The organism is Streptomyces sp. NPDC088812 (assembly GCF_044750285.1).
Lineage (GTDB): Bacteria > Actinomycetota > Actinomycetes > Streptomycetales > Streptomycetaceae > Streptomyces.
The window spans coordinates 169,526-218,062 of record NZ_JBIVJP010000019.1; the positions used below are offsets into that span (position 1 = coordinate 169,526).

The 48,537-nt window shown below is 69.6% G+C and carries 46 protein-coding genes and 3 pseudogenes (1 of these 49 running past the window's edge); 27 read left to right on the top strand and 22 right to left on the bottom strand.

Going from position 1 to position 48,537, the window contains the following annotated elements; translation table 11 throughout:
- A protein-coding gene (locus tag ACIP67_RS30150; protein WP_401696040.1) for a DNA topoisomerase crosses the window boundary here: on the top strand, nucleotides 1–201 show its final stretch. The gene continues 2,175 nt to the left of window position 1, outside the view; 201 of the gene's 2,376 nt are visible here — the last part of the coding sequence; its start codon lies off the left edge, out of view; it ends in the stop codon at nucleotides 199–201.
- 342 nt (nucleotides 202–543) lie between these two features.
- Nucleotides 544–1,452: an ADP-ribosylglycohydrolase family protein gene (locus tag ACIP67_RS30155; protein ID WP_401696041.1), complete on the top strand. Its 909-nt coding sequence runs from the start codon at nucleotides 544–546 to the stop codon at nucleotides 1,450–1,452.
- 174 nt (nucleotides 1,453–1,626) lie between these two features.
- Here ACIP67_RS30155 and ACIP67_RS30160 read toward each other — a convergent pair.
- From ACIP67_RS30160 to ACIP67_RS30175, 4 genes and pseudogenes are all read right to left on the bottom strand, one after another.
- Nucleotides 1,627–2,572: pseudogene (locus ACIP67_RS30160) on the bottom strand (FAD-dependent oxidoreductase).
- A gap of 4 nt (nucleotides 2,573–2,576) precedes the next feature.
- The gene (locus tag ACIP67_RS30165; protein ID WP_401696042.1) at nucleotides 2,577–3,146 is read right to left on the bottom strand and encodes an isochorismatase family cysteine hydrolase; all 570 of its coding nucleotides are present in this window, start codon (nucleotides 3,144–3,146) and stop codon (nucleotides 2,577–2,579) included.
- Between the two features lie 23 nt (nucleotides 3,147–3,169).
- A complete protein-coding gene (locus tag ACIP67_RS30170; RefSeq protein ID WP_401696043.1) occupies nucleotides 3,170–3,973 on the bottom strand; it encodes a hypothetical protein in 804 nt (267 codons plus the stop codon).
- Between the two features lie 227 nt (nucleotides 3,974–4,200).
- Nucleotides 4,201–4,311 (bottom strand): annotated as a pseudogene (locus tag ACIP67_RS30175) (hypothetical protein); the annotation flags it as partial.
- A gap of 209 nt (nucleotides 4,312–4,520) precedes the next feature.
- On the opposite strand from ACIP67_RS30175, the pseudogene ACIP67_RS30180 reads away from it, so the two are divergent.
- The 9 genes and pseudogenes from ACIP67_RS30180 (at nucleotide 4,521) to ACIP67_RS30220 (ending at nucleotide 12,182) form a co-directional block, all read left to right on the top strand.
- Nucleotides 4,521–4,987, top strand: a pseudogene (locus tag ACIP67_RS30180) (NUDIX domain-containing protein).
- 6 nt (nucleotides 4,988–4,993) lie between these two features.
- On the top strand, nucleotides 4,994–5,647 hold the full coding sequence (locus ACIP67_RS30185; protein WP_401696044.1) for a hypothetical protein: 654 nt from the start codon (nucleotides 4,994–4,996) through the stop codon (nucleotides 5,645–5,647).
- Entirely contained in the window at nucleotides 5,644–7,437 is a 1,794-nt protein-coding gene (locus tag ACIP67_RS30190) for a DUF4254 domain-containing protein (protein ID WP_401696045.1), read from the top strand. The genes ACIP67_RS30185 and ACIP67_RS30190 overlap by 4 nt, the downstream gene beginning before the upstream one ends.
- A 56-nt stretch (nucleotides 7,438–7,493) precedes the next feature.
- Nucleotides 7,494–8,069 carry a phosphoribosyltransferase gene (locus ACIP67_RS30195; RefSeq protein ID WP_401696046.1) on the top strand — a complete coding sequence of 192 codons (576 nt, stop codon included), beginning with the start codon at nucleotides 7,494–7,496 and terminating at the stop codon, nucleotides 8,067–8,069.
- On the top strand, nucleotides 8,066–9,241 hold the full coding sequence (locus tag ACIP67_RS30200) for a glycosyltransferase family 9 protein (RefSeq protein ID WP_401696047.1): 1,176 nt from the start codon (nucleotides 8,066–8,068) through the stop codon (nucleotides 9,239–9,241). Before ACIP67_RS30195 ends, ACIP67_RS30200 begins: the two co-directional genes overlap by 4 nt.
- The gene (locus tag ACIP67_RS30205) at nucleotides 9,241–10,377 is read left to right on the top strand and encodes a hypothetical protein (protein ID WP_401696048.1); all 1,137 of its coding nucleotides are present in this window, start codon (nucleotides 9,241–9,243) and stop codon (nucleotides 10,375–10,377) included. Before ACIP67_RS30200 ends, ACIP67_RS30205 begins: the two co-directional genes overlap by 1 nt.
- Nucleotides 10,362–11,123 (top strand): SDR family NAD(P)-dependent oxidoreductase, encoded by a 762-nt coding sequence (locus ACIP67_RS30210; RefSeq protein ID WP_401696049.1) that lies wholly within the window; start codon nucleotides 10,362–10,364, stop codon nucleotides 11,121–11,123. The genes ACIP67_RS30205 and ACIP67_RS30210 overlap by 16 nt, the downstream gene beginning before the upstream one ends.
- Nucleotides 11,116–11,673 carry a histidine phosphatase family protein gene (locus tag ACIP67_RS30215; RefSeq protein WP_401696051.1) on the top strand — a complete coding sequence of 186 codons (558 nt, stop codon included), beginning with the start codon at nucleotides 11,116–11,118 and terminating at the stop codon, nucleotides 11,671–11,673. Before ACIP67_RS30210 ends, ACIP67_RS30215 begins: the two co-directional genes overlap by 8 nt.
- A gap of 98 nt (nucleotides 11,674–11,771) precedes the next feature.
- Nucleotides 11,772–12,182: a hypothetical protein gene (locus ACIP67_RS30220; protein WP_401696052.1), complete on the top strand. Its 411-nt coding sequence runs from the start codon at nucleotides 11,772–11,774 to the stop codon at nucleotides 12,180–12,182.
- A 271-nt stretch (nucleotides 12,183–12,453) separates the two neighbouring features.
- On the opposite strand, the gene ACIP67_RS30225 is transcribed toward ACIP67_RS30220, so the two are convergent.
- Nucleotides 12,454–12,675: a hypothetical protein gene (locus ACIP67_RS30225; protein ID WP_401696053.1), complete on the bottom strand. Its 222-nt coding sequence runs from the start codon at nucleotides 12,673–12,675 to the stop codon at nucleotides 12,454–12,456.
- Between the two features lie 100 nt (nucleotides 12,676–12,775).
- Here ACIP67_RS30225 and ACIP67_RS30230 point away from each other — a divergent pair, with 100 nt between their 5' ends.
- Nucleotides 12,776–13,747 (top strand): hypothetical protein, encoded by a 972-nt coding sequence (locus tag ACIP67_RS30230; protein ID WP_401696054.1) that lies wholly within the window; start codon nucleotides 12,776–12,778, stop codon nucleotides 13,745–13,747.
- 65 nt (nucleotides 13,748–13,812) lie between these two features.
- Here the strand turns inward: ACIP67_RS30230 and ACIP67_RS30235 are convergent, their stop codons facing one another.
- Entirely contained in the window at nucleotides 13,813–14,511 is a 699-nt protein-coding gene (locus tag ACIP67_RS30235) for a hypothetical protein (RefSeq protein ID WP_401696055.1), read from the bottom strand.
- Nucleotides 14,512–15,134: 623 nt separating this feature from the next.
- Between ACIP67_RS30235 and ACIP67_RS30240 the strand changes: the two genes are divergently transcribed.
- On the top strand, nucleotides 15,135–15,713 hold the full coding sequence (locus ACIP67_RS30240) for a hypothetical protein (protein ID WP_401696057.1): 579 nt from the start codon (nucleotides 15,135–15,137) through the stop codon (nucleotides 15,711–15,713).
- A gap of 54 nt (nucleotides 15,714–15,767) precedes the next feature.
- Here ACIP67_RS30240 and ACIP67_RS30245 read toward each other — a convergent pair whose 3' ends face one another.
- Entirely contained in the window at nucleotides 15,768–15,962 is a 195-nt protein-coding gene (locus ACIP67_RS30245) for a hypothetical protein (protein ID WP_401696058.1), read from the bottom strand.
- Nucleotides 15,963–16,358: 396 nt separating this feature from the next.
- On the opposite strand from ACIP67_RS30245, the gene ACIP67_RS30250 reads away from it, so the two are divergent.
- The 4 genes from ACIP67_RS30250 (at nucleotide 16,359) to ACIP67_RS30265 (ending at nucleotide 23,580) form a co-directional block, all read left to right on the top strand.
- Nucleotides 16,359–17,237, top strand: a complete 879-nt coding sequence (locus ACIP67_RS30250; protein ID WP_401696059.1) for a hypothetical protein — start codon at nucleotides 16,359–16,361, stop codon at nucleotides 17,235–17,237.
- Between the two features lie 172 nt (nucleotides 17,238–17,409).
- Nucleotides 17,410–19,587: a hypothetical protein gene (locus ACIP67_RS30255; protein WP_401696061.1), complete on the top strand. Its 2,178-nt coding sequence runs from the start codon at nucleotides 17,410–17,412 to the stop codon at nucleotides 19,585–19,587.
- A gap of 44 nt (nucleotides 19,588–19,631) precedes the next feature.
- Nucleotides 19,632–22,997 (top strand): hypothetical protein, encoded by a 3,366-nt coding sequence (locus ACIP67_RS30260; RefSeq protein ID WP_401696062.1) that lies wholly within the window; start codon nucleotides 19,632–19,634, stop codon nucleotides 22,995–22,997.
- 103 nt (nucleotides 22,998–23,100) lie between these two features.
- Nucleotides 23,101–23,580 carry a hypothetical protein gene (locus ACIP67_RS30265; RefSeq protein WP_401696063.1) on the top strand — a complete coding sequence of 160 codons (480 nt, stop codon included), beginning with the start codon at nucleotides 23,101–23,103 and terminating at the stop codon, nucleotides 23,578–23,580.
- 72 nt (nucleotides 23,581–23,652) lie between these two features.
- Here ACIP67_RS30265 and ACIP67_RS30270 read toward each other — a convergent pair whose 3' ends face one another.
- The 3 genes from ACIP67_RS30270 to ACIP67_RS30280 all read right to left on the bottom strand — a co-directional run bounded on the left by ACIP67_RS30270 (nucleotide 23,653) and on the right by ACIP67_RS30280 (nucleotide 25,939).
- Nucleotides 23,653–24,222, bottom strand: a complete 570-nt coding sequence (locus ACIP67_RS30270; protein ID WP_401696064.1) for a hypothetical protein — start codon at nucleotides 24,220–24,222, stop codon at nucleotides 23,653–23,655.
- 39 nt (nucleotides 24,223–24,261) lie between these two features.
- Nucleotides 24,262–25,056, bottom strand: a complete 795-nt coding sequence (locus ACIP67_RS30275; RefSeq protein ID WP_401696065.1) for a hypothetical protein — start codon at nucleotides 25,054–25,056, stop codon at nucleotides 24,262–24,264.
- 319 nt (nucleotides 25,057–25,375) lie between these two features.
- Nucleotides 25,376–25,939, bottom strand: coding sequence for a DNA-binding protein (locus ACIP67_RS30280; RefSeq protein ID WP_401696066.1), 564 nt, complete (start codon nucleotides 25,937–25,939; stop codon nucleotides 25,376–25,378).
- 729 nt (nucleotides 25,940–26,668) lie between these two features.
- Here ACIP67_RS30280 and ACIP67_RS30285 point away from each other — a divergent pair.
- From ACIP67_RS30285 to ACIP67_RS30310, 6 genes are all read left to right on the top strand, one after another.
- The gene (locus ACIP67_RS30285; protein ID WP_401696067.1) at nucleotides 26,669–27,028 is read left to right on the top strand and encodes an SH3 domain-containing protein; all 360 of its coding nucleotides are present in this window, start codon (nucleotides 26,669–26,671) and stop codon (nucleotides 27,026–27,028) included.
- A 326-nt stretch (nucleotides 27,029–27,354) separates the two neighbouring features.
- Entirely contained in the window at nucleotides 27,355–27,894 is a 540-nt protein-coding gene (locus tag ACIP67_RS30290) for a hypothetical protein (RefSeq protein WP_401696068.1), read from the top strand.
- Between the two features lie 92 nt (nucleotides 27,895–27,986).
- Nucleotides 27,987–29,252, top strand: coding sequence for an MFS transporter (locus ACIP67_RS30295; protein ID WP_401696069.1), 1,266 nt, complete (start codon nucleotides 27,987–27,989; stop codon nucleotides 29,250–29,252).
- 115 nt (nucleotides 29,253–29,367) lie between these two features.
- On the top strand, nucleotides 29,368–30,537 hold the full coding sequence (locus ACIP67_RS30300; RefSeq protein WP_401696070.1) for an MFS transporter: 1,170 nt from the start codon (nucleotides 29,368–29,370) through the stop codon (nucleotides 30,535–30,537).
- Nucleotides 30,534–31,211 carry an HAD family hydrolase gene (locus ACIP67_RS30305; protein WP_401696071.1) on the top strand — a complete coding sequence of 226 codons (678 nt, stop codon included), beginning with the start codon at nucleotides 30,534–30,536 and terminating at the stop codon, nucleotides 31,209–31,211. The genes ACIP67_RS30300 and ACIP67_RS30305 overlap by 4 nt, the downstream gene beginning before the upstream one ends.
- A gap of 1,366 nt (nucleotides 31,212–32,577) precedes the next feature.
- On the top strand, nucleotides 32,578–33,312 hold the full coding sequence (locus ACIP67_RS30310; RefSeq protein WP_401696072.1) for a formylglycine-generating enzyme family protein: 735 nt from the start codon (nucleotides 32,578–32,580) through the stop codon (nucleotides 33,310–33,312).
- 283 nt (nucleotides 33,313–33,595) lie between these two features.
- Here ACIP67_RS30310 and ACIP67_RS30315 read toward each other — a convergent pair whose 3' ends face one another.
- From ACIP67_RS30315 to ACIP67_RS30350, 8 genes are all read right to left on the bottom strand, one after another.
- Complete coding sequence (locus ACIP67_RS30315; protein ID WP_401696073.1) at nucleotides 33,596–33,754, bottom strand: hypothetical protein; 159 nt, start codon at nucleotides 33,752–33,754, stop codon at nucleotides 33,596–33,598.
- Nucleotides 33,755–34,118: 364 nt separating this feature from the next.
- The gene (locus tag ACIP67_RS30320; RefSeq protein ID WP_401696074.1) at nucleotides 34,119–34,973 is read right to left on the bottom strand and encodes a hypothetical protein; all 855 of its coding nucleotides are present in this window, start codon (nucleotides 34,971–34,973) and stop codon (nucleotides 34,119–34,121) included.
- Nucleotides 34,960–35,316 (bottom strand): hypothetical protein, encoded by a 357-nt coding sequence (locus ACIP67_RS30325; protein ID WP_401696076.1) that lies wholly within the window; start codon nucleotides 35,314–35,316, stop codon nucleotides 34,960–34,962. The genes ACIP67_RS30320 and ACIP67_RS30325 overlap by 14 nt, the downstream gene beginning before the upstream one ends.
- Nucleotides 35,317–35,376: 60 nt before the next feature.
- Entirely contained in the window at nucleotides 35,377–36,390 is a 1,014-nt protein-coding gene (locus ACIP67_RS30330; protein ID WP_401696077.1) for an NAD(P)H-dependent glycerol-3-phosphate dehydrogenase, read from the bottom strand.
- A complete protein-coding gene (locus ACIP67_RS30335; protein WP_401696078.1) occupies nucleotides 36,387–37,310 on the bottom strand; it encodes a class I SAM-dependent methyltransferase in 924 nt (307 codons plus the stop codon). The genes ACIP67_RS30330 and ACIP67_RS30335 overlap by 4 nt, the downstream gene beginning before the upstream one ends.
- Nucleotides 37,307–38,455, bottom strand: a complete 1,149-nt coding sequence (locus ACIP67_RS30340) for a YcaO-like family protein (RefSeq protein WP_401696079.1) — start codon at nucleotides 38,453–38,455, stop codon at nucleotides 37,307–37,309. Before ACIP67_RS30340 ends, ACIP67_RS30335 begins: the two co-directional genes overlap by 4 nt.
- On the bottom strand, nucleotides 38,442–39,704 hold the full coding sequence (locus ACIP67_RS30345) for a TfuA-like protein (RefSeq protein WP_401696080.1): 1,263 nt from the start codon (nucleotides 39,702–39,704) through the stop codon (nucleotides 38,442–38,444). The genes ACIP67_RS30340 and ACIP67_RS30345 overlap by 14 nt, the downstream gene beginning before the upstream one ends.
- An 88-nt stretch (nucleotides 39,705–39,792) precedes the next feature.
- Nucleotides 39,793–39,942, bottom strand: coding sequence for a hypothetical protein (locus ACIP67_RS30350; protein WP_401696081.1), 150 nt, complete (start codon nucleotides 39,940–39,942; stop codon nucleotides 39,793–39,795).
- 212 nt (nucleotides 39,943–40,154) lie between these two features.
- On the opposite strand from ACIP67_RS30350, the gene ACIP67_RS30355 reads away from it, so the two are divergent.
- Nucleotides 40,155–41,561, top strand: a complete 1,407-nt coding sequence (locus ACIP67_RS30355; protein WP_401696082.1) for a sporulation protein — start codon at nucleotides 40,155–40,157, stop codon at nucleotides 41,559–41,561.
- Here ACIP67_RS30355 and ACIP67_RS30360 read toward each other — a convergent pair.
- Nucleotides 41,551–42,171 carry a DUF6417 family protein gene (locus ACIP67_RS30360; protein ID WP_401696084.1) on the bottom strand — a complete coding sequence of 207 codons (621 nt, stop codon included), beginning with the start codon at nucleotides 42,169–42,171 and terminating at the stop codon, nucleotides 41,551–41,553. The two genes, ACIP67_RS30355 and ACIP67_RS30360, sit on opposite strands and share 11 nt — an antisense overlap.
- 191 nt (nucleotides 42,172–42,362) lie before the next feature.
- Here ACIP67_RS30360 and ACIP67_RS30365 point away from each other — a divergent pair, with 191 nt between their 5' ends.
- Nucleotides 42,363–43,064, top strand: coding sequence for an HNH endonuclease family protein (locus ACIP67_RS30365; RefSeq protein WP_401696085.1), 702 nt, complete (start codon nucleotides 42,363–42,365; stop codon nucleotides 43,062–43,064).
- Nucleotides 43,065–43,110: 46 nt separating this feature from the next.
- On the opposite strand, the gene ACIP67_RS30370 is transcribed toward ACIP67_RS30365, so the two are convergent.
- Entirely contained in the window at nucleotides 43,111–43,296 is a 186-nt protein-coding gene (locus tag ACIP67_RS30370) for a hypothetical protein (RefSeq protein WP_401696086.1), read from the bottom strand.
- A gap of 115 nt (nucleotides 43,297–43,411) precedes the next feature.
- Entirely contained in the window at nucleotides 43,412–44,494 is a 1,083-nt protein-coding gene (locus ACIP67_RS30375) for an IS110 family transposase (protein WP_401696087.1), read from the bottom strand.
- Between the two features lie 520 nt (nucleotides 44,495–45,014).
- Between ACIP67_RS30375 and ACIP67_RS30380 the strand changes: the two genes are divergently transcribed.
- A complete protein-coding gene (locus tag ACIP67_RS30380) occupies nucleotides 45,015–46,232 on the top strand; it encodes an IS110 family transposase (RefSeq protein ID WP_401696093.1) in 1,218 nt (405 codons plus the stop codon).
- 416 nt (nucleotides 46,233–46,648) lie between these two features.
- Here ACIP67_RS30380 and ACIP67_RS30385 read toward each other — a convergent pair whose 3' ends face one another.
- On the bottom strand, nucleotides 46,649–46,771 hold the full coding sequence (locus ACIP67_RS30385; protein WP_401696088.1) for a DUF6207 family protein: 123 nt from the start codon (nucleotides 46,769–46,771) through the stop codon (nucleotides 46,649–46,651).
- A gap of 162 nt (nucleotides 46,772–46,933) precedes the next feature.
- Between ACIP67_RS30385 and ACIP67_RS30390 the strand changes: the two genes are divergently transcribed.
- The gene (locus ACIP67_RS30390; RefSeq protein ID WP_401696089.1) at nucleotides 46,934–47,728 is read left to right on the top strand and encodes a DUF2397 family protein; all 795 of its coding nucleotides are present in this window, start codon (nucleotides 46,934–46,936) and stop codon (nucleotides 47,726–47,728) included.
- The last annotated feature ends 809 nt before the right edge of the window (nucleotides 47,729–48,537 follow it).

Here is a 48,537-nt window from a genome sequence, read left to right on the forward strand (position 1 = left end):
GTCCCCGACTTCGGCTCCGGCGACGAGCCGCCGCGGTCCTGGTGCCAGGTGACGTTCACCGATGCACAGCGCAAGGACCTGGCAGTCGGCAAGACCATCCAGGGCACGGGGTTCGTCTCGTCGAAGGGCAAGACCTTTGACGCGAAGGTCGCCTGGAAGGAAGAGGGCGGCAAGAAGAAGATCGTGCCGTCGTTCGGCTGATGCCCGGACAGGCGCTGACGAGCAGCAGCGGGTCCGGACCTCGGGACCCGCTGCTGCCTGTGCACGACAGCGGCATTCCGTGTCAAGTCTGAGCGTGTTGCGACTTCTCTACGTCAGCCCTCCGAGCCCAGCCCGGTCGGTGTGTCTTCACTTGTGAACAGTGGCAAGGAGGTCGTGTATCTGCCGGCATAAGCGACCCTGGGGTGTTCCGAACCGGAGGACTGCGGCTAGAGCTTCACCGAGAACGGTACGCGGTGCCCCTCGCCACAGGGCAATATGGCAGGGACAGGCCGTGGTCGACCTCGGTCCTAGAGTCTGACGGTATCGAAACAGGGGATTCCTTTGGCAGTCCGCGACACCGCCCACGGCGAATGTGAGGCGGGCCGCGCCGCAGCCCGCCGAAGCCTTGACGGCCTCTCCTTGGGCGACGCTTTCGGTGAACGCTGGTTCCGCCGTGAGCCACGCCAGGCTTCCGAGGAGGTTCACGCCCGGCGCACGCCCGAGGAACCTCAATGGCCTTGGACGGACGATACGGCGATGGCGCTCGGCATCCTTCAAGTGCTCGATGAACACGGGGAGATCCATCAGCCTGACCTGGCATTGGCCTTCGCCCTTATCCATGACAAAGATCCCGATCGGGGCTATGGCCGCGGCATGCGCGCACTACTGCCCCGCTTCCTCCACGAGCCGGAGCGCTGGCCCGAGCTGACGCGCAGCCTGTTCCACGGAGAGGGCAGCCTCGGCAACGGTGCCGCGATGCGCGTGGCGCCCCTGGGCGCGTGGTTTCACGCGGATCTCCCGCACGTCGTCGCGCAGGCGACGCTGTCCGCCGAGGTCACCCACGCGCACCCGGAAGGCATCGCCGGCGCGGTCGCCGTGGCCGTGGCGTCCGCCCTCTCCGCCCGCCGCGAGCTCGCCCTGGACGCGGTGGTGGCGCTGACGCCGGCCAGCGCCGTACGTGCAGGACTCGCACAGGCCTCCCGGCTCTCCTTCGCTACCGAGCCGTCGAGGGCATCGGAGATCCTCGGCAGCGGACAGCGCTACCGCGCCGAGGACACCGTCTCCTTCGCCGTCTGGTCCGCCGCCCGGCACCCCGATGACTTGGTTAGTGCCCTTTGGACCACTGCCGCGGGTCTTGGTGACGTCGACACCACCTGTGCCATCACGGGCGGCATCGTGGCCGCCCGCACCGGTGTCGGCGGCGTGCCGAAGGAGTGGTTGAGACGGAGAGAGCCGCTTCCGGGAGGCTGACCCCACGGCGCGGAGCCTGAGCTGGCGCCGCTCGGATGCTACGACATGCGCGGCTGATCTGGCCCAGCCCGTGTCCGCAGCGCCCGATTGTTCTCCAGGGTCTGGTTCTTGGTGCACGTCGCCGCTCGGAGAGCCGAACGAAGCACAGGGGTGGGGCACATGAAGACCGGAAGGTCAATGGGTTTCTGCCGGGAGCAGGTCCCTTGTGGCGTAGTAGGCCTGTAGGGCTGCTTCGCTGCCGGAGCCCATGGCGGTCATGATCCGTTGGAATCGGGCCGAGCGGACGTCTCCGGCAGTGATGACTCGAGGGTGCTGGCTGGTGGGGGGACAGTAGCCTGCCGTGTCACGGACGAGGTCGCCAGACGGGGCATTCGGGATGGTGCCGATGTTGAGAAGGGTGATGTCGGCCGTCACCCTGTGCCGTTCGCCGTCGCGGCCCACGATTTCGGCCGAAGACGCGTTGGTGTCCGCCGGGTGCAGGGTCACGTGATCGGCGGGGCGGAGGGCCACACGGGGGTTCGTCGCGGATCTCGTCGATCTTGTAATCGTCGCTCTGGGGGTAAGCCACGATCAGACGTGTTTTGGTGGTCGGATGGGCTCGTAGAAAGGTGCCGATCGGTCGGTCACCGCCAAGGATGAGCAGGGTGCGGTCCTGGGCAGCCTCTGCTTTTACCTGCCACAGCGGGAAGAGTGTGAGGCCCGAGGGTGCGGTGAGCCAGGAGACATCGCTCGCCTGGAGGGGGCCTACGCCGGTGGCGACGATGGTGTGGGGGGCGATGAGCTGGATGTCGGTGTCCAGGGTGACCACGACATGGTCGTCGGCGGTGCGGAGACCGGTGGCGCGGCTGCCGAGTTCGATGCGGCACAGTTCGGTGGTCTTGACCTCTGCCGCGATGGATTCGGCCAGTGCCGGGCCGCTGGTGTAGCCGCCCAGGACGTTGTTCAGTGCCGGGATGCGGTACAGGTTGCGGCACAGGGCGTCCGGTTCGATCAGGACGGAGCGCATGCCGACGCTGGCGGCCATGCGGGCGGCGGCGCAGCCGGCCGGGCCTCCGCCGATGATGATCAGGTCGGCGTCGGGGGTTGCGGGTGTTCCGGTGCGGGGTGAGGTGGCGGCCATGGGGCTATTCCAGCACCACGGCCGGGTCGTACGAGGCGAGTTGCTGGATCACCTGGGTCGTTGTGAGGAGCTGACCGGGGCCGATGAGGCGGCGGGCGACGGTCAGGCCGGCGTCGTGGACGCCCGGTCCGGCGTCGCTGGCGCAGGCGTCGGTGACGATCCAGGGTGCGTAGCCGTGTTCGAAGGCGTCGGCGGCGGATTTGAGGACGCAGCTTTCGGTGGCCACCCCGCAGAAGACCAGGTCGCTCCAGCCGGCCTTGTGGATCAGTTCGGTAGCTTCCGGGGTGAAGAGGGTGTATCCGGTCTTGTCGAGGACGGCGCGGGCGTGGCCGGCGTGGTCGGCAAGTTCGGGGACGATGTCGGTCTCGGGCGGTCCCTGGAGGCGGTGCCACTGGAAGAACTTCTCGTACGGGCTGTCGGGATAGTTGAAGTAGCGGGTGAAGATCACCGGCCTGCCCGTGGCGGCCCATGTGGCGGCCAGATCGGCGACTGCGGGAACGGCATGCTGGCTGTGGCGGTTGACGAATCCCAGCTGCATGTCGATCACGACGAGTGCCGCGTTGCCGATGTCCATGCGGTGTCTCTCCCTGCTCACTGTCAGCTGAGGCCTTCGCGCAGAGCGTCCTGCGCGGCACGCAGCTGCTTCTCCAAGCCACTGGTCTTCATGATGGCCTCCCGCATGAGGACGTGCTGAGCGGTCTCCTGGGCGCGGGCCGTGGTGAGCCGTGAGTGCGCGGCGCGCAGGAAGCGCCAGCCGAACTCCTCGGGCATGGAGGGGTCCTGGCCGTCCTCGATCATCTGCTGGATCTGGCCGGTGAAGCACCACAGGGCCTGTACCACCAGTTCGCAGGCCACCAGTTCGTCCGCGGTAAGGGCGCGCTCGGGCGCGATGGACGCGTAGGCGACGCCGGACCATCCCGCGTATCCGGCGGAGATGCCGCGTACGCCGAAGGACACGATGTCGGGGTGGTCGAATCCTGTGGCCAGCAGCTTCTCCTCTACCTCGCCGTCCAGTGGTGCGGGCCCGCCGGCGGCGCCGCGGTCGACGAGTACGGACGGGGTGGACAGCAGGCGCAGAGCGGTGTCGTACTGGCTGCCGGTCCACGGGCCGGAGGCGAGCCAGTACAGGGACAGGACGTATTCGGGGTTGGGCAGCCCTGGGTGGTTCTCGTTCTCGTCGAGGAGGTCATGGATCTTCGCCTTCGCCCAGGGAAGGTCGGTGGCGTAGGAGCGGTAGCGCCACACCGCGAGCTCGGTGAGCGACGCGGGTGTGTGGGGCTGGACGAGGTGGAATACGGCGACGCCGCAGGCGAAGACGTGGAGGGTGCACTCGGCGGCGTCCGGGTGTTCCACCCGGGCCGCCGAGGAGTGCAGCCAGGTGTCCCCGGTGTGGTGGGGCATATCGGCGCGGAGCCGCTGTGCGCGCTCGGCGCCGATGAAGACGGGCAGGAACTTGTGGGAGTCGACTTCGATGCCCGCGACGGCCGGCGGCTCGGTGCTGTCGAGCCCGAGGGCTTCGGCGAACCGTGTCTTGGCGTCGTCCGGGCCTGGGCCAGTGCGGTGTCGAGGATGGCCTGGATTTCGGGGCTCGGGACCTTCGCCTCGCCGCCTGCCTCCCAGTTGGATACGGCGCGGTCGCTGATACCCAGCCGTTCGGCGAACTTGCGGATGCTCAGGCGCAGGGCGTCTTCGCGGAGAACCCGGACGCTGTGACCGGTCCACCGCCTCACCGTGACCATTGCCGTCCCCCCGTCCACTCTTGATCGCCGCCGAACTCCAGACGTGCCCAGGCATGTTCAGCATTCGTGCGGCACTGGTTCAGCATCCGTGCGTCACACCTGGGTTCCGGTGTGCCCCATGCTGAGTCCGCGAGGCTGGAGATCCTCACCGCGATGGCGGCGCTCCGCCTCGGCTTTGTGACGTACCGCGACCAGAAGGAATCTACGCGATGACCGCAGTCGTCAAGCGCAGTGCCCGCGCCATCCTCCTCGACGGTGACGAACTTGTCCTGATCAAGCGCACCAGGCCGGACCGGGACCCCTACTGGGTGACGGTCGGCGGCGGCGTGGAGGCCGACGACGAGTCCATCGAAGCGGCTCTGCACCGCGAGGTGTTCGAGGAACTCGGCGGCACGGTGGACGGTGCCGAACTCGTCTACCTCATCACCGACGAGCTGGACGGCGGCATCGGCGTCCAGCACTTCTTCGCCGCGCGCCTGGTGTCGATGAACCTCGCCGCCCGCACCGGCAGCGAGTTCGGCAAGCCGGAACGGGGGGCTACGAGGTGGTCCGGGTGCCGTTCACCGCTGCGGCGGTGCGTGAACTGAACCTGATGCCGCCCCAGTTGGGGAAGTTCATCGCCGCCAATACCGGGGCGATCTCCTCTGTCCTGGACACGCCGGTCCGTAAGGCGTGAGCGCCGATGCCCACCACGTGGCCGGGCTTCGTCAGTCTGAACGGTCCTGACAACGTCGGCAAGACGACCCAGCTGCGGCTGCTGGCCCAGCAGCACAGTGGATTCCAGCCGCTGGGCGCGATCCATGACCACGACCCCGAGCCGTGGGAACGGGTGGCGGCCGGCGACTACGCGGCGTGGTGGTTCGAGACGTCCACCACGGTCGAGTTGACCGGGATGCTGCTGGCCGGCCACGCCAAGCGGGCCGCCGCGAGGGAGGCGGGCCGCACGGGTCTGCTCGACCGGGGGCTGCCCATGCTCCTCGCGGTGGCCGCCGCGACCTGCGCGGTCAAGGAGGAACTGCCCGTACAGCAGGCCATAGACACCGTGGCCGGCATCGCCGCTGCCTACCCCAGTTGGCCGGAGACTGCTGTTCTCCTGGTTCCCGCGCTGGATGCCGAACGCAGTTACACGATCACCAGTGCCCGGGAGGGCCGCCCCTGGACCGGCGTCTACCCCGCCTATCAGAAGACCTTGCACGCGGTCCTGCTCCAGCAGGCCGAGCACGGCGCCTACGCCGCGGTTGTGAACTGCGAGGACCGCTCCCCCGACGACGTCCACGCTGAGATAGCCGCTCTCCTCGACAACCCCCTGCCGCTCATGGACGGAAACCCCCGATGACCGTATATGCACCGCCTCTGGTGATACCGCCTGGGCTGGCCCGCGCCATCACCGCCCTGCCGGAGAAGGACCGCCGGCGGCTGGACGACGCTGTCACCCGGCTCCACACCGTCAACGGCCGCCTGTGGGACGCCGAGGACCTCGTACGCGGTGCCGGACTGGAGGCCGAACACGTCGCCGACTGCAAGCGGGAGATCGACCAGCTCAACGCCGAGCGCAACCAACTGGCCGAGCGCGCCGACGAGATCCTCGGCACCCTCGCCGGGCCCGACCGCCCCGATGTTCCGCTGCACACCGAGACCCTCGCCTCGGTCGTGGACCGGCTCTCGGTCCTCACCCTGAGGATCTGGCACAGCGAACGCGTTGCGGAGCGGGACGAGCTGACGCGTCGCCGTATCCCCGCCCTGCACCGGCAGCGCGAGGAGCTGTGCTCCGCGCTCGACAGCCTGGTCCGTGCCGTCCTGGCCGGCAAGCGGCGCCTGCCCTCACCGGCTCGCTACAAGCTGTACGGCCAGGACGAGACGGTGGTGGAGGTCCAGCCGAGTCCCCGGCTGCGGCGGGTCCTGGCCTTCGGCGGGCTGAGCGAGTGCGGCAAGAGCACCAGCGCGGAGTTCGTCCGGGACACCTGCGGCGCCCAGCGCCTGAAGATCGGGTTCCTGTTGCGGCAGGCCGCGCACCGCCGCGGTCTCGCCGACCCCTATACGCTCTCCGCGCGCCGCCAGGCCGAGCTGCTGCTCGACGAGCTGAACTACTTCGCGGAAGGCAACCCGGGCACGCGGCTGTTCACCATCGAATCCGTGCACGACGACGCCTCGATCGCCGAGCTCAAGCAGCTTCTGGACGACAGGCTGCAGATCGTGTATCTGGACGCCGACTTCACGGTGCGGGTCACGCGATCCGGCACGGCGCCGCAGGCCGTGTCCGCCAAGGACGAGGTCAAGATGAGCCGCGGGGCCCACCGCGTGGCCGCGCTCGCCGACCATGTGATCGACAACTCCGGCAGCATCGCCTCTCTGCGCGCCCAGCTGCAGCGCATCGCCCTCCCACCCTCCCCTTCGACCCTGCGGGTCGCCACTCCTTACGGGCTCGGCCTGCCGGCTGTCGTCGCCTCGGCCACCGCCGACTTCACCGACGCCCTCCGCGTGCACGACGGTGTGCGGCTCGCCGCGCTGACCGGCAGCCCGGGCGAGGGCAGCTGGATCGCCGGCTGGTCGGACCTGGACCTGCTCGTGATCGCCGACCACGCGGCCACCTTCCACGTCCATGAAGCCCTCGGGCACTACCGCAGTGCGCTGGAGGACGTCACCTCGCTCGGCCCGTCCCTCATGACGCCGGGCGAACTGACCGCGCGGCACCTCACCCCGCGCCTCGCCTTCGCACTGCACCAGCTTCAGCAGGGCCACCCTGTCCTGCACGCCGCGCCCGGTATCGAGCTGCCCGCCATCAACCGCGCCGAGCTCGACCTGGCCGCTGTCCGCGAACTGCCCCAGGTCGTCCTCACCCTGCGCCGACTGCGCGCCGACGCCGGGGCCGACAGCGTCCGGCAGCTGTACAAGCACCTCGTCCTGGCCTGCCGCCTGCTGCTGCGCGAGCACAACCAGTGGGAGGCCGGAGCCGACCGTATCCTCGCCGCCGCCTCCCGGATGCCCGGACTGCCCGCGTTCGGCCTGCCGCCGCTGGCCGAGATCGCCGCTGCCTGGCGCGACGACAACCGCGACAGCGTCCTCAAGCCGCTCACCGCCGCCATCGACTGCTTCCTGGACTGGTACGCCGCGCAAGTCGCGGCCTGACACTCCGCCGCCCGGTCCGCTCCCTTTCTTCGTCTTCGCCCCGCAGGAGCTTCGCCATGCCCGAAACCCGTGTCGTGCCCCCGTTCTCCGCACGAGTCGTCGAACGCCTCAGCACCGGTGCGACCAGCCGCCGCGAACGCGTCATCCACTCCCTGGACGGCCTCGAAGACCCGGTCCAGCCCGAAGCACTGGCCGCCACCGGACAGCTGCTGTGGAAACACGTGGAGGCGCAACTGTCGTACGCCGACAGCACCGGAGACTTCCTGCTCGGACTGGATGCCGGTGGCATCCTGCCCACCATCGCCCTCTCCACCGCCTCCGACCTGCCCTACAAGATCGCCTGGAAGCTCCACCTGCCGCTCGACGGCGCCATCCGCTTCCAGGAGCCGCACGCGATGCGCACCGACGTCTTCGCCTACAACATCGCCGCCGGACAGCGGATCATCCTCGTGGACGACGAGATCACCACCGGCCAGACCCTCGCCGACCTCACCCGCCGGCTCCGCGAGGTCGGGGCCGAACCGCTGGCCGCCGCCTGCCTCGTGGAGGACACCACCCGCGGGGCCCGCGTCCTGCTCGACTCTCTCGGCCTCCCGCTGATCTCCCTCACCACGATCGGGGCCGCCCCGTGACCACACTCACCCCCGCCGGCATCGCGTTCCGCCCGGGCACGCAGCTCCATTCCGCCCACACCGTGCACACCACGCCCCTCGGATACGACCGCGCGGGCATCCCCGTCGGCGCGCCGCTGCCCGTCCCCGCCTCTGCAGAACTCGTCGACCGGCTCAACACCTGCGACGAAATCGAGGTCGCCTTCCACGGCAAACTCGGCGACACCCTCCTCGCCCTCGCCGCTGTCCGCGCCCTGACCGAGTGGCACGCGCTGCGGGCGCTGTCCACCACGGTCCGGGCCACCGGACCGTACGCACAACTGATCGCCCGCTCGGGACTGCTCGCCCCCACCCCACCCGACGCACCCGACGCCGGCGCCGGACCGGGCGTCGGCCGGCGGGCAGTGATCGGCGACCGGGCCGGTGTCGAGACACGCGGGCCCAAGGCCGCGGTGAGCGTGGTGTGCGACCCGGCCGCGCCGCCCGGCTGGTCCAGCGACGACCGCGCCCACCTCGACCTCCCCGCCCGCCACTACCTGGCCCTCGAACGGCGCCTGGGCATCCGCCTGCCCGCCACAGCCCCCTTCACCCCGCTCTTGCTAGCCCGGGCAGGACGGTTCGCCGAGGCGCTGCGGGCGGCCGGATGGCTGGACGGCCTCACCATCGCCGCCATCACCGCGACCAGCTGGCCGGAGCTGAAGGACTACACCCCCCGCCGGTACATCCAGATCGCCCAGCAGATCGCCGACGCCTACCACACGCAGGTCCGCCTGCTCGTCATCGGCGGCGACCCGGGCACCGGGATGCACGTCTCCACCCAGACCACGCGCAGCGGCGTGGAAGTCCTGTATCTGGGCGGGATCCCGGCCGCCGACCTCATCGACCTGTTCCCCCACTGCCGGCTGGTGATCGGCAACGACACCGGCCTCACCCACCTCGCCGCCATGACCCGCATGCCCCACGGCGGCGGCCCGCCCGTCATCGGCCTCTGCGCGCGGCACAGCCACAGCAAGTGGCGCACCGGCCTGCCGCACCATCACGCGATGGCCACCGCCCTGTCCGAGCGCATGCACCAGGGCGACCTGTGCCCCGTACGCGATGCCATCGCCCCGGACACGGACCTCCACATGGACGCCTTCGCCCCCGCCACCCTGGCCGAGCTCTGCCTCGACCTGCTGAACGGGGTCCGCTGATGCCCGGACGCAGGCACCTGCGGGTCGGGCCGGTGCGGCGCTTCACCCGCAACCTGGTATGCCCCGTCGACATCCCCGGCCGCCGCCTGCTGGTGAAGTACACCCGCGACCCGGCCGAGGCCCGCCAGGAGATCCGCGGACACACTCGACTGGCCGGCCACTACCGGGTGCCGGCCCTCCACGCCCGCCTGCGCGTACCCGGCGGATACGTCTTGGTGTACGAGCGTCTCGCCGCCGGCACGGACTGCGGACTGCTGCTCGACTTGCTCAACACGCCCGAGCCCACGGATGAGTTGTACGCCTACATGTCCCAGCTCACGGCCGCCTACCGGGACGTCATCCTCAACACCGCGCAACCGGCCCGTCCCGAACGCGTCGTGGGCAAGCTGTACCGGGACCGGGCGGCGTCGGGCGGCCGCCTCGACGCGTACTACGCCGGAGCGGACTTCCCCGTCGCCGACGACGTCGTCGACGTGCCGGTCTCCCGCCTCGGCACCTACACACTGCACGTCAACGGCCGGTGCCACCACCTGGACTGGGCCGCCACCCTGGATCGGCTCCGTGCGGACTTCGCCACGGCGGAGCCGGTGTGGGCGGCTCTGACCCAGGGCGATCCCACCGACGTCAACCTCGCCCATCCTCTGGCCTGGTTCGACTACGACACCGCCGGGCTGAACAGCGTCGCCGGCGAGTTCGCGAACTTCCTCTGGTACACCTCCGCCCTCGGCGGATGGCTGGTCCCCACCTACAACGCGCCCGCTCTCGCCGACCACCCGGCCACCTTCGACAACATCCCGGCCAACACCCCCGAGATCCACAGGGCCGAGGTCGATCACGGCGCCCGGACCGTCCGTGTCGACTACACACCGCGACTTGCCGGGCCGCGCCGAGCCGTCGTCGCCGCCTACTGGGACCAATTGGTCCACCCCGTCGCGCAACGGCTCTGGCCCGGCGACAGCCTCGCCGATCTGCTGCGCCCGTACGTGGCCATGCGCATCCTCGGCGTCTACAACCTCGCCGATCTCGCTCCACGCGACCGGCTGATCCTCCTGGCCCGGCTGGCCGAGGCCATGAGCCCCGACTTCGACCCCACCACCTACTTCGGCCCGCAGGAGGTTTCGTGCCCGGCTCCCTGAACGGACGCACCGCCCTGGTCACCGGGGCCACCGGCGGCATCGGCCCAGCCATCGCCGGACAACTCGCCGCCAACGGGGCCGCCGTGGTCCTCGCTCACCTCGACGACCACGAGGCGGCCGACGCCCTCGCCAAGCGGTTCACCAGGGCCTCCATGACCGCGCTGCCCTTGTCCGCCGATCTCCGCGACCCCGACTCCGTCCACGCCCTCTGCCAGCAGGCCCACGACCGTCTCGGCCCGATCGACATCCTCGTCAGCAACGCCGGCGCTTACCCCCGCATCCCCTGGACAGAAACCACCCTCGGCCGCTGGCACCGAGCGCTGGGCACCAACCTGACCAGTCACTATCTCCTCGCCCACGAACTCACACCCGGCATGACCACCCGCGGGTGGGGACGCATCATCACCATCGGCTCCGTCCTCGCCCACACAGGCCGCCACGACCTCTCCGGCTACATCAGTGCCAAAGCCGGACTCGAAGGACTCACCCGCGCCCTCGCCCGCGAACTCGGACCGGACGGCGTCACCGCCAACTGCGTGGCCCCCGGCTCCATCCGCGTCCCCGCCGAGACCACCGTCGTCGACGATCCTGACGCCATGACCGTCCGTCAGCTCGGCCGCCAGTGCATCCAGCGCCGCGGCACCCCCGACGACGTGGCGGCCGCCGTCGCTTTCCTCGCCTCCGAACAGGCCGGCTTCATCACCGGGCAGACCCTGCGCGTCGACGGAGGCTGGGTTCTTGGCTGACATCTGGCTCATGCGCCACGGAACCTACGAAGGCCACCGCCCGGGCTATCACGCCCCGCTCGACGCGCCCCTCACCGCCGAGGGACGCGCCGAGGCACGCCGTTCTCTGCCCCTGCCGGACGGCGTCACCGCCATCGTCACCAGCCCGGTCCTCCGCGCCCGCCAGACGGCCGCCGAGCTCGCGCGCCTCACCGGCCTGCCGATCATTGCCACCTCGCCCCTCCTGGCTGAGTGGCGTGCCCCGAGCATCGTCCTCGGCCACACCCCCGACACCTATCCGCCCGCGTACCGCGCATGGCGAGAACACCGCCTCACTCACCCGTCATCGCGCTGCGGAGACGGTGAAAGCCTCACCGACCTCTACAGCCGCGCCACCCGATGCGCCGACTTCCTGCAACACACCGCCGAGGAACACGGCTCGCTCCTGGCCGTCTCCCACACCCTCCTCCTCGGCGTCCTCACCCACCTCCCGGAGGGCCCGACAGCCTTCACCACCGCGGCAAGAAGACCGTGGAAGTTCACCGAACGGCGCCTGCTGACCACCAGCTGAGCCGCCAAAGCACCTGGCCGATCGCCGAATGAGCGGACCCGCCGTGCCGAAAGCGCGGACGGATTCGATTGTCAGTGGTCCGCGCGACCATGGCGTCCATGACGCCGGAATCCTCTCGCTCCGCTGCCGTGCGGCAGATCCCCGTCTGGGTCGCCACCGTCGGGCCCGGATGGGCCGCTCTGCTCGACCGGCTGCACCACGGCCTGCTGGCCCTGGACGCTGACTACCGGATCGAGTCGTTCGGCACGAAGTTCGGCGGCCTACGCATTACCGTCGCCGACCGCTTCATCGAGGGCGAGTTCGATGGGGAGTTCGCCGACCGGGCCACCGCGCTGACCGACGCCGCCGAGACGGACTCGGAGCACACCTGTGAAGCCTGCGGTGAGCCCGGCCGTATCCGCCTGCGCGGCGACGGACCGCGGGTATGGATGCAGGCCAGCTGCGGCAACTGCCGCGTCCCCGCCTTCTCCCGGTCTGCTTCGCCGCCCGGGGCCAGCGGCCCAACGTGAAAGGGGGACGTCGCGTCCGCAGCCATCGGCCGCGCGGTGGGAATCAGGTAGGTGTGTTCTCTCCCGGGTCGCCTGTTCGCGGTACTTGCGCTCCTTGTACTTGCGGATCAGATGCCAGGGGCGGGGGTTGTAGGCCAGGTCACGGTGGGCAGCGTCCAGGAAGGCGCTCTTGGTCTCGACGCACTGTTCGTGCTCCGTGGCGAAGTCGTCCACGGGGAGCATGGCCCTGGTGTCGCGAGCCTAGAAGCGCGGGATGGCGGCGACGAGGTCCTCAGCGGCGGCCAGAACAGGTGCACGCCTTGATCTGGTCCGCCACCGATAGCTCCGCGCGGGCGCTCGACGTGGCGGCCGGCTTCGACTTCGCGGGCTCGGGCTTGTCGCTGTCGGAGCTGGAGCAGCCCACGAGTGCGAGGCAGGCGGCGGTGAGCAGGGTGGCGATGGCGCGGCGGCGCATGAATCCCCCGAGGTGGAGCGTGTTCTGTCGAGGCATCATCAGCCCATAAGGTCAGGGCGTGAAGGTCGTGTGATCCATTCGTGACCGATCGCGGGTTCTGGGCTCCCCCGCCCCGCCGTGCCAGCTCTACCCTGCTGCCATGACGCCCCCCGCGACACCGGCCGCCCTCCGCCAACTCCACACCGCCCTACGGCGGGCCCTTGCCACCCCTGAGATCAACACTGGGGAGAAGCGCGCGGAGCGTCTCCGGACGACGGTATCCACGCTGGAGCGCGCGGCCGCGGACCTACCGGCGGAGGCCCTGCGGAGCCTGGCAGCGTTGTTCCGGAACGACGTCCTCGGCCACCCGAATCAACCCGGCACGGTGTTCGCCCGGATCGCCGCCGGGGAGTACCGCACCCGCCCGCCCTACGGGAGGCCGCTCACCTCGGCGTCGCAGCGGTACCTCATGGACGGTATCGTCGACCTCAACCGGGCCGCCCGCCGCGCGCCGTTCTGGTGGGAGGTGCCCGGAGCCCGCCCCTGGTCCAAGCACACGCGTGTCCCGCTCGAGCCGGGCCAGCACATAGCGCTCCGCCGTACCCTCACTACCCCTGTGGAGGACCGGCGCGAGCCGTACCGGCTGCGGCTCCTGGCCGCACTTGAGGTGCTGTGGGCAACCGGCGTCACGAGGGAGGGCCTGGTCGCCGCTGACACCACGCACCTCTCCCCCGATCTGTCCACGATCGAGCTGACTATGAACCCGCCCGGCCGCACCGAGGCCACCGTGCAGACGCTCCCCCTGCCGGCGAACGCCCGGGCCGCGCTGCGGCTGTGGCTCCCCGTCCGCCGGGCGATCGTCGTAGAGCACCTGCGGGAAGGCCCCGACCACCCGGCGAACCAGGGTCTGTTCGTGACTCTCCGACACACCGTCGGCGTCTACCCGGACGGCTCGCCGCGCAGCGTGCCGCCCGGGGTGCGCATCACCGGCAACGGGCTGGAGACCAGCTACTCGGAGTGGGCCCGCCGGCTCAACGGGGAGCACGTTGGTCAGCCCGGCTGGCCTGTGTCCACCGACCTGTACCTCATCGCCCGCGGCGGCGCCGAGCAGCTAGAAGCCGCGGGGCAGTAACGGGGTCGCCGAGAAGCCCCAAAGCGGCTCGCGTTGGTCTTGAAGCCTCTGGCGGAAGATACAGCTCAAGTGATCTCTGGTTGGGTGTCGTTGAGGTAGATCCGGGCGACCTGGACGAATCTCGCCGCCGTTTCCTCGAACTCGCTGGTCACGTGTAGCACGCGTTCCAGAGCGTTTTGGGGGAAGAGGGACGCGTCGAGGAGGAGTTCCTCGGCCTGGTCATCGGTCAGCAGCCCGCCGGTGTCGTACACCGCCTGTCGGGCTTCCTGGTAGGCCGCGAACCAGCGGGCCGCTGGGGTCTGGAGTCCGTTCTCATGGTCTTGCCGGGCTTGGTCGTTGCGGTTGGAGAGGGCCCCTCGCTCGTCCGGTTGGGTCTGGGCGAGGACGCGCTGTACGTCGCGGAGCGCTTGGAGGGCGGTGGTGGCACGCTCCTGGGTCCGGGCGGCGTTGTGCAGGGTCCGCCAAGCCTCCATCAGCTCGGCGTCGTTGTAGATGAACTGGGCAAGGGCCCCGCCGGTGGCCACCACAGCGTCGGCGGCGGTGAGGACGGAGGGTGGACCTTCGAGTTCAACCGCGATGTAGGCGTCCCGGAGGGCGCGCTGCGCCTCGCGCAGTGGGTCGGGGTTAGTTCGGCCTGGGACCTCACTTCTCACCGTCTGCCGGAATCCGTGCGTGGCCGCGATGAATCCCACGTACGCGGTGCGCTGGGCGATGCGGTTCTGCTGTTCCAGTGCTCCGGCGTACTGGAACCTGGCCGTAGTCACCGCGGCGCGTACGGTGGCCTCGGCCTGGTCCTTGCTGCCCTTACGCTGGATGTGGGCGGCGGCAAGCGTGCCAGCACTACCCAGGACGACGCCGACAAGCCCAGCACCAGCGGCGACGAGTGCGGAGTCCACAGTCGTTTCCCCCTTCTCACGCGGGATATCGCGCCGCCTGATCGCCCACGTCGGCATCATCGAACTACCTGTCAAAGCTTCAAGATCATGCCATGGCCCCTTTGGGAATTGTCTCGGCAATCCAGTACCGGCCCGCGAGCGCCTCACGGACGCTGGCTACCGAAGGCGTTCCAAGGGGACACCGGCCCGCAGTTGACGATGGCGCGTAGCCGCCCGTTCACCATCGAGTCAGGCCGTCTCGATCCCCCTATTACTTGGACGGCGTATCGGACACCAGGAGATGCCGCTCACCCGGCCCAGGCGGGATGGGGTAGGGGCACCGTTACAAGCCCGACGCCCCTCCCTCGGACACCAGCCGCGAGGTACGGCGTTGGTATTGAGCGACGCTAGAACCCTCAACAGATAGAGCGGCAATGGCCCCGCTATCCTTCCCTCTGCCCTCCGGCCAGCCTCACCCATGGCCGGGCAGGGGTGGACGAAGAGGGGGAGCCGTGGACGGGGAGCTGATCACCGCGATCGCCGCAACGGTGGTGAGCGCGGTCGCCACGGGCTACGCCGCCAGGCAGGCGCACATCGCCAAGGGTGCCGCCCGGTCTGCCGAGGCCCAGGTAGCCCTGATGCGCCGGCAGATCGAGGGGGAGGAAGCGGATCGCTTCGAGGCCCGCGGACCACAGTTCAGTATCGAAGCGGCCCACACCGATGAATCCGACGTCAACGTGCCGCGCGGAAAGCTGGTGATTAAGCAGGACTCCGGACCGCCGCTCACCTCGATCATCGTGCGCGCGACCGGCGAAGGAGTGGAGGGCATGCGGGGCGCATACATGTACGACCCGCACAGCCACACGGACTACGGCCGTGAGCAGACCATCGACATCGGCCCCATGGCCGCCGGCGGGACGCACGACGTCTACGTTGATCTGGACTACCACACTCGCGACACGACCGTTCACCTCAGCTTGGAGTGCCAAGGCCAGGCTGGCGACACCTGGCAACGTGCCATCGCCGCGCGAGTGGAGCCGCTGCCCGAACCACCGCTCTGGCGAGGGAGAGGCCAGACGGCTCGCGGCTGAGCGCTCTATACGGCTCTCCCTCGCCTACCTTGCGGCTGGCTCAAGCTCCGGGGCCTACGCGGGGCGTGGGCCGGTGCCGTCGTAGGGGACGGCATGGCCGGCGGTGAGGAGGTCGGTGTTCAGGCAGGCGCCATCGGCGCTCATGAGCGTGGCGAGCCAGCGGCCGTACTTCCCCCGGCGGTGGGTCCGGACCACCAGCGCGGCGGCGTACCGCTCGAGCCACTCGGCGGCCCAAGCGTTGCCGGGCACTACCACTTCCGTCACTCGGAGCGGGCCGTGCTCGATGGGATTCCGGTGCGTGCGTCAGGAGATCCTCGACCGGGACGGCTCGGCCGATGCGTTGGCGGTGCTCGACCTGGACGACGATGTCCCCGCGCTTCGAGGCGGTAGCGATGGGCTGAGCGCCTCTGCTCCCGCGGCGCGACTGGTTTGTCAGCCGCTCAGGCAACGCCCGATGACTCGGAACTGCTAGTCCGAGTCATCGAGCGTTGCCATTCAAGCCCCTTTCATTCTCGATTCGAATGACCTATCTGAGATAGGATGCCATCTACGCACCTCATACATGAGGGCTTTTCGATAGGCCGAGCAATGACCATTGTGATCGCAGGGGGAGATGAGGGGTTCATGGCGAAACTGTCCTATAAGGTGCCGAGTTCGCTGAACAGGAGCTTCCTCGACCACGAGATCACGCTGAGCAAGGGAGGTTGGGCGGCCAAGCCCTCCCCGATCAAGCAGCTGCTCTTCTTCGGCGGCGGCATCCTCGCCCTGCTGTGGTTCAGCACGTCGACGTTCGTGGCGAGCTCGGGCCCAGTCGCCATCACGTTCTTCGTTCTTTGGGGACTGGCGGCGATCGCCTACTTCGGCGGGCTGGTGAAGACGAAGGAGCTGCGCATTATGCGCGTGCCGGCCTTGCTGGCGTATCTGCCCCGGAAGGCCCGCCACGTCTTCACCCGTCGTAGCTCGAACCCCACGGACTTCTACTCGATCGTCGGCATCGACGGGATCGACGAGGACGGGCTGATTCACTTCTCCGACGGCGGCGAAGGTCGGGTCTACCTGGTCGTCGGCTCGGCGAGCTATCTGCTCTTCGACGAGGACCGGGTCGGGATCCTCGATCGGGTCGATTCCTTCTGGCGCAAGGTCGAGACGGCCTGCGAGCACAGCTTCATCACGACGAAGGAGCCGCAGCGGGTCTACCACCAGGTGGCGAACCTGGAGCGGCGCAACCAGGCCCTGCAGGTCCGCGATCCCGATCTGATCGAGCTACAGAACGAGCAGTACGACATTCTCACGCAGCACGTGGGCGGGAAGTTCACCTCGATCCACCAGTACCTGCTGCTCAAGGGCAAGAACGCCGACGCACTGCGCAAGGGGCACCAGGTCCTCCAGGCCGAGGTTGGCGGCTCGACTTTGATGATCAAGGAAGCCACGATGCTCGACCGCGAGGAGGCTCTGCCGATGCTCCGGGTCTTCTACCAGGGCATCGACGACGAACTGCTCGATCTCGAGGCGTCGCTGAACTGACCAGCGCCAGGCCGGCCACCACGACGAGGAACGAACGAAGGACACCATGGCGCTGATGACGAAAGTCCGGGCACAGCTCGGCATTCCGGGAAAGAAGCCTGACGAGACGAATGAGACCGCGGAGCTTGTGGTCGATGATCCGCGCGCGGATGGTGCTGCTCAGGCTGAGGGCGTGCAGGACGCTGCGCCGGCGGACGGCGCAGCCGATGAGGCCGCCGAGCCGAAGACGAACTGGTGGCAGCGCCGCCGGGAGGTGAAGCACCTCCAGGGCACGTTCGACGCCTACCCTCACCTGCTCGCGCTGAAGCCGAAGGAGAAGTACCTCTTCCGCTCCGACTACTTCGAGGTCGACGGCTCGGTCGCCTGCATCCTGGCGTACTTCCACGACGACGCCGCGCACGACAATTTCGCCGCCTTCTGGGGTATCGACCGGATCCCGGACGGCCTGGACGAGCGGGTCACCGCCGTCGTGCTTGAGCAGGTCAAGCGGATGGATGAGAAGTGGATCGACTCGTACACCAAGCAGTCGGAGAAGCTGGACAGGCTGGATGCGAACGAGCAGGAGGAGACGGGCACGACCTCCTCCAGGCGCAAGGCCGCGAAGATCTCCGGTGACCTCGGGATCACGATCGGTGAGATCCAGGACGGTGCGAGCTACCTCTCGGTGCACAACCGGCTCTTCCTCAAGGCCCCCGATCTGGCGACCCTGGACGACACGATCGACCGGGTCACGCGTCTGTACATCGACCGATTCGGCACGCTGAAGGCTGCGCCCTACGCCGGCGAGCAGCGTCAGGAGCTCTCGGGCCTGTGGAAGAACAACGAGAAGAAGAAGGGCAAGGGCTTCCACTTCACCTCGACCGAGCTGGCCGGCTCGTACTCGCTGGTGACCAATGGCCTCAACGACCGAGGCGGCGAGTACGTCGGCTACATGGTCGGCGACGTCAACAACAGCGCCGTGCTCATGGACGTCAACGCCTACGACCACCACGCGATCGTCGCCGACGCCACGCTCAGCGAGTACCTCGACCGCCAGCGGGTGGCCAACATGTGGTGCTCGAAGATCTCTCAGGCGGCGCTGCTGAACAACGGCCAGGTCGTCCACCTCATCCTCGACGGAGCGCACCTCGACAAGCTCGGCCCGAAGTTCGAGCGGCTCACCTCGCGCGTGGACCTGAATCAGGGCGACGTGAACATGTTCGAGATGTTCGGCGAGGAGGAGGACGAGCTGACGGTCTTCTCCGCCCAGATGGAGAAGCTCAAGCTGATGTTCGAGCAGCTCTACGAGACCAGCGACGGAGCGATCGGCTCGATCATCCGCAGCGCCCTCGAAGACACCGCGACCGACTTCTACATCGAGCAGGGCATGTGGCGGCACAACGCCAAGGAGCAGCGTCACCGCCTGCGCGTGGTGAACATCCCGCACACCCAGGTGCCGCGTCTTCAGATGTTCGTCTCCTACTTGGCAACCGCGCACAAGGCGCTGCTGAACTCCAGCAAGACCGACCCGGACCAGCTGCGCGCCTACAACGTGCTCAGGGGCATCGCCAACGCGATGCTGAGCACCAACGGCGACCTGTTCAACAACCACACGGCCTCGGCCGTGGACGGGGTCCGGGATTCGCGGCGCGTGGTCTACGACTTCTCGCGGCTCATGCGCCGCGGCAAGGGCGTGGCGATGGCGCAGCTGGTGAACATCGTCGGCTTCGCCGTCGGCAAGCTGGGGCTCGGCGACACGGTGATCATCCACGGCACCGAGCACATCGACGACCGGGTGAAGAAGTACATCAAGGACCAGTTCGACCATATGCACGAGCGCGGCGGCCGGGTGGTCTACAGCTACAACGACGTCGACAAGATGCTGGCCGACAGCGACTTCAACAAGTTCGACGCCGCGGACTACACGCTCTTCGGCCCGATGCGCGACGGCACGGTGGCGGAATACCAGAAGCAGCTGCACCAGCGGATTCCGCCGGATCTCGCCCAGCTCATCACGACCAAGGGCGAGAACCTCACGTACCTACGCCGGGGCGTCTCCAACGTGGTCTTCCACCTGGACCTGGCACTGGGGATCAACCCCTACCGCGAGGCCCAGCGCAGGCAGGTACGCCTGGAGGCGGCCAGGGCCGAAGAAGCGGCGCGGATGGACGCGATCATGCACGACAAGCCGGCACCGGGCGCGAACCTCACCAGCATCCGGAAGCACAGCGAGGGCGGCGACGGCGAGGCTGACGCGGGCCAGAGCGACGGGGGCAAGCGCCTCGACGGCAAGAAGAGCCTGCAGCAGCCCGAGGACGGCGCAAGGCGGCCAGCGAGGAAGCCCAAGCCGAAGAAGCTGGTCCAGGCATGAGCGAGGTCAGCACTGATACGAAGGCGAGGAGTAGGGGAGAGACGATGAACGGGACGATCACGGCGGTGGCGCAGCTGCGTGCCTGGGCCGGCCACGGCGGTGGCGGAGCCCGCCAGGGCAGGCTCGCGCGCGGGCTCGCCCTCGTGCTCCTGGCCGCGCTGTTCGTGCCGGTCCTCATGATGGCGACCTCTTCGCCGGCGTCCGCGGACGACGAGAAGGAGCGCGACAACTACAGCCTCTACCAGCTGGCTTCGAATGCGAGCTCGTACTTCAGCGAGGAGAACTCGCCGTCGAACGACAAGGGCATGCACGAGAACTGGAAGCCGGTCACGAGCAGTCCTGCTTCGGGTGGTTCCATGCTCGGCTACGCCGACCCGGACTTCAGCCTGGGCAACATCGTGGGCTGGTTCTTCGCCGAGGTCTCGGGGTCCTCGCAGACCGTCACGTACGAGACGCTGGCAGCGAAAGACGACAAGGGCAACGCGAAGTACTCGGGCATGCTCGACTACGCGCACTTCGGGGCGGCGAACGCTGACCTCGGCCTGGACACGATGTCCTCGGGCATCGGCGGCCAGATCGTGAGCGTGCTCGGAGGCTCCGTCATCTGGGTCCTCTACGCCCTGGCGCTGGCGGTCGGCACGCTGTTCTACGTCATCCTCCAGTTCCTGAAGCTCATCAACCCCTTCATGTGGTTCTACCAGGCGGTCAGGGCGGTCAATCCGACCTTCGCTGACGGGATGACGGGAGGTGACACCGGAGGCGGCGCGCTCTCGGGTCTGCAGCACTGGATCAGTGGCTGGTATGGCCTGCTTGTCGATATCTCGTGGCAGGTGCTGGTGCCGATCTTCATCGGCTTCCTGCTCATCGGCCTGGTCATGTTCAAGAAGATGGACCGCGGCTCGGCGATCAAGAAACTCATCGTGCGCGTCGTCTTCATCGGCGTCGGCCTGCCGCTCATCGGGTCGATGTACACCAGCGTGCTCGACAAGTTCGACAACTCGGTTCTCGGCCAGCATGCCGGTCCGACGCGCGTCGTGCTGAGCACCTACGTCGACTTCGAGGCGTGGATGATGAACGACCGCCTCGGAATCCCGGACCAGGCCACTGTCTCCTGGAACGGCGACCAGGCGAGCTCTGACGCGATGATGTCGGTGCGCACGAGCGCGCTGGCGATCAACAAACAGTCCCACGGAGCGACGTTCAACGGCATCAGCATCGGCACGAAGGCCAACGACGCCGAGTCTGCCTGGAAGGACGGCACGGTCTCCGTCGGTACCGGTGCGTCGGATGACTTCAAGGCGGTGTTCTCGACCTTCGGGATCATCGGCAAGTACATCGGCAGCAACGAGATCGCAGCCTCCGACTTCGAGTCGGGGATCAAGAGTTCGATCACGCAGCTGGACGAGAGCGCGGAGGTCAAGAAGAGCTGGTTCGTCGACAAGGACAGCTACGGCGACGTGGAGGATTTCGGTGAGGAGGAGGGCCCGAAGCCGGTGGATCACCCGGTGATCTCGACCGACGGCACGGGCCTGACCTCCTCTCGTCCCGGCAAGGACTCGACGGTCTTCACGACGACGGGGACAAAGGCCGGCTGCGGCTTCACGGTGGGCAAGACGCCCTCCTCCTGCAACCTGTCTCCTCTGGCGGCGTACAACTACCTCAACACCGGGTTCAGCCCCAGCTCGCTGCACATGTACAGCTCGAACAACGCCACGTCCGGCTTCACCCGCGAGAACCACATGGCCGTCAGCCAGGTGGGCACTGGTCCGGCGAAGTTTATGTACTGGTCCAACGCAGCCACGGTCCTGGGTTCCATCGTCCTGCTCGGCTTCTGGTACGCCATCGGCATGCTGGCCGGCTCGGTCAAGCGGATTTTCGGCCTCGTGGCGGCTGTGCCGTTCGCGACGCTGGGCGCGATGGCCGCGATCGCCAAGGTGATCGTCTACTCCATGGCGCTGATCCTGGAGGTCCTCGTCACGCTGTTCATCTACCAGTTCGTCTCGGAGTTCCTGATCTCGGTCCCGGACATCATGGCCGGGCCCGTGTCGAGCTTCATGAGCCCGGGCGGCCTGTGGGGCAGCGTGGCGCTCGGCGGCATTATCGTGGTGATCCTGACGCTCATCTCGTCGCTGCTGATCATGGGCACCACTTTCGCTCTGCTGCGGGTCCGCAAGACGGTGCTGCAGGCGATGGACGAGGTGGTCACCAAGCTCGTGGACAAGTTCCTGGAGACCAACACCGCGCCGAAGCCGGACAAGGGCGGGCTGATGCCTGCTCTGGCCGCAGGTGCGGGGGCCGGCGCGGGTATGGCCATGGGCAACAAGCTCGCCAACGGCTTCAACAACAAGACCAGCGGCCCGGCGTCCCCGAGCACGGGCAAGCCCGCGGGCAAGACGGCGTCGACGAACGCCGGCGGCACGAACGGCGACGCCACGGCTCTGACCGCGGGCAAGCAGGCGCTGGCCCTGGAGGGCGGCGGCGAGGGTGGTCCAGGCGATCCGAACAGCCCAGCACTGGACGGTGGTCCTGGTGGCGGTGGCTCCGGTGGTGGTGGCGGTCCTGCTGGTGCTCTGGGCGTGTCTGGCCAGGGCGACGGTCCCGACGACAAGGGCGGTCCGCTGCAGCTGACCAGTGGCGGAGCGGGCAGTTCGCACTCGGACAAGCAGACGGCACAGAATCTGAGCAACCAGGGCGGCCTGTCGAATCTCGGGTACACCTCGGATGGCAACAAGGTCATCCCCGGCGAGGTTCTGGCCTCGTCCACGGAGCCGTCGAGCTCTCGCGGTGGCGCTCAGGGGCAGAGCAGCGCCGGCGGCGCTGGTTCTGTTCCGACCAGCGGAGGCCGTAGGGCCGTCGCCGGTCAGACGGGCCCGACGCAGTTCGGTACGGGTGCCCAGGGGGCGCAGAGCCAGCAGGGCAGCAACCAACAGGCTGCACCGCAGGGCTTCAGCGGCGGAGCCGCTTCTGGTCTTGTGCCTGTCCCTGCTTCCGGGCAGCCGGCCGCGCCGAGCACGCGTCCGACACGCTCCGCTCAGGACACCCCGGCTCCCAGGCAGATGGGAGCCGGAACGTCGGCTCCTCGTCCCGTGGCCGCTCCGGCTTCGGGCCAGACTCCGGCTGCGCCTGATGCGCGGACTCCGGCTCGGACACAGGCAGCGCGTCAGCCGGGCTCGATCCAGGCGTCGACGCCGACACCGCGCCAGACGCCCGCCCCGCGGGCTCAGGCTCCGCGGACGTCGGCTCCTGCACCGGCTCCTTCGCCGCGACAGGCTCCGGCTCCGGCTCCGCGCCCTCGTCCCCGTCCGCGCCGAGTTGTCGATCCGGCGCCTCAGAGCGTGGAGACTCCGGAGCCGCAGCAGCGGCCGACCGGTGGTCTTCGCCGGGGCCGGCGCGAGAAGCCGCAGGACTGATCAGGCGAGCGTGGAGGGCTGACGCACCCGGTGAGGACGACCATTGCGATCGTCCTCACCGGGTGCGTCGTCCTTTGCGCGGCAGGAGGAGAAGGGGAAGAGCATGAGGCTCGGATCGAGGCTTCGCGGCGACCTCCCGCGCGGCTGGTGGCGCTCGGCGCGATGGTGGATCACCGGGATCTGCGACCTGGCATTGAGCACTGCGGCGGCCGTGGCCACCGTGGTGTTCGTCGGCGAGGTGAAGCGCGCTGTGCGGCATCGCGACGAGCCGCGGACTCTGGCTCGCCTGTCCGGCACGTTCGAGGGCTACGTGGCCAGCCTTTTGGGCAACAGCGCAGGCTTGGTAGTTCTGGCCACCATGGCGATCGAGGACGGTCTACCTGTGGTGCTGACGGCGTTGCTGGCTGGGTGGTGTCTGCTCAACATCGCCATCAGTGCCACGGTGTTCGTCGTGGTCGCCCGGTCGAGGATCCGGCAGTCGGCAGCGTGGGCTGAGCTGGATTTCGTCGAGCAGCACGCGCCGAAGTACGGCCGGCCACCGGAGACGATTGAGGAGTACCGGGCGCAGCAGCTCCAGGAGTAGGCGTCAGAGAAAAGACAGAACCCCGTGGACGTGATATCCACGGGGTTCTGTGCTGCCGGGGTGGTGCGGCAATCAGCTGTGCTGATTGCAGTCCTTGGCCATCAATGCCTTCGCCTGGTCGCTGTCGGCCGGGATGAGCTGGACCTGGTCGATCGAATAGGCGAAGGTGTACCCGAGCGTGATCATGCTGTCCGACATCGAGATCGAGCCGGATCCCGGGTCAGTGCCTGTCTGGTCGGAGCCGTTGCCGTCGTCCCAGAGCACAGCGGTCCGGCTGTCGTTGATCGTGCCCGTCGAGAGAACCCGGTACTGACCCTTATCGGTCTTGCCGTCCTTGACGATCGAGCCGTGCTTGATGTCGCCGAGGGCCTTCGTGGTCAGCTGGCACTGCTGGTCGCCAGCGGTGACGTTGATGTACGTGATCTTGTGGCCGTCGATTGCGGCGATGCCGCCGCGCGCCCCGTCGGTGATGGAGATGTAGGCACCGTCGAAGCTGGAGGCCTGGCTGCTGCTGGGGCTCTGCGAGGAAGCAGCATCGCTGCTCCCGCTGCAGGCGGTGAGCATGAGAGCACCTGCGGCCAGGGCCGCGGCGGACACGGCGATCCTGGTCCGCGTCGCACGTGCGGTCCTGGTGGAGTTCATGGTGTTCTTCCTTCGTTCGTTCTGGAAAGCTGGTTTGGGTCAGCTCTGTGGAGGCTGGGCTGGTGGCATCGGCGGAATCGTGGGCGTCTGACACGGGGACAGCAGGATGAGGACTGCAGCAGCCAGCATCACGACCGACAGCAGCGTTAGGAGCACCACGCCCGCCCCGACGGAGACGTAGCGGGTGCCACTGACGGAGCCCATGGTCCCGAAGCCGTCGATCACGCCGATCAGGCCGGCGACGATGCCCACGACTCGGGCGGTGATGCGGAACCAGTGCGCCTTGCGGATGACTGCCACGACAGAGGCAGAGATGGCCACGAGCATGATGAAGAGCAGGAAGCCACCCTCACCTCCGGCCTCGTCGCTGAAGTAGTTGACCGAGAAGCCCATGGCTGAAGCGACCGGCATGAACAGGGAGATGATCGCCAGGAACGCCGCGACGGGAAGGATGAAGGTGGCCAGCCCCCTCAGCGCGGCGCTCGGCGGGGGCAACGCGGTTGCTGAGGAACTCCATGGCTCCAGAGTTCTCGAGGGCCGGGCGACCTTGGTGTTGAAGAAGTCCCGGGCACCGTTGACGACTTGCTTGGCTCCGTCGGCCATCTGCTGCATCGACGGATCACGAGGCCGGCGCTCGGGACTGATCAGTCCGGCAGGAACGGCGGCCTGATACTCGGACATCGTCGGCTCGCGGTGATGCGTCTGCTGGAACCCGGCGCCCCACTGCTCGGCCGTGACAACGGGCGGAACCTGCGGCCGCAGCGGCACGGCCTGTGAAGCTGTTGCATGGCCCTGTGTCGGCTGCTCGGGTAACTGAGGCTGATCCTCAGTCATGATCGCCCCCGCTTTCTCTCGTTCAGTCCTGCGTGTCCAGGTGGTGCCCTCTTCACAGGGACCGGCGTCTCGGCTCCACAGTTCCAAACTGCATCCCCGAGACCCGGATCCCGACCACGCCCGGGAGCCGAAGCCGGTCCGCTTGAGGACCCCTCGACCGATTTCCGAGCTTTCTTCTCGTACTTCAGCACTTGCGAAGGCATTCACAAGCGCACTGTCAGTATTGCAGATTGATGTACCAGATGTACCACCTAACGAACAGAAAGCCAGTCAAAGTCGCCTGGAGATAGGTGACTTTGACTGGCCAGAACTCAGCCTGTCAGGCGCCTTCTCGGAGGTTGTCGAGTCGATGCTCAGTCAGAGCCAGTGCGACTTCGGACTGGTTGAGCGCGTGCTCGCCGTCCTGGATGCGCCACCGAAGACGCTGCACGGGCGGGGCGTCTGCTTCCTGGAGCGCCAGGTCACCGAGCTCGCGCAGCTCCGCGTACGCGCCCTGCAGCTGTTCCTCGTGGTGCGCCGACCGCACCCTGAGGCGGGCGACCCGCTCTTTCCACCAGCCCACCCGCGACTCGCGGTCGAGCCTGGTCTTCCCCTCAAGCCAGGCGCGGAGCTCGGCCTGGTCGACGTCGTCGGGGAGTCCGGTGGCGAGGGACCCCTCGGGTTCCGGCATGTCGATGGGAATGTGCGACAGCAGCACCGCGGGGGTCGCGTCGAGCGCATAGGAGATCGCGACGAGGTCGTCGACGGTCACGGGGCGAGCGCACCGCTCCATCTCCGCGAGGGCATCGGCCGAGATCGGGTGATCGAGCATCCGGAGCACGTAGGCCAGCTCGTCGATGGTCAGCTCGCGCAGCTGGCGGTAGTGGGTGATGGCGTCGGACACAGCAAGGGACGTGGGAAGGGGCGACGGCATGCATCGATCATAGGCGTGCTCGGTGCGGCCCCCGGGTGAGTCGTCACATAGCCCCGAGCCGTCGCCACGTAGGCGCACGACGGCTCGGGAGTGGCGACCTCCGCGCCCCCCCGGTCCGAGGGCAGGCGCCAGAAGAGGCGCACCTCGGCAAAGAAGTTCAGGTCGGTCTTGTCGTCGCAGCCAGTACTGCAGATGTCCCGCGCAGTGGAGCTCACCGAGTCGCAGTCGACTGCCTGTTGAATGGCATACCGAGTCATGTTTTAATGGAGCGCAATAGGCACTCGATCCACTCTGTATAAGGCGGGCAACATGTTCGGGCGCGACTCTTCCGCTGATTGCGGTGTGGTTGCGACCGTGCGTGCCTCCTCGGCGAGTCGAGTGCGAGTCCCTACTGCCGCGTCTCGCGCAGTCTCGCTTCGCCCGATTCCCGTGGAGGCCATTCAGGTCAGAGCCACTCCCGCTGCATCCATTGCCTTGCGGCGCGATGCCATGACGACAACTCAGGCCTCGGTCGCACGCCGGAGGAAGGCCGCATAGAACCGCCGGCGTCTCGGACAGCCATGCCCACCGTCCGTGCACTGGCAGCGGCCCGAACGCGGCCGTCCTGCATCAGGGGCCACGGCCCGCGCACACCAGTGACCATGCCTCGGCTGGGCGCGGGCCCCTGTCCCGCCCCTCTCTCTTCCTCGAAAGGGCACCATGACGATCCGCGATCTCGCCCTCCGCTCGACTGCCTCCGCAGCCCTCGCCCTCGCGGCCGCGGCCGCCCTGACCGTGACCTCCGCCCCGGCTGCGCACGCCGTCGGTGAGCACAGCAAGTGCACCGTCAACTGGTCGAACGTCGGCGCCACGGTGGCCAAGAACGGCTGGAACTTCCGCTCCGGCCCGTCCACCGCGTACGCCAGCCGCGGCTACCTGTACCGGGGCGACAAGCTGACCGTCCTGTGCAGCCGCGGCAACTGGGACTACAGCCAGCTCACCCAGCGCTCCAAGTCCGGCATCCCCAAGGGAACCAAGGGCTGGGTGCGCGACGACGGCCTCTACCAGCTTGCCGGCTGACAGACCGGCCCGCATCCCCCTGTGGGATCTCAAGTCCCGTATCGGAATCTTACTGCCAGTGTCGGATCGACGTCGGATACGACACCGGCTGTGAGACTGCCCAGGTCAGAGGACAGGCGGCTCGAGCCGCCCGGCGCAGACCGTCGAGGAGACGACACGGGCGTGAGACTCCAGCGTCCGACACGTCGTGAGACTGCCGATGAAGCCGCAGGTCATGAAGGCGGCATCCGACACGAGCGGCGAGAACCTACACCCCCACCACCGCCATCACCGGCCGGGGCACGGCCCGGCCCGCCGACGCCACTCGTCTTCTGGAGGAAGCCACCATGCCCGCGCTCAAGCGCACCGCCGTCACCCTGCTCGCCGCCGCAGCCGTCGCTGGAACCACGCTCGCCACCGCCGGAACAGCCTCCGCGGCCGGCTACTCCTGCAAGACCAGCAGCAGCGGCTCCTATGACGACCCGTCGTACAACGGGCCCGACTCCGACAACTGGGAGTTCGACGTCAAGCTCTGCGCCATGAGGTCCGGCGGCTACATCTACACCACGGCCACGGTCTACTGGAACGGCCCCTACTCGTCCGGCACCAACAACAGCTTCACCTTCAACAAGGCGCGCTTCCACCTCGAGACCAAGAAGAGCGTGAGCGGCACGGACCCGGTCGTGAAGTCTGCCACCTACACCGGACTCGAGGGCGCGCTCGAGAACAGCTCCGCCGCGGGCAACGGCTCGTATAAGACGGGGACGCTCAAGTACAAGGCCGGATCGGGCCGCTACCTCGCCGACGGCTACATACAGCTGGACTGGTCAGGCGACGGCAAGGACTACAGGGCCCCCATTCAGTTCACCGCATCCCCGACCGTGTAGACGCCGCCCAGCTCCCGGGCCGACGCGCCTCTTCCCGTCGGCCCGGCACCAGGCGCAGCCCGGCCCCTCGCCTTCATCCCCCTGGAGCGTCTGTGTCAGCCACCACCCTGCCCGTGGCCGCCAAGGTTCCCGAACAGCCCGCCCCCCGCCCATGGCCGCCCGCTATCTGGGCTCTGTTGCTCACCACGCTCGTGGCACGCAGCTTCGGCTTCGCCTACCCGTTCCTCAGTTACCACCTCAAGCATCTGAGCTATACCACCGAGGCCGTCGGCCAGGTCCTCGCCGTCTTCGGCATCGGCTGGCTTCTCGGCCAGCTGCTGACCGGATGGGCCGCCGACCGTTTCGGCCGACGCCGCACCCTCCTGACCGCGATGGCGACTGCTGCCGTCCTTCTGCCGCTGCTGGCGCAGGCACACGACTTCGCCGCAGTGTGCACCGGGGCCCTCATCGCCGGCATCGTCTACGACGCGGCGCGTCCGGTTGTCACGGCTGTCATCGCCGACCTCATCACGGACGACACGCAGCGCGCCGCAGTCAACGGATGGCGCCACGGTGCAATGAACATCGGCGCGGCTCTCACGGGAGCGCTCGGCGGCTTCCTGGCAGAACACGTCGGCTTCCAGGTCCTGTTCTGGCTCAACGCCGCCGCGTGCGCGGCATGTGCACTCATCGCACACCGCTGCCTGCCCGCCGACACCCCGGTCGCCATGGCCCGCTCCAGTCGCACCGACGTGCGGGCCGTGACACGAGACGCGCGGTTGTGGCTGCTGTGGGCGGCCAGCGTCTTCGCCCTGACGTGCGTTGCCGGAATGTTCTCAGCGCTTCCGATGCTCATGGCGGACGACGGCCTGGCCGCCAGCGCTTACGGGTGGACGCAGGTCGCCAATGCCGGAGCTGTGATCGCTCTCACCCCCCTGCTCACGCCGTGGCTCAGCCGCCGGTGCGGAGGCCAGCGGCCCATGATCGGCACGCTCGCGGCCAGCGCACTCCTCCTGGGCGTCGGGATGGGCAGTACCGGCCTGGCCGAAACCACCCTCGGCTACAGCATTACCGCCGCCGTCGCGGTCCCTGGCGAGATCGCCTTCTTCATCGCCGCATCCGACGTGCTCAACAAGATCTCACCAGAGTCCGCGCGAGGCCTGTACGCAGGTATCTGGGGATCCACCCTCGCCGTCGCCGTGATTATCGCCCCCATCCTCGCGGCCGCTTCCCTGACCCATGGCGGTGGGGTTCTCACGGCCTTCACCACCCTTGTCGCCGGCGCCGTGGGCGCAGCCATATGCCTGCCGCTCGCCGGGCTCACGCATCGGATCCCGGCCGCCCGCGTGACCACCGAGCCTCTCCCCGCCGCCTCCTGAACCGCCGAACTGGAGAACCGACCATGAGACAAACCAACAAGCAGTCCAACTCATGTGCAACGCAATGCTATTGGCCCTCGTTCGCGACCTCCCTGCCCACGCCAGGGGGAGCACGATGACCGCTATCGCTCCGGCCGCGCCCTACGCACCGCCGACAAGCGACCGCCGACTGCTGCTCGGTGTCTTCACCATGCTTGGTCTCGTCATGGCGGTCTGGGGTACGCGGATGCCCGCGGTCCAGAGCGCGGCATACCTCGGGCCGGGCCATCTGTCGCTCGTTCTCCTCGGCGCCGCAGCTGGCATGGTCGGCGGGCTCCAGCTCGGCGGGCGTCTGGCTCACCGGCACGGTCCCTCCCGACTGCTGGTCGTCCCTGCCGTCGTCTTCGGCCTCGCCCTGGCTCTCCTCGGCCAGTGCCGCACGCTGCCGACTCTGATCGGGGCTGCCGTCGTCTTCGGCCTCGCACACGGGCTGCTTGACGTCGGCTGCAACGTCTCTGCCGTTCACTGCGAAATCGCCTTCCAGCGGTCGATCATGTCCGGGCTGCACGCCGCCTACTCGATCGGTGCTCTGTGCGGGGCCGCGCTCGCAGCCGTGACCACCTGGATGTCCCACGAGGTGCTGTTCGCGATGGTCGGTGCCCTCACGGTGCTCGCCTCTGTCACCTCCGTTCCAGCCGTACGAACGGCAACCTCCCTCGACCACGCGCCCGAGCGTCCAGAAGCGGTTCCGGACGAGGCAAAGCCGGCGCAGACCTCCCACGCCTCGGTGTGGCTGCTCGGTGCCCTGGCCGCTGCGTGCCTGCTGGCCGAGGGTGCCGCCGCCGACTGGTCGGCAGTTCACTTGCACTCCCTCCACAGCTCCGAGGCAACCGCGGCAGCCGCCTACGCCCTCTACAGCGCCGCCATGGCCGCGGGCCGGCTCGTCGGTGACCGGCTGACCGGCCGCTACGGAGCACCCGCGCTGGTACGCGCCGGCGCCACCCTGGCCGCCGCCGGACTCGGGGCAGCACTGCTCGTCGGCAGCGCCCCAGCAGCCCTGATCGGCTGGATGGCACTCGGAGCAGGCCTGTCCACCGCCATGCCTTCCCTCATCACGGCCGCCGGGCGAGGAGGACCGCGCGCTGTGGGCACGGTCGCCGCGACGGGCTACCTCGGCCTGCTCGCCGGTCCCGCCGCCATCGGAGCGCTCGCCTCACTCACCAGCCTGCCCACCGCGCTCGCCCTGCCCGTCGTCCTGGCGGCGGCCGTTGCCCTCGCCTCCCACCGAGCCCTGGAGATCCGATGACCGCTGACATGCCGACCACCCACAACGGCTCCGGCCTCGAGGCCGTGATCCTCGACTACAACGGAGTCCTCGGGCGACAGCCGAGCCTCGCCCAGTGGACCCGGCTCGCCGAACTCGCGGGATGGCACTCCCACGAGACCCACGCCTTCCAACAGGCCTTCTGGCAGCGGCGGGAACCCTACGACCAGGGCACCATCATCACCCATACGTTCTGGAGCGGACTGCTGCGCAACGGCCGCACAGCACCTCCGGGCAGCACCCACCTGGCCGCCCTCGCAAGCGCCGACGTCGCCATGTGGACCGCCACGGACCCCGCCGTGCTGGACCTCCTGCGTGCGGCTCACGCGTCCGGGCTGCCTCTGGTACTCCTGTCCAACGCGCCGAAGCCGTTGGCCAACACGCTCGACGACGCTGAATGGTGTGCCATCCTGTTCAGCCGGACCGTCTACTCGGCCCGCATCGGAGTGAACAAGCCCCACCGACGGGCCTACGAGGCCGCGCTCGAAGCCGCCGGATGGCCGCAGCCGGCAAAGACCCTGTTCGTCGACGACCGGCTGGAAAACGTGCAGGCCGCCGAGCAGCTTGGCCTGCGGGGCCTGCACTACACCGGCGACCCGTCCGCACTCGCGCGCCATCTTCCCCGGCCGCCGGCCGTCCTCGCCACGAGCGTATGACCGCCCTCGCGACGCCGTCCCGCCGGTTTGGCACCCGCCGCCTTCCGATCACCGAACCCGGAGATCCGACCTGTTCGAGGGCGAGTACCGGATCCGGGTCTGCACGGTGGTGACGGGCGGGCGTCCCGTGAACTGCAGTGCCGAGCACGAGTTCGCCGTCGGGCAGGTCCATGCCACAGCCGTCCGTGCTCATGCCAGACCGCCCGGATTCCCTCCGCGTCCTTGAACGCGGCCCAGCGCCCCGTCACGTACGGCGCCGTGCTGCGGGTTTTGCACGTCGCCCGATTGTTGAGCAGCACACTCATCGGCCCGCTGCCCTCGGGGATGGCCCCGTTGGCCATCGTTCTGGTGGGGCTCGACGGCGGGTATGGCATGGCCGGGGCGCTGGCGGCCTGCTACCTGCTGGCCAACGCGGCAGGCGGGCCGGTACTCGGGCGGCTGGTCGACCGGCGGGGACAGACCCGGGTGCTCACGGTCAGCGCGCTGATAGCCGGGTTCGCCCGTCCGCCGCTCGACGCGACGCAGCGCTCCCTGTTCCGCCTGCTGATGCCAGACCGTGAGCACGAGCGCGTCGTGCTCACCCTGGACGCCTCGGTACAGGAACTCATTTACATCGCCGGCCCGCTGACGGCGGCCGTCGTGGCCTGGGCGGCATCCGCTCAGACGGCGCTTCTGGCAACGGCCGCGCTCGGCCTGGCGGGCACGCTCCTGGTGGTCACCTCGCCCCCGTCGCGTGCATGGCGGCCCACGCCGCGAGCTGCTGACTGGCTCGGGCCGCTGCGCTCGACCGGCCTGCGGTGGCTGTACACGGCGATGGCGTGCGCCGGGGTACCAGTGGGAGCGATCATCCCGGTCGCGGTGCGAATGGGCGACCGCCTGCAGGCGCCGGGCCTGGCCGGACTGTTGCCCGCCGCCCTGTCCGTCGGTGCCGTCATCGGCGGCATCGTCTACGGCGCCCGGACGTGGCAGATGCTGTGCGCGGTGTGGGCGGCGGGCTGGCTGCCGCTGCTGGCCGCCACAGGCCCGGTCACAGCGCTGGCAGCCTGCCTCGTGCCGGGGGCCGCGATGGCGCCTCTGCTCAGCGCGGCCTACCTCCTCACCGCTCACAGTGCACCGGAGGGGATGGCCACGGAGGCACCGGCATTGCTGGTCGCCGCCCTCGACATCGGGTGCGCTGCGGGTACGGCGGCCGCTGCCAACCCCCTCGGACCGTTGCTGCTGCCGGTCGGCGGCGCAGCCGCCCTCCTCCTACTCGTTGCCGGCCCCACCGGAGACTGGCTCCCACTCGCCGTCCCGGACATCGGCCGACGCGCGCCCCGGCCACCGAGGTGGTCCTTGGGTTGTCCGCTTGAGCCGAGGAGGAGCCATGCAGGTGGAGCAGGTGAACTGGGTCGACATCCCGGCCGGGTCGCTGCACCGGGGTACGCCGGTCGACGAAGTGGGGGCAGTGGCCCGCCGCTGCGCGGACACCGGTGTGCCGGTGGCGTGGTACATGAAGGAAGTTCCGCGCGCGGAGATCCATGTCCCGGCGTTCCGGATCGCCCGTACCCCGGTCACGGTCGGCCAGTGGGTGCTCTTCGCGGCGGCCACCGGCCGACCGGTCCCGCAAGCGCCGACGGACCACCCGGTCATCGGAGTCCTCTGGGAGGCGGCGACGGCCTACTGCCGGTGGCTCGGGGAACGGCTCGGCCTCGGCGTGCGGCTGCCCACGGAGGACGAGTGGGAGCGCGCCGCACGGGGAGACGACAGCCGGGAGTTCCCGTGGGATGAGGAGTACCGCACCGGCCTGGCCAATCTGGTGGACCTCGGTGTCGGCACCACGATGCCGGTCGGTTCGTTCCCCAAGGGCGCCGGCCCGTTCGGGGTGCTGGACATGGCGGGTAACGCCGACGAGTGGACCTCCACCCTCTACGCCCCCTACCCCGGCGCGCCCGCAGAGATGCCGAGCACCGAGGACTGGGCCTTCGACCGGCACATCACCCGAGGCGGCTCCTTCCGCCACGACCGGGACCTGGCCCGGTGCGCCCGTCGGCACGACTCCTACGAGCCGGATCTCGAAGCGATCGGCGTGGGCTTCCACCTGGCGGCACCGGCCGCATAGAACCGGTGGCGAAGGCGGTGGTGTCGTCGACGGTGAGGAGGGCATCGTGGCCTTTGTAGGGGTAGAGGCTCAGGACCGCGACCACGTAGGGGCCGGCTGCCCAGGGCCAGGGCGGGGGTGCGGGGTTCCGTGGCATTGGTGAGGGTGCTGACCTTGCCGGCCGGGACGCGGACGTCATCGAGGAGGAAGCGGGTGGAGCGGCCGCCCATCGCGACGATGCGGTCCTCCTCGCGTGCGAGGGTCCGGGCGATGCCACCGACAGTGGCCCGGCCCGGTCCCATCGTCACGGCGTGAGCCGCGACAGTTCCCCGTCCGCCGTCCGCGCCACCCGGCGGCGGACCGCGAACCAGCTGCCGACGAGGGTGGCCGCGACGACCGGGACGAGCAGCAGGGTCCTGCAGCGGACCGCGGTGTCGTTCCACATCAGGCCGAGTAAGGCCACCAGGAAGGTCCATCACAGACCAAGTGGCAGATCATGATGATCAGCCAGGTGCTGATGATGTCGCCTCGCTTACACCCGCCAGGACGGGTGCCCCAGGACGTCGTAGCTGCGATGGTCGCCTGCCAGCGACGCTGTCGACGTGACCACCCGAGCCCGCGGCGTGCGCCCGTGGTGCCCAGGGCGGTGTGGTGCCAAGTCGAAGTCGGGTGGCCGGTGTGTTTGATCGGTGACACGGAAGCGGGCGCGCGCGGCCTGGGGGACGACGGCCTGCTCGGCCCTGCGCTGGGCTGAGCAGGCCGATGGTAGGTTCCGCGGCGCTTAGGCCACGGCTGGTGTTCATAGCTGCAGAGTTCACGTGTCTCGGTCAGGTGGTGAAGGCCAGGTAGGTGCCGGTCGTGAGGCCGGAGAACGTGATGAGCTGGCGGGGTTTGAGGCAGGTGAACGCGATGTGCATGCCGATGCCGGCAGTGACGGCGTATGGCGTCGTTGGCGGGAACAGCAGGGCGGGAGGCAGCACGATCTCCAGGGCGATGGCGGTGGCTGCGATCGCCCGCCAGCGGCGGATGTCCTTGGTGGTGAGGTTGCCTGCGCGGCGGCGTACGAGGCCGGGGATGGCGTGCTGGCGGCGGTAGGGGAGCTGGTCCTGGACCTGGGTGTAGGTGTGGACCCACTGGGCCAGGTACAGGCCGCTGCGGAATTGCGGGCTGCGGAGCTTCTGCCAGGCGGAGTTCCAGTAGATGTCGGTGGTGACGAGGACCATGAGGCACTGGGCCCAGGTGTTCGCGGTGCTGGAGCCGCCGGCGAGGTGCAGACCGGTCCCGAGGTCGCCGGCGAGGAGGAGGCTTCCGCCGGTGAGGAGGGTGTAGCGCACGGCGTTGGGGCTTCTGAGGTAGAGGAGCTCCATCGCGGCGCCGGCCAGGACCAGCACGAGTGCCACGCGTGGTGCGAGGCCTGCGGCCAGGAAGGTGGCCGCAAGGGTGCGGATGATCAGTGCGGGCCGGTAGAGCGCGGCCAGGAGCCGGGCGCGGGCGGTGCCGAAGCGCTGTTCGGCGAGGCGGGTGCTGAGCGATCCGGGGGTGAAGCGGTTCCAGCCGCCCTGGCCGAAGGCGAGGGCGAACCGCAAGGTGAGTACGGTGCCGAAGACCATCCGGAAGGCCTGGAGGCGTGCGGGCTCGGTGGGGTACTGGAATCCGGAGGCGAGGGCGTCAAAGAACCACATGACTGTCCCTGACCTCGACGGGGTGCTCGCCGCGGGCGGACAGGACGCGGCCGTGGCCGTCGATCCGGTCGTAGCGGCCGGAGGCGGTGAGGTGGGTGAGGATCGTCTGGAGCTGGGGCGGGCCGAGGATGAAGGAGCCCGGGGAGAGGTAGTCGTAGACGTTCACCGGCTCGGTGCGGCCGTCGCTGGTGGTCCCGGTCAAGGTGATGATCGTGAACGTGGCGCGGCAGAACATCTTCCAGCGCATCCACCGGCCGGGCAGCGGCGTGAATCCGGTGATCATCCACGCGGCCAGTGCGGCGGTGAGCGCGAGTTGGGCAGCGGACAGCACAAGGGTGTGCATCGGTGCCTCCGGAACGGGAGGGTGAAAGGTGTGGTGGGCGCGCGCGGGGCGGCCTGGGGGTCAGTGCTCGGGCTTGGGGGGCCGCTGCATCAGGGCGGCCGCGGCCTGGTCGAGGGTGACCTTCTCGTGCAGGAGGTCCGACATCACCTGGGTGATCGGCATCTCGACCCCATGGGTGTGCGCCAGGGTGAGGAGGGCCTGGGCGGACTTGACGCCTTCGGTGGTCTGCCGGGTGGCGGCCGTTGCTTCCGCGACGGTGAGTCCTTGGCCGAGGTGGGTGCCGAAGGTGCGGTTGCGGGAGAGCGGTGAGGTGCAGGTGGCGACCAGGTCTCCGAGGCCGGCCAGGCCGGAGAGGGTGAGCGGGTCGGCGCCCAGGGCGCGGCCCAGGCGGGTGGTCTCGGCCAGTCCGCGGGTGATGAGCATGGCGGCGGCGTTGTCGCCCAGGCCCATGCCGGAGGCGATGCCGGCGGCGAGGGCGATGACGTTCTTCATGGCGCCGCCGAGTTCGCAGCCGGTCACGTCGGTGCTGGTGTAGGGGCGGAAGTAGCTGGTGTGGCAGGCCTGCTGGACGAGCTGGGCGGCGTGCTCGTCGGGGCAGGCGATGGTGGCGGCGGCGGGCTGCCCGGCCATGATCTCCCGGGCGAGGTTCGGGCCCGAGAGGACCGCGATCCGTTCGGCGGGTACGCCGGTGGCCTCGGTGATGATCTGGCTCGGCCGGAGCTGCGTCGCCTGTTCGATGCCCTTCATCAGCGACACGATCACCGTTCCGGGGGCGATGTGCGGGGCCCAGGCGGAGAGGTTGGCGCGCAGGGTCTGTGCGGGGATGGAGAGCACGAGGAGATCTGCCTGGTGCAGTGCGGCGGCCGGGTCGGTCGTCGCGGTGACCGTGGCGGGCAGCTCGATGTCGGGGAAGTAGCCGGGGTTGCGGTGGGCGGCGTTGATGCCGTGGGCGATTTCTGCCCGGCGGGCGTGCAGGACGACGGTGGTGCCGGCGTCGGCCAGAATCTTGGCGATGGCGGTGCCCCAGGACCCGGCCGAGAGCACCGCAGCACGGACGGAACGCTGCTGGGTCACTGCGGGGTCCTCTCCCTGGATACGGGCCCGTCCACGGTGCGGCAGCCGGGCGCCGTCATCGTAGCGCCCGGGGCGGGCCCGGCCGCTGCTGCCGGTGTGGCCGCCGGGCGGGCCAGGGTGAGAAGGACGGCGCGGCGGTGGGGCAGTCGGGGCAGCATCTGCTGCGCCTCGCTCAGCATCCGCGCGGCCTGGACGTCTCCCAGCTCCCGGCGCAGCTCGTCGGCGTGGGCGATCCAGAGGCGGTAGAGGCGCTGCCACATGAGGGGCTCGTCGGGGCGCTCGTCGATGTGCTCCACCCGCAGCCCGGCGGCGTGGGCTTGTGGCGCCCAGGCCGGTGTGGTGCGGTGCCGGGCCGCGCGGGTCAGGACGAGTCGGCCGCCCGGGGCCAGGGACCGGGCGAGTTCGCGCAGTGCCGCGTCGCGGTCGGTGGCGCGGCTGAGGGCGTCCACGCACACGATGCCGTGGGCGCAGCCGTCGGCCAGGCCGGTGTGTTCCAGGTCGGCGACGTGGAAGCGGGCGCGGCTGGCGGCGGCGCCGAGGAAGTGGGGGCGGCGTGCGGTGGCCTGGGCGACGGCCACAGGGGAGAGGTCGAACCCGGCCAGGCGCAGATTGAGGGTGCGGGCGAGCCACAGGCCGATGCCGCCGGTGCCGCAGCCCGCGTCCACGAGGATCTGGCCCGGCTGCATGGACAGCCGGGCGGCCAGCAGGTGCAGCAGGGGACGGTCGCACGAGCTGGACGCGGCCACCTCGGCCGGGTAGTTGTCGCCCATGGCCTGGGTGTACAGGCGGGTGACGAGGTCGGTGCGTGCGCGGGCGGTGTGGAAGGCGTCGTACTGCGCGGAGCGCGGCCCGCCCAGGAGCCGGGGCGGCGCGGTCGGGGGCTGGGGCGGCGTGGATGGGGCGCGGGTGGTGGGGTTCATCGTGGCATTGACCTCGTGATCCGGGAGCGGGTGCCGGGGCAGACGACGTGCACGGCATGGACCGGGCAGCCGGGGGCGGACAGGCGGAGGGCCACCGGTTCGTGTCCGGTGACGCGCTCGACCCGGCGGGCCACCTGCCGGACCTGCCCGGCGAATCCGCCGCCGGCCGGAGCGAAGCGGTGGACGGTCTGCGGCCACGGAGCGAGTCCTGTGGTGCGTGCCGGGCGGAAGGATCGGGGGCGGGCCGGGGCGGGGTCGCTGGGGAGGTCGTCACGGGTTCCGGCGATCGCGGCGAGACGCGACTGAGCGGCTTCGGTCACTGCCCGGGTGAGGGCGATGGCCGGACTGGTGTGGCATCCGCCGCCGCCGAAGACGACGGGGAAGTCCTCGGACCACAGGTAGGCCACGCACACCGGGAGTCCGTACGGGCCGTCGACGAGGGCGATCTCCACCTGCATGTTCGCGGCCGCGAGGCGGTCGAGGACCGCGCGGCCGTGCGGGTCGTCGACCGAGGCGGGGGCGATGAGGGTGCGCTGCTGCCCGCCGGTGGCGGTGTCGCGGTGCAGGACGTCCCGTTCGACGACCTCGAACAGGCCGTGCAGGACGGCCTCGTCGCGTGTGTTGCCGCAGGCCAGGCCGGTGCTGGTGGCGCGCAGCAGGTCAGGGGTCCACGGCGGGCGCTGGAGGGGGCGGCGGACCAGGTCGACGGGCACCAGGGTCCCCTTTCCGCGGACCAGGCCGGCTGCGGGTGTCCACTCCCACACCACCCGGGCCAGTGCAGCGGCGGGGTGCGGGGCTCTCAGCGGCAGGGCGGACACCGGGCAGGCGGGGGCGACCTCTACTGCCGGACCCCGGGCGGTGACGGGCAGCGGCTGCTCGACGTGCCACAGCTCGATCGCCTCCATCACCGCCGACAGGCGTGCGAGCAGGCTCGTGGCGCCTTTCCCCTGGGACGTGCTCAGGGTCTGTGAGGCGGGCCGGATCGCCGTCCACACCGGCAGCCCGACGCAGTCCAGGCCGGTCAGGTCCGCGATCCGCGTGATGCCCATCTCCGGGAGCAGACCGGCCACCGCCTCCCACGTCTCCTCCGGCATCCGGGCGCGCACCGTCCCCGGCAGCGCCACGCTTGCGTCACCGCCCCACACGGGCCGCCTCCATCCGCTCGTACATCTCTTCCTCCATCACTGCGGGTATCAGGCGCTTGGCCGCCGCGACGGCCCGCGCCCCGGACCCCATGCCGCGCGCTGAGGCCTCGGCGTCGAGGTCCGCCTCCGTGCAGCACCATGCCTGGCGGAGCAGGCGGCGGGTGATGTCGTCGCGGACCGCCGCCACCGTGAACCCGGGCCGGCTCGCCCGGGCGCGGGCGAGCGCGCCGGCGTGGCGGGCGACCGCCAGGCGGTCCTGCGCGCTTTCGCCGGCCAGCAGCAGGCTGACGGTCGTCTCATCCCGCAGGTCGACCGGCGGGTGGAACACGCGGTGGGCGGGAAGATCCCCGCCGGTGGCCTCGGCCAGCCGCACGCGGAGCGGCCGTCCCCGACCTCCGTCCGCAGGGTGGTAGGAGCAGTGCTCCAGGTAGGACGCCCACCGGTCAGGGAAGGCCGCATCGAACACCTGCTGGTAGACGAGGCGGTCCTCGGTGAACAGCCGCAGCCCGCCGACGTCGGCCCGGGCGAAGGCGTTGGACCACTGCCGAAAGTACGGCGTCGCCACCGCCGGCCCCGGAGGCGCGGCCGGGGCCGACGGGGTGCGGCGGCCGCGCGCGGCGTGGACGGCCGCGAGCGCGTCGGCCCGCTTCAGGTCCCCGAAGTGCTCCTCCCGCGCCCGGTGTTCGTCCAGCCACCGGGCGAAATCGGCCTCACCCCGCCGGCGGCACACTGCCCGGACCGCGGCCATGGTGCGCTGCGGGTAGAACACCGCGCGCAGCGCCTCCAGAAGCCCGCACGCCCGCTGGTCGTCGAGCACCCCGGCCGCCCGGGCCAGGCCCAGGACGTGCCGCAGGTTCACCACGGGCCATGTCAGTGCCCGGTGGCCGCCGTCCGGGGTTTGGCCGACCGCGACCTCGTCGTCCCCCGTGATCTTTCCTTCGGCGTAGGCGGTGTAGACGGCGCCGATGCCGGCCATCCCGAACCGGTCGAGTTCGGCGGCCCGCAGCGCGCCGATGCTTGCCGCGCCAATGACCATGATCCCCCGGCCGAGCGCGGCCAGGATCTCCTTGTGCCGCAGCGCCGGGGCCTGGTGGTACACGCCGTCGATGAGCAGCACGGTGTCACCGGCGGCGATCTCGGCATCGAACAGGTCCCCGTGCCGTGCGGGCGGCAGGACCCGCATCCCCGGAACGTTCAATGCGGGGTCGGACCGGGACAGCGTCGGCCCGGTGAACACGTGGATCGTCACAACGAGCTCCCTCCTCTTCGGATCTGGGAAGTGCGGCGTGCCCCCGCCGGCCGCGCGAGGGCCGGCGGGGGCACACCGCGGACGGGACTTACTCCTCGTCCTCGACGTCGACCGCGACGACGACCGGGGTGGTGAAGTCGCTCTCTGCGGCGGTGTTCTCGGACGTGTGCTCCATCAGGTCCTCCTGGACGGATGCGGGCGTGGATGACGGACAGCGCCTCGCGGACGGCGTCCGCAAGGCGCGGCGCGGGACGAGCCCTCCCGGTTCCGGCAGAGGGCCGCCGGCGCCGAGACCCAGACAACCGTGCGGCAGCCCTCGCCCGGCAGGCTCACGAGGGGGGCTCACAATCACGGATCCCGCTCACGCCCGCACTGTCGCGATTAGGGTCGAACACCCGTCCGGGCATGCAGCCGCAGGGCGGGTGTTCTCGCACAGAGGAGGGGACCGCAGTGGGCCACCGTCATCAGCCGAACGAACGACTCGCCCGGATCATCGAGCAGTCCGGCGCGAGCCGTGCGGCCCTGGCGCACCGGATCAATCAGCTCGCCCGGGAGGCCGGCGTCAACCGCGTGTACACCCATACCTCCATCGCGAACTGGACCGTCCGGGGCATGACTCCGCGGCCGCCCGCCTCCGGCTTCCTCGCCGTTGCGCTGGGCGAACGCCTGGGCCGCCGCGTCACACCCGACGAGATCGGTCTCGGCCCGCGCACCGAAGCAAGCTCCGAGACCGGGTTGGATTTCCCACGGGACCCCGATCACGCCGTACGCAACGCGGCCGATTACTGGAGCACCGTGGACCGCCGAAGCCTCCTCAGCGCCGCCCCCGCCTTCGCCGTCGCCGCGTTCACCGACCCCGTCCACCGGTGGCTCGTCACCCCCGCAGACGCCACGGCCGCCCGGGCCGAGGGCCGCATCACGGCATCGGCGCCCGGCGGAGGCGGCCGCCGGGTCGGCCGCGCCGACCTCGAGGAGCTGTGGCACGCCGCCGACGAAGCCCGCCGGTGGGACTCCAAATACGGCGGCGGCACCTGGAAATCCTCACAGGTCGTCGACTGCCTCCGCGAACGCGCCGCTCCCCTGCTCACCGGCACCTACACCGACGCCATCGGCCGGGAGCTGTTCACCGTCACGGCCGAACTCGCCCGCGTCGCCGCCTGGTCCGCGTTCGACATGGGCCACCACCAGGCCGCACAACGCCACTTCATCCAGGCCCTGCGCCTCGCCCGCGCTGGCGGAGACGTCCAGGCCGGCGCATACGTCCTGGCCACCATGAGCCTCCAGACCGCATTGCAGGGCTACCCAGACCGCGCCATCGACATGGCCGAAGGCGCCTACGAACGCGCCAAGCACACCGCCGCCCCCAGGGTGCTGGCCTTCGCCAAACTCATCCAGGCCCGCGCCCACGGTCTCGCCCGCGAACCCCGGCAGGCCGCCACCGCGCTCGCCGCCTCCGAACGCCTCCTGTCTTCGATCCGGCCCGGCAGCCGCGACCCCCAGTGGCTCGCCTACCTCACCCACACCCGCCTGGCCTCCGACGCCGTCGAAATCCACCGCGACCTGCGCAACCCGACCGCCGCCTTCCGCTGGAACACGATGGCCGACACCATGCCCGCCGGCCTCTACACCCGCTCCGTCGGCATCCGCCACGCCGTCCTCGGCGCCGCCCACCTCCAGGCCGGCAACCTCGACCAAGGCCTCGCCATGGGTGACCAGGCCCTCGACATCCTCGCCCGCGTCCGCTCCACCCGCGCCCACAGCTACCTCCACACCCTCACCGACACCCTCACCCCCTGGCACCGCGAACCCCGCGTCCGCGCCTTCATCGATCGCACCCGCACCGCCCTCACGACCTGACGGGACCCGGCGGAACCCGGGGCCCGGGGTCCTGCGACGGGTGGAGCGGTTGTGTCCGGGGCTGGTGGGTGAGGCCGTAGTCGCGGCCGAAGCGGTTGGCCTCGGCAGCCGAGCCCGAGAGCCGGTGCAGCCAGAAGGCGTAGGCGACGGAATCCATCTGGTCTTGGGTCAGGAGCAGACGCCACCGTCCTGCACCGCGGTCGTAGGCGGCGGTGCGGACCTGTTCGGCGAGCCCGTCCGCCGGCGGGACGGCCAGACGGTCGGCCAGACCGACGAAAACCCGGAGAGCATCCATCTGCGAGGGCAGCAACTCCACCACCTGCCGGCCCCGACCCGGCGGGACGGGCGCACGGGAGGGCGCGGGCCGCACACGGATGTAGAGGAGCAGGTCACGGCCGGCGGCCGACAGGCGGGCAGCCCAGTAGACCGGCCGTCCCTCCCACGCCGACAATGCGGCACGGGTTTCGCGGTCGGCCATCTCCACAAGCCCCAGGCCCTGCAGGCGGCGCAGGAAAGGGCGCAGCGGCAGAGCGTGTGCGTCGACCGCCCAGCCGTGTTCAGCAGCTTCTTCCACCGTGTGCAGCGCCTGCAGTTCGGCTTCGCTTTTCACGCATCCACCTCGTGTACTGTCGGCCCGGAAAGCAGGAGCTTAGGGCCGCGGCGGTATGTACCGCCGGATAGCGGTCGATCATGTGACTTGCTGTGCGTGGGAGTGAACGAGTCAGGTCCACCTGCACGGCCGTGCCTGGGACCGCTACGAAGATCACGCCTGTCCGTGATCTCTCGTGAGGAAGCCCGCCCGTGCCTCGTTCCCGTGCCGTCCGTTCCGCGGCCGCCCTGGTGTCCGTACTCGCCGCCCTCGTCTCCCCAGCCGCCGCGCAGGCCGCGAGCTCCCCGGCCGCCGCCCCGCCCAGGCGCGCCCCGGCGGAGACGGTCGTACTGCCCGTCCGGGACGCTCTGGCCGCCCTGCCGGTGCAGGCAGAGGACCGTACCGGCTACACCCGCGACAAGTACCGCCACTGGATCGACGCCGACCGCGACGGGTGCAGCACCCGGCAGGAAGTACTCCTGGAGGAGGCGGTGACCGCCCCGGAGCAGGGCGCCCGCTGCCGGCTGACCGGAGGCGTCTGGCACTCGCCCTACGACGACACCCGCTTCGAGGTCGCGCGCGCCCTGGACATCGACCACCTCGTGCCCCTCGCCGAATCCTGGGACTCCGGCGCCTCCGCCTGGAGCCCGGCGGAGCGCCAGGCCTACGCCAACGACCTCGGCGACCCCCGCGCCCTGATCGCGGTCTCCGCCGCGTCCAACCGGTCCAAGGCCGACCAGGACCCGGCCACCTGGCAGCCTCCGGCCGCCGGGTACCGCTGCACCTACGCCACCGACTGGATCGCGGTGAAGACCCGGTGGCGGCTCACGGTCGACACCGCCGAGCGCAGCGCCCTCGCCGCCGTCCTGGACGGCTGCCCCGACACGCCCGTCGAGGTCACCCTGGCCCGCTGACCAGAGGGCTGTCGAACGTGACGGCAGCCCGGGACGAGGACCTGGTTCAGGCTCTCGGGTCGGGGAGCACGCCGGGCCGAACCGGCACGATCTCCACATCGGTGCAGCCGGCCGCTGCGAGTTCGGTCCGCCGCAGGGCGGCGGTGGGCTCGTCGTAGGCGACGGCGGAAGCCCGCGGTATGCCGTCGGCGCTGGTCCAGGTGAGCGCGTAGTTCTGCATCGTGATCGTCATAGGAACATCATCGCTTCCGGCACTGACAGCGAACGATTCCGGCCGTGATCTGTTCCTGTGGCTGGTTTGTGGTGCATGGTGGTGCGCACGGGCTTCCCGAGGCTGCTATGTCGTGTCAAGCCGCTTGAGCGAGTTCTCTGGCATCGACGAGTTGGCTTCCCTGGGAACGTTCGAGGATCTTGAAGATCTGGCGGCAGACCACCCTCTTGAGGCATCGCTGTGCGTCACGGGCTGTTTTCCCTTCGGCGATCTTGCGTGCGACGTACGTCTTCGTGGAGGGATCGAGTCGCATCCGGATGAGAGTGATGGTGTGCATGGCCCGGTTGAGCTGCCGGTCGCCGCTGCGGTTGAGTCGGTGTCGGTTGGTCAGCCCGGACGAGGCAGGGATCGGCGAGACGCCGGCGAAGGAGGCGAAGGCGGCTTCCGAGCGGAATCGTCCCTGGTGAGACCAGCTGACCAAGATCTGGGCGGCGGTGATCGGTCCGACTCCGAGCAAGTCCAGCAGTTCGGGGGCCTGCTGGCGGACCAGGGCGAGGATCTCGTTCTCGAGTTCCTTGGCCTCGGCCTGCAGGGCCAGGATGCGTTGCGCCGTGGACCGCATGGCCCGCGCCGTCATCCGGTGCTCAATGTCCTGGCTCGGGCGGTCGCGGAGGTGAGCGCAGTGGGTGATCTGGGCGGGGCGCTTGAGCTTGCGCAGTTCGGTGCGGAGCTCGTCCGGCGCGGAGACGATCAGGGCCTTGAGCTGGTTGATCGCGGCGGTGGAGGCGAGGACCGCACCATGACGGGTGGCAAGCAGCACCCGCAGTGCCTCGCGCTCGCCACGGAGGCGGGGCTGAATCAGATGCTCGGTGGCCAAGGCTTCCTTGGCGGCCCGGATGGCGTCGAGCATGTCGGTCTTGCGGCCGCCGCGGTTGGCCGCTCGTTTCGGGCGGCAGACCTCGACGACCTGCTCGCCGGCCTGTCCCAGGAAGGCCGCGAGGCCGGCGCCATAGCTGCCGATGCCTTCCAGGGCCCAGCAGCGGCGGCCGGGAACCTGCTGGCGCGCGAAGTCGAGCAGACGCCGGTAACCACGGGCGTTGGCAGGGGAATCGGTGCTGGCCAGGACAGCGCCGATGGGGCTGACGGCGGCTGCGGCGAGCGTGTCGCGGTGGGTGTCGACGCCGATGACGCCGTCGACGTGTTCTGCGAGCATGGTCATGCGGTTGTTCTCCTCCGGGCGGACGACCGTAACGGCGTCGGCCTGGGTGGAGTCACCACGTGGCGGAACTGTGATGAGTCACGCCGCGAGGCGGACAAGCTGCTGATCAAGCCAACGGGTGGGCCAGGCCGACGCCCGTGTCTGGCAGACATCTCGGGGGCACGGCAGTCCCTGAGGGGACGCCAGTTATGTTGCGAGTCATGCCGGATCACGAGCGCCGAGCCTGGCAGCAACCCATCCCGGGCCGCAGAAGAACTCTCACAGTTATGTTCTTCGCGGTCCTGCAAGAGGGCCGCTGGCCTCCGGGCCCGGCATGACTGTGTCCCCCTGTCGAAGGGATGACCTGGGGGGTGGTGTCACCGGGCCCGAGAGGTGCCGTCGGAGACGCTGATGAGAGGTCCGACCACCGCCTGGCCGGGCGCAATGCCCAGCCGCTCGCGGGCGGCAGGTCTGCATAACGTGGATGCGCGAGTACGACACCGATGCCAAGGCCAGCCGCACCGAAGGAGTGGAAAGCACAGTGTTCGACACCAGCGACGTGGGCGTGTTCCTGGGTCTGGACGTCGGCAAGACCGCTCATCACGGCCACGGGCTGACCCCGGCCGGGAAGAAGGTCTTCGACAAGCCGCTGCCCAACAGCGAGCCGAAGCTGCGGGCCGTCTTCGACAAGCTGGCCGCGAAGTTCGGCACCGTCCTCGTGGTCGTGGACCAGCCCGCCTCGATCGGAGCCCTCCCGCTGACCGTCGCCCGGGACGCGGGCTGCCAGGTCGCTTACCTGCCCGGACTCGCGATGCGCCGGATCGCCGACCTCTACCCCGGCGAGGCCAAGACCGACGCGAAGGACGCGGCCGTGATCGCGGACGCGGCCCGCACCATGCCGCACACCCTGCGCTCGCTGGAACTGACCGACGAGATCACCGCCGAGCTCACCGTCCTGACCGGCTTCGATCAGGACCTCGCTGCCGAGGCCACCCGCACCAGCAACCGGATACGCGGCCTGCTCACCCAGTTCCACCCCAGCCTGGAGCGCGTTCTCGGACCCCGCCTCGACCACCAGGCCGTCACCTGGCTGCTGGAACGCCACGGATCCCCCGCCGCCCTGCGGAAAGCCGGCCGCCGCAGACTCGTGGAACTGATCCGCCCGAAGGCCCCGCGCATGGCCACCCGGCTCATCGACGATGTCTTCGACGCGCTCGACGAACAGACCGTTGTCGTTCCGGGCACCGGCACCCTCGACATCGTCATCCCCACCCTGGCCGGCTCCCTGGGCACCGTCCACGCACAGCGCCGGGCCCTGGAAGCCCAGATCAACGCCCTGCTGGAGGCTCACCCTCTTTCCCCGGTCCTGACGTCGATGCCCGGCGTCGGCGTCAGGACCGCCGCCGTCCTGCTGGTCACCGTCGGCGACGGCACCAGCTTCCCCACCGCCGCCCACCTCGCCTCCTACGCCGGACTCGCCCCCACCACGAAGCAGTCCGGGACCTCGATCCACGGCGAACACGCACCACGAGGCGGAAACCGGCAGCTCAAACGCGCCATGTTCCTCTCCGCCTTCGCCTGCATGAACGCCGACCCGGCCTCCCGCACCTACTACGACAAGCAACGCGCCCGCGGCAAGACCCACACCCAGGCCCTTCTCCGCCTCGCCCGCCAACGCGTCAGCGTCCTGTTCGCCATGCTCCGCGACGGCACCTTCTACGAACCCCGCACCCCCAAAGACGTCGAACTCGCCGCATGACCACTGCAGATCAAACCATCCCAAATCCAACCTGGGCGCCTTGACGAAAGACATAGAGGCACCCCCCGGCTCCACACCGGCCGGGCGGCTTCGGCCCGCCTCGCACACGGACTTTCTGGGGAGGACGACCCGAACCGCTCCGGCTATACGCTCGGGCGCTGGCATCCGACGCGAGGCGGCGCCTTTGCAGCCGACCGGGCATGTCAGTGGGCGCTACCAGCGTGACGATCATGGATGCGACGCAACACGACGTCGGCGAGCAGCGAATGGAAGGCGCCCTTCGGCTGGACCACCGTCTTCCTCGGAACCTTTGCGATGCTGTCGGGTGCCGCGGTGCCGCATTCCCAGTCGGCGGCCCCAACTGGCACCGTTCGCAGAGCTCGCGGTGATCGAAGGGGTGTCCGCGCCGACCCGGGTCATCGGGTGGTGCGGTCGACGGTAGCGGCCCAGCTGCGGGCGATTGACTGGTGGAAGGCGTGGACGGTGGCGTCATCCAGGGCACCCAGGTCCAGGACGAGCCACCCGGGGCGCCGTGGCAATCAGCGGCGCGGCCGGGCGGCAGCGGGGTCACGCCCTTCGATGCCGCGTCGGGTGCGGGGGCAGTTGCGGCAGGAGAGTGGCAGCGCCGGCCCGAAGCCCGATTGCCAGTGCCCCCACTTACCCCCCTATCGGGCATATTGGACATCTGTCGGGAGGCGGTTGTGGGCAGCGCAGTTGCGGAGGTTCTCGCAGTCGACAGCGAGACGGACTGGGTCGTGGAGGGCTGGGCCGGTGCGGGCATGGCCGCAGGGGATCCGGCACGGGTGGTGAGGTATGTGCTCAGTCCGCTGCGCGGGCAATACCTGGCGATCATGGAGGTGCTCGAGCAGTCGGTGGACCATCTGACCCCAGCGGAGGTTCGTACGTCGCTTGCCAACAGGGGGACGGAGCTGCCCCTGGCCGTGGTAACCGGACGGTTGCGTGCGCTCAGCGACACGTTCCTCGCCGCTTCGGGCAGGCCGGATTCGCAGGTCGAGCGGTGGCACGAGCTGAACGGGGCCCGTTGGCGTTACAGCGCGACGCCCCGGGGGCGCCAGATGCAGCGACTGTGGACGCAGCTGGCCGGCGACGGTCTCGTGCCGCGCGAGATCCCGATGGACGGACTGTCGAGGATCCATCAGGCGCTGGTCGCCACACACGACGATGACACGCCGGATGCCGCACCGTCGGAGCTGGCGGGGCAGGTGTTCGTCGAGCACGACCACCTCGACGGGGCGCTGGTGGGCCAAGCGGACATGCTGGCGCAGCTGGCCGACCGGTTCGATCTGGACCTGCGGGCGACGGGTGAGCTGAAGCAGCTGATCCTGGACTATGCCACGCATGTGGTGGTGCACCTGAATGCGGCCGTGGCCCGGATCCACGCGGAGCTGGTCCGGCTGCGGCCGCGGTTCGCCGCTCTCGCGGCCGCGCGGTGCGGGCAGTCTGCTGCCGGGGCAGATCGTCCGGGTCCGCCTTGACGCGGTTGATCAGGCGGCGGACCCGGGGGATCTCCTCCTGGGACGGCATGGCCTCGGCGCGTGCCCAGTCGTCCGCTTCAAAGGCGGACATAAGCTTCTCGCGGCTGCGCAGGAGGTCTGCGAGGTACGCCTCGAGGTCAGGCAGGTCGGAGACGTCGGTGTGGAAGTGTACGCAGCCCAGGCAGCGGAAACGCAGCGGGCAGCTGTGCCCGCCGTCCGCCACGTTCATGGGTTCCCTCCACACGCCGTACGCCGTGGCGACCTCGCCGATCTCGCGCCGTACGTGCTCGGGTCCAACAACCCCTGAACCTGGCGCCACACCCGCTTGCCGTGCCGGTCGAACTGCATGACCGCGACCCGGTCAATGGCTTCACGCCGCCTGTCCTGGCCGATTAATGGTGACGTCGGGTATTGGAAGTGTCTGAATGCCTCCGGTTTGGGGGCGCCCGAGGCGGTTCTGGTCCGTCCCGGTGCCAGCTGTGGTAGGCAGGGCTGGTGATCAGCCGACTTCCTCTTGACGAGCAACTTGCACCCGAACGATCGAAGCGACAACAGCTGGGCTTTCGAGCGAGCCTTCACGACGCCGCTGCCGCGCTGACGCATCCGAGGGCGCGTGGTCATTCCGAGTCGCGCGCGAGGGCGGCGAGGAACGCCTGGGTGGTGTAAGTGAGCCTCGACGGCCAGGCCGGACAGATCGGGCTCGGGCTGCCGGAGTGAGGTTCCCCCGCTGCGCGGGAGTGGCTGACTAGCAGGTCAGGGCGGATTGACGTGGTTTCAGGTTCACTTGTTCGGCCGCTGCCCGGCTGGCG

Coding starts and splice junctions, on each gene's coding strand:
- ACIP67_RS30220 (WP_401696052.1), top strand. CDS start 11,772: ATGACGCCGGAATCCTCTCGCTCCGCTGCCGTGCGGCAGATCCCCGTC.
- ACIP67_RS30195 (WP_401696046.1), top strand. CDS start 7,494: ATGCCCGAAACCCGTGTCGTGCCCCCGTTCTCCGCACGAGTCGTCGAA.
- ACIP67_RS30275 (WP_401696065.1), bottom strand. CDS start 25,056: ATGACTGAGGATCAGCCTCAGTTACCCGAGCAGCCGACACAGGGCCAT.
- ACIP67_RS30305 (WP_401696071.1), top strand. CDS start 30,534: ATGACCGCTGACATGCCGACCACCCACAACGGCTCCGGCCTCGAGGCC.
- ACIP67_RS30335 (WP_401696078.1), bottom strand. CDS start 37,310: ATGAACCCCACCACCCGCGCCCCATCCACGCCGCCCCAGCCCCCGACC.
- ACIP67_RS30260 (WP_401696062.1), top strand. CDS start 19,632: ATGAACGGGACGATCACGGCGGTGGCGCAGCTGCGTGCCTGGGCCGGC.
- ACIP67_RS30205 (WP_401696048.1), top strand. CDS start 9,241: ATGCCCGGACGCAGGCACCTGCGGGTCGGGCCGGTGCGGCGCTTCACC.
- ACIP67_RS30300 (WP_401696070.1), top strand. CDS start 29,368: ATGACCGCTATCGCTCCGGCCGCGCCCTACGCACCGCCGACAAGCGAC.
- ACIP67_RS30285 (WP_401696067.1), top strand. CDS start 26,669: ATGACGATCCGCGATCTCGCCCTCCGCTCGACTGCCTCCGCAGCCCTC.
- ACIP67_RS30325 (WP_401696076.1), bottom strand. CDS start 35,316: ATGCACACCCTTGTGCTGTCCGCTGCCCAACTCGCGCTCACCGCCGCA.
- ACIP67_RS30320 (WP_401696074.1), bottom strand. CDS start 34,973: ATGTGGTTCTTTGACGCCCTCGCCTCCGGATTCCAGTACCCCACCGAG.
- ACIP67_RS30165 (WP_401696042.1), bottom strand. CDS start 3,146: ATGGACATCGGCAACGCGGCACTCGTCGTGATCGACATGCAGCTGGGA.
- ACIP67_RS30370 (WP_401696086.1), bottom strand. CDS start 43,296: ATGACGATCACGATGCAGAACTACGCGCTCACCTGGACCAGCGCCGAC.
- ACIP67_RS30290 (WP_401696068.1), top strand. CDS start 27,355: ATGCCCGCGCTCAAGCGCACCGCCGTCACCCTGCTCGCCGCCGCAGCC.
- ACIP67_RS30225 (WP_401696053.1), bottom strand. CDS start 12,675: ATGATGCCTCGACAGAACACGCTCCACCTCGGGGGATTCATGCGCCGC.
- ACIP67_RS30265 (WP_401696063.1), top strand. CDS start 23,101: ATGAGGCTCGGATCGAGGCTTCGCGGCGACCTCCCGCGCGGCTGGTGG.
- ACIP67_RS30190 (WP_401696045.1), top strand. CDS start 5,644: ATGACCGTATATGCACCGCCTCTGGTGATACCGCCTGGGCTGGCCCGC.
- ACIP67_RS30270 (WP_401696064.1), bottom strand. CDS start 24,222: ATGAACTCCACCAGGACCGCACGTGCGACGCGGACCAGGATCGCCGTG.
- ACIP67_RS30170 (WP_401696043.1), bottom strand. CDS start 3,973: ATGCCCCACCACACCGGGGACACCTGGCTGCACTCCTCGGCGGCCCGG.
- ACIP67_RS30185 (WP_401696044.1), top strand. CDS start 4,994: ATGCCCACCACGTGGCCGGGCTTCGTCAGTCTGAACGGTCCTGACAAC.
- ACIP67_RS30375 (WP_401696087.1), bottom strand. CDS start 44,494: ATGACCATGCTCGCAGAACACGTCGACGGCGTCATCGGCGTCGACACC.
- ACIP67_RS30310 (WP_401696072.1), top strand. CDS start 32,578: ATGCAGGTGGAGCAGGTGAACTGGGTCGACATCCCGGCCGGGTCGCTG.
- ACIP67_RS30230 (WP_401696054.1), top strand. CDS start 12,776: ATGACGCCCCCCGCGACACCGGCCGCCCTCCGCCAACTCCACACCGCC.